The sequence below is a fragment of the Cryobacterium tepidiphilum genome, from assembly GCF_003716325.1.
GTDB classification, from domain to species: domain Bacteria; phylum Actinomycetota; class Actinomycetes; order Actinomycetales; family Microbacteriaceae; genus Cryobacterium; species Cryobacterium tepidiphilum.
Genome location: NZ_RDSR01000017.1, coordinates 1 through 57,373 on the forward strand (window position 1 = coordinate 1; position 57,373 = coordinate 57,373).

General features: G+C 69.1%; 50 protein-coding genes, 1 tRNA gene and 1 other RNA gene (1 of these 52 cut by a window edge). 33 read left to right on the plus strand and 19 right to left on the minus strand.

All coding sequences use genetic code 11. The features are described from left to right. Positions 1-184: 184 nt before the first annotated feature. The 3 genes from EEJ31_RS10185 to ssrA all read left to right on the plus strand — a co-directional run bounded on the left by EEJ31_RS10185 (position 185) and on the right by ssrA (position 3,830). The gene (locus EEJ31_RS10185; protein ID WP_123046201.1) at positions 185-2,326 is read left to right on the plus strand and encodes an amylo-alpha-1,6-glucosidase; all 2,142 of its coding nucleotides are present in this window, start codon (positions 185-187) and stop codon (positions 2,324-2,326) included. 5 nt (positions 2,327-2,331) lie between these two features. Then, positions 2,332-3,375: a glycosyltransferase family 4 protein gene (locus EEJ31_RS10190; RefSeq protein ID WP_123046255.1), complete on the plus strand. Its 1,044-nt coding sequence runs from the start codon at positions 2,332-2,334 to the stop codon at positions 3,373-3,375. A 79-nt stretch (positions 3,376-3,454) separates the two neighbouring features. Further along, positions 3,455-3,830, plus strand: a transfer-messenger RNA (tmRNA) gene (gene ssrA, locus EEJ31_RS10195). Between the two features lie 208 nt (positions 3,831-4,038). Here ssrA and EEJ31_RS10200 read toward each other — a convergent pair. Continuing rightward, on the minus strand, positions 4,039-4,971 hold the full coding sequence (locus EEJ31_RS10200) for a LysR family transcriptional regulator (RefSeq protein WP_123046202.1): 933 nt from the start codon (positions 4,969-4,971) through the stop codon (positions 4,039-4,041). Positions 4,972-4,996: 25 nt separating this feature from the next. Beyond that, the gene (locus EEJ31_RS10205; RefSeq protein ID WP_158603939.1) at positions 4,997-5,785 is read right to left on the minus strand and encodes an HpcH/HpaI aldolase family protein; all 789 of its coding nucleotides are present in this window, start codon (positions 5,783-5,785) and stop codon (positions 4,997-4,999) included. A 126-nt stretch (positions 5,786-5,911) separates the two neighbouring features. Here EEJ31_RS10205 and EEJ31_RS10210 point away from each other — a divergent pair, with 126 nt between their 5' ends. After that, on the plus strand, positions 5,912-7,306 hold the full coding sequence (locus EEJ31_RS10210; RefSeq protein ID WP_123046203.1) for an MmgE/PrpD family protein: 1,395 nt from the start codon (positions 5,912-5,914) through the stop codon (positions 7,304-7,306). Then, entirely contained in the window at positions 7,303-8,673 is a 1,371-nt protein-coding gene (locus EEJ31_RS10215) for an MmgE/PrpD family protein (RefSeq protein ID WP_123046204.1), read from the plus strand. Before EEJ31_RS10210 ends, EEJ31_RS10215 begins: the two co-directional genes overlap by 4 nt. 3 nt (positions 8,674-8,676) lie before the next feature. Here the strand turns inward: EEJ31_RS10215 and EEJ31_RS10220 are convergent, their stop codons facing one another. Further along, a complete protein-coding gene (locus EEJ31_RS10220) occupies positions 8,677-9,858 on the minus strand; it encodes an MFS transporter (RefSeq protein ID WP_123046205.1) in 1,182 nt (393 codons plus the stop codon). A gap of 73 nt (positions 9,859-9,931) precedes the next feature. After that, positions 9,932-11,017, minus strand: a complete 1,086-nt coding sequence (locus EEJ31_RS10225) for an Ldh family oxidoreductase (protein ID WP_123046206.1) — start codon at positions 11,015-11,017, stop codon at positions 9,932-9,934. Between the two features lie 201 nt (positions 11,018-11,218). On the opposite strand from EEJ31_RS10225, the gene EEJ31_RS10230 reads away from it, so the two are divergent. From EEJ31_RS10230 to EEJ31_RS10260, 7 genes are all read left to right on the plus strand, one after another. Beyond that, a complete protein-coding gene (locus tag EEJ31_RS10230) occupies positions 11,219-12,358 on the plus strand; it encodes a 2-methylaconitate cis-trans isomerase PrpF family protein (RefSeq protein ID WP_123046207.1) in 1,140 nt (379 codons plus the stop codon). A gap of 72 nt (positions 12,359-12,430) precedes the next feature. Beyond that, entirely contained in the window at positions 12,431-13,549 is a 1,119-nt protein-coding gene (locus EEJ31_RS10235; protein WP_123046208.1) for a Bug family tripartite tricarboxylate transporter substrate binding protein, read from the plus strand. 97 nt (positions 13,550-13,646) lie between these two features. Then, entirely contained in the window at positions 13,647-15,635 is a 1,989-nt protein-coding gene (locus EEJ31_RS10240) for a tripartite tricarboxylate transporter permease (RefSeq protein WP_123046209.1), read from the plus strand. Between the two features lie 13 nt (positions 15,636-15,648). Continuing rightward, complete coding sequence (gene tcuA, locus EEJ31_RS10245) at positions 15,649-17,205, plus strand: FAD-dependent tricarballylate dehydrogenase TcuA (RefSeq protein ID WP_123046210.1); 1,557 nt, start codon at positions 15,649-15,651, stop codon at positions 17,203-17,205. Further along, positions 17,202-18,215 carry an NAD(P)-dependent oxidoreductase gene (locus EEJ31_RS10250; RefSeq protein WP_123046211.1) on the plus strand — a complete coding sequence of 338 codons (1,014 nt, stop codon included), beginning with the start codon at positions 17,202-17,204 and terminating at the stop codon, positions 18,213-18,215. Before tcuA (EEJ31_RS10245) ends, EEJ31_RS10250 begins: the two co-directional genes overlap by 4 nt. Before the next feature lie 20 nt (positions 18,216-18,235). Continuing rightward, positions 18,236-18,817 carry an AbrB family transcriptional regulator gene (locus EEJ31_RS10255; protein ID WP_158603940.1) on the plus strand — a complete coding sequence of 194 codons (582 nt, stop codon included), beginning with the start codon at positions 18,236-18,238 and terminating at the stop codon, positions 18,815-18,817. A gap of 13 nt (positions 18,818-18,830) precedes the next feature. Continuing rightward, entirely contained in the window at positions 18,831-19,352 is a 522-nt protein-coding gene (locus EEJ31_RS10260; protein ID WP_123046213.1) for an AbrB family transcriptional regulator, read from the plus strand. A 110-nt stretch (positions 19,353-19,462) separates the two neighbouring features. Here EEJ31_RS10260 and EEJ31_RS10265 read toward each other — a convergent pair whose 3' ends face one another. Continuing rightward, complete coding sequence (locus EEJ31_RS10265) at positions 19,463-20,581, minus strand: isocitrate/isopropylmalate dehydrogenase family protein (protein ID WP_123046214.1); 1,119 nt, start codon at positions 20,579-20,581, stop codon at positions 19,463-19,465. Between the two features lie 80 nt (positions 20,582-20,661). On the opposite strand from EEJ31_RS10265, the gene tcuA (EEJ31_RS10270) reads away from it, so the two are divergent. Together tcuA (EEJ31_RS10270) and EEJ31_RS10275 are read left to right on the plus strand one after the other, a co-directional pair. Beyond that, positions 20,662-22,155 carry an FAD-dependent tricarballylate dehydrogenase TcuA gene (gene tcuA, locus EEJ31_RS10270; protein WP_123046215.1) on the plus strand — a complete coding sequence of 498 codons (1,494 nt, stop codon included), beginning with the start codon at positions 20,662-20,664 and terminating at the stop codon, positions 22,153-22,155. Positions 22,156-22,280: 125 nt separating this feature from the next. Further along, the gene (locus EEJ31_RS10275; protein WP_233563844.1) at positions 22,281-22,952 is read left to right on the plus strand and encodes a GntR family transcriptional regulator; all 672 of its coding nucleotides are present in this window, start codon (positions 22,281-22,283) and stop codon (positions 22,950-22,952) included. On the opposite strand, the gene hisN is transcribed toward EEJ31_RS10275, so the two are convergent. After that, positions 22,949-23,770, minus strand: coding sequence for a histidinol-phosphatase (gene hisN, locus EEJ31_RS10280; RefSeq protein ID WP_123046217.1), 822 nt, complete (start codon positions 23,768-23,770; stop codon positions 22,949-22,951). The two genes, EEJ31_RS10275 and hisN, sit on opposite strands and share 4 nt — an antisense overlap. A gap of 113 nt (positions 23,771-23,883) precedes the next feature. On the opposite strand from hisN, the gene EEJ31_RS10285 reads away from it, so the two are divergent. Further along, positions 23,884-23,959, plus strand: a tRNA-Lys gene (locus EEJ31_RS10285). A 54-nt stretch (positions 23,960-24,013) separates the two neighbouring features. Here EEJ31_RS10285 and EEJ31_RS10290 read toward each other — a convergent pair. From EEJ31_RS10290 to EEJ31_RS10325, 8 genes are all read right to left on the minus strand, one after another. Then, positions 24,014-24,298 (minus strand): Fe-S cluster assembly protein HesB, encoded by a 285-nt coding sequence (locus EEJ31_RS10290; RefSeq protein WP_123046218.1) that lies wholly within the window; start codon positions 24,296-24,298, stop codon positions 24,014-24,016. A gap of 382 nt (positions 24,299-24,680) precedes the next feature. Further along, positions 24,681-25,148 carry an SRPBCC family protein gene (locus EEJ31_RS10295; protein WP_123046219.1) on the minus strand — a complete coding sequence of 156 codons (468 nt, stop codon included), beginning with the start codon at positions 25,146-25,148 and terminating at the stop codon, positions 24,681-24,683. A 4-nt stretch (positions 25,149-25,152) separates the two neighbouring features. After that, positions 25,153-26,625, minus strand: coding sequence for a phytoene desaturase family protein (locus EEJ31_RS10300; RefSeq protein ID WP_123046220.1), 1,473 nt, complete (start codon positions 26,623-26,625; stop codon positions 25,153-25,155). Then, on the minus strand, positions 26,622-27,605 hold the full coding sequence (locus tag EEJ31_RS10305; RefSeq protein ID WP_123046221.1) for a TIGR03557 family F420-dependent LLM class oxidoreductase: 984 nt from the start codon (positions 27,603-27,605) through the stop codon (positions 26,622-26,624). Before EEJ31_RS10305 ends, EEJ31_RS10300 begins: the two co-directional genes overlap by 4 nt. Positions 27,606-27,665: 60 nt before the next feature. Beyond that, on the minus strand, positions 27,666-28,259 hold the full coding sequence (locus EEJ31_RS10310; RefSeq protein ID WP_123046222.1) for an energy-coupling factor transporter transmembrane component T family protein: 594 nt from the start codon (positions 28,257-28,259) through the stop codon (positions 27,666-27,668). Between the two features lie 31 nt (positions 28,260-28,290). Further along, the gene (locus tag EEJ31_RS10315; RefSeq protein ID WP_123046223.1) at positions 28,291-28,971 is read right to left on the minus strand and encodes an energy-coupling factor ABC transporter ATP-binding protein; all 681 of its coding nucleotides are present in this window, start codon (positions 28,969-28,971) and stop codon (positions 28,291-28,293) included. Further along, the gene (locus EEJ31_RS10320; RefSeq protein ID WP_123046224.1) at positions 28,968-29,582 is read right to left on the minus strand and encodes a biotin transporter BioY; all 615 of its coding nucleotides are present in this window, start codon (positions 29,580-29,582) and stop codon (positions 28,968-28,970) included. Before EEJ31_RS10320 ends, EEJ31_RS10315 begins: the two co-directional genes overlap by 4 nt. Before the next feature lie 77 nt (positions 29,583-29,659). Further along, positions 29,660-31,507: a glycoside hydrolase family 15 protein gene (locus EEJ31_RS10325; RefSeq protein WP_267897621.1), complete on the minus strand. Its 1,848-nt coding sequence runs from the start codon at positions 31,505-31,507 to the stop codon at positions 29,660-29,662. Here EEJ31_RS10325 and EEJ31_RS10330 point away from each other — a divergent pair. Beyond that, on the plus strand, positions 31,489-32,865 hold the full coding sequence (locus tag EEJ31_RS10330; protein ID WP_123046226.1) for a glucose-6-phosphate dehydrogenase: 1,377 nt from the start codon (positions 31,489-31,491) through the stop codon (positions 32,863-32,865). The two genes, EEJ31_RS10325 and EEJ31_RS10330, sit on opposite strands and share 19 nt — an antisense overlap. Before the next feature lie 3 nt (positions 32,866-32,868). Here the strand turns inward: EEJ31_RS10330 and EEJ31_RS10335 are convergent, their stop codons facing one another. Next, the gene (locus EEJ31_RS10335) at positions 32,869-33,273 is read right to left on the minus strand and encodes a hypothetical protein (protein WP_148040168.1); all 405 of its coding nucleotides are present in this window, start codon (positions 33,271-33,273) and stop codon (positions 32,869-32,871) included. Positions 33,274-33,365: 92 nt separating this feature from the next. Further along, entirely contained in the window at positions 33,366-33,575 is a 210-nt protein-coding gene (locus EEJ31_RS10340; RefSeq protein ID WP_148040169.1) for a hypothetical protein, read from the minus strand. Positions 33,576-33,871: 296 nt separating this feature from the next. Here EEJ31_RS10340 and EEJ31_RS10345 point away from each other — a divergent pair, with 296 nt between their 5' ends. From EEJ31_RS10345 to EEJ31_RS10390, 10 genes are all read left to right on the plus strand, one after another. Beyond that, entirely contained in the window at positions 33,872-34,492 is a 621-nt protein-coding gene (locus EEJ31_RS10345) for a TetR/AcrR family transcriptional regulator (protein WP_233563845.1), read from the plus strand. Positions 34,493-34,495: 3 nt separating this feature from the next. Continuing rightward, entirely contained in the window at positions 34,496-37,402 is a 2,907-nt protein-coding gene (locus EEJ31_RS10350; RefSeq protein WP_123046229.1) for an MMPL family transporter, read from the plus strand. Beyond that, on the plus strand, positions 37,402-39,303 hold the full coding sequence (locus EEJ31_RS10355) for a YhgE/Pip family protein (protein ID WP_123046230.1): 1,902 nt from the start codon (positions 37,402-37,404) through the stop codon (positions 39,301-39,303). The genes EEJ31_RS10350 and EEJ31_RS10355 overlap by 1 nt, the downstream gene beginning before the upstream one ends. Before the next feature lie 111 nt (positions 39,304-39,414). Beyond that, on the plus strand, positions 39,415-41,601 hold the full coding sequence (locus EEJ31_RS10360) for a bifunctional alpha,alpha-trehalose-phosphate synthase (UDP-forming)/trehalose-phosphatase (protein WP_233563846.1): 2,187 nt from the start codon (positions 39,415-39,417) through the stop codon (positions 41,599-41,601). A 48-nt stretch (positions 41,602-41,649) separates the two neighbouring features. Next, positions 41,650-43,344, plus strand: coding sequence for a dihydroxy-acid dehydratase (ilvD, locus tag EEJ31_RS10365; protein ID WP_123046232.1), 1,695 nt, complete (start codon positions 41,650-41,652; stop codon positions 43,342-43,344). Then, complete coding sequence (locus EEJ31_RS10370) at positions 43,274-45,184, plus strand: acetolactate synthase large subunit (RefSeq protein WP_407643235.1); 1,911 nt, start codon at positions 43,274-43,276, stop codon at positions 45,182-45,184. The genes ilvD and EEJ31_RS10370 overlap by 71 nt, the downstream gene beginning before the upstream one ends. Positions 45,185-45,187: 3 nt before the next feature. Next, positions 45,188-45,697 (plus strand): acetolactate synthase small subunit, encoded by a 510-nt coding sequence (gene ilvN / locus EEJ31_RS10375; protein WP_123046234.1) that lies wholly within the window; start codon positions 45,188-45,190, stop codon positions 45,695-45,697. Positions 45,698-45,731: 34 nt separating this feature from the next. Beyond that, entirely contained in the window at positions 45,732-46,760 is a 1,029-nt protein-coding gene (gene ilvC, locus EEJ31_RS10380; protein ID WP_123046235.1) for a ketol-acid reductoisomerase, read from the plus strand. Between the two features lie 108 nt (positions 46,761-46,868). Beyond that, positions 46,869-47,339: a hypothetical protein gene (locus EEJ31_RS10385; protein ID WP_123046236.1), complete on the plus strand. Its 471-nt coding sequence runs from the start codon at positions 46,869-46,871 to the stop codon at positions 47,337-47,339. Then, positions 47,336-47,683: a hypothetical protein gene (locus EEJ31_RS10390; protein ID WP_123046237.1), complete on the plus strand. Its 348-nt coding sequence runs from the start codon at positions 47,336-47,338 to the stop codon at positions 47,681-47,683. Before EEJ31_RS10385 ends, EEJ31_RS10390 begins: the two co-directional genes overlap by 4 nt. Positions 47,684-47,702: 19 nt before the next feature. Here EEJ31_RS10390 and EEJ31_RS10395 read toward each other — a convergent pair whose 3' ends face one another. Beyond that, entirely contained in the window at positions 47,703-48,098 is a 396-nt protein-coding gene (locus tag EEJ31_RS10395) for a DoxX family protein (RefSeq protein WP_123046238.1), read from the minus strand. 78 nt (positions 48,099-48,176) lie between these two features. Here EEJ31_RS10395 and EEJ31_RS10400 point away from each other — a divergent pair, with 78 nt between their 5' ends. From EEJ31_RS10400 to EEJ31_RS10415, 4 genes are read left to right on the plus strand one after another with little or no spacing between them, the layout of a single operon-like run. After that, the gene (locus EEJ31_RS10400; protein ID WP_123046239.1) at positions 48,177-48,635 is read left to right on the plus strand and encodes a hypothetical protein; all 459 of its coding nucleotides are present in this window, start codon (positions 48,177-48,179) and stop codon (positions 48,633-48,635) included. Next, the gene (locus EEJ31_RS10405; protein WP_123046240.1) at positions 48,632-49,270 is read left to right on the plus strand and encodes a gluconate 2-dehydrogenase subunit 3 family protein; all 639 of its coding nucleotides are present in this window, start codon (positions 48,632-48,634) and stop codon (positions 49,268-49,270) included. Before EEJ31_RS10400 ends, EEJ31_RS10405 begins: the two co-directional genes overlap by 4 nt. Next, positions 49,270-50,898, plus strand: coding sequence for a GMC family oxidoreductase (locus EEJ31_RS10410; RefSeq protein ID WP_123046241.1), 1,629 nt, complete (start codon positions 49,270-49,272; stop codon positions 50,896-50,898). Before EEJ31_RS10405 ends, EEJ31_RS10410 begins: the two co-directional genes overlap by 1 nt. 23 nt (positions 50,899-50,921) lie before the next feature. Then, positions 50,922-52,037: an enolase C-terminal domain-like protein gene (locus EEJ31_RS10415; RefSeq protein ID WP_123046242.1), complete on the plus strand. Its 1,116-nt coding sequence runs from the start codon at positions 50,922-50,924 to the stop codon at positions 52,035-52,037. Between the two features lie 10 nt (positions 52,038-52,047). Here the strand turns inward: EEJ31_RS10415 and EEJ31_RS10420 are convergent, their stop codons facing one another. Continuing rightward, positions 52,048-53,883, minus strand: coding sequence for a thiamine pyrophosphate-requiring protein (locus EEJ31_RS10420; protein ID WP_123046243.1), 1,836 nt, complete (start codon positions 53,881-53,883; stop codon positions 52,048-52,050). Between the two features lie 236 nt (positions 53,884-54,119). Between EEJ31_RS10420 and serA the strand changes: the two genes are divergently transcribed. Then, on the plus strand, positions 54,120-55,712 hold the full coding sequence (gene serA / locus EEJ31_RS10425) for a phosphoglycerate dehydrogenase (RefSeq protein ID WP_123046244.1): 1,593 nt from the start codon (positions 54,120-54,122) through the stop codon (positions 55,710-55,712). A 69-nt stretch (positions 55,713-55,781) separates the two neighbouring features. Here the strand turns inward: serA and EEJ31_RS10430 are convergent, their stop codons facing one another. Beyond that, on the minus strand, positions 55,782-56,033 hold the full coding sequence (locus tag EEJ31_RS10430; RefSeq protein WP_123046245.1) for a DUF6458 family protein: 252 nt from the start codon (positions 56,031-56,033) through the stop codon (positions 55,782-55,784). A 104-nt stretch (positions 56,034-56,137) separates the two neighbouring features. Here EEJ31_RS10430 and EEJ31_RS10435 point away from each other — a divergent pair, with 104 nt between their 5' ends. Together EEJ31_RS10435 and EEJ31_RS10440 are read left to right on the plus strand one after the other, a co-directional pair. After that, the gene (locus EEJ31_RS10435; RefSeq protein WP_123046246.1) at positions 56,138-57,211 is read left to right on the plus strand and encodes a 3-isopropylmalate dehydrogenase; all 1,074 of its coding nucleotides are present in this window, start codon (positions 56,138-56,140) and stop codon (positions 57,209-57,211) included. Beyond that, positions 57,208-57,373, plus strand: the beginning of a protein-coding gene (locus EEJ31_RS10440) for a branched-chain amino acid aminotransferase (protein ID WP_123046247.1). The gene runs 956 nt beyond the window's last position; the window shows 166 of its 1,122 coding nt (coding positions 1-166); the start codon lies at positions 57,208-57,210; the stop codon falls past the right edge of the window. The genes EEJ31_RS10435 and EEJ31_RS10440 overlap by 4 nt, the downstream gene beginning before the upstream one ends.

Consider the following 57,373-nt stretch of genomic DNA (forward strand, 5'->3'; position numbering starts at 1 on the left):
GACATCCAGAAGCTGACGCTGACCATCATCACGACCCTGCATGAAACAAGTCTTAACCCAACCAACCGACCACCCCAGAGGCGCGCCTTAAACCGCCGAATTGTTCAGCAGCCTCCTAGAACCCGGACCGCAACCGTCGCATACTGAAAGGTGCGGTGACGGGCTTCGGGAAGAGGAGCATGCGATGGCGGCATGGAACGCGGATACGCTTGCGCGCACCGCAGGCGTCGGGGCGGTCACAATCGTCTTCGGCTCGTCATTCTGTGTCTCAGGAGCCAACGGTGACATTGACGCGAACCGGCCCCACGGCTACTTCTTTCGAGACACGCGCCTCGTGTCTGAGTGGGACCTCTCCGTCAACGGACTCCCCGTTGAACCGCTGTCGTCCATGACCCCACAGCCCTACCGGGCCACCTTCGTCGGGCGTGCCGGTCACGCGCCCGGACGCGCGGACTCGCCGCTCGTCGTGCAGCGGGAACGGCGAGTCGGAACCGGCCTTCGGGAAGACATCACACTGCGCAACTTCTCCCGCGACGCCCTCGACTGCACGATCCAGCTTTCGTTCGACGCCGACTTCGCCGACATCTTCGAGGTGAAGGAAGGCCGGGTGCAGCACAAGGGCGAGCACACGAGCATCCATCAGGCCGACCGCCTGGTGGTGGAGTCGGTGCGCGACGGAGAAGCGCGCGGGTTCGTCGTGCACGCGCCGGATGCGACATTCGGACCAGACCGGCTCTCGTACCAGGTGACCGTCCCGGCCCATGGAAGCTGGATGCAGACCATCCAGGTGGTCCCGACGATCGATCACGTGGAGGTGGAGAGCAGTTTCCCGATCGACCAGCCGCTCAAGGAGTCCGAGCCGGCTCGCCGCTTCCTCGCCTGGCACTCCCACGTACCTGTCGCATCCCTCGAGGACGACTCCATCGAAGACGTCATCGATCGCAGCCAGAAAGACATCGGGGCGCTGCGCATCTTCGACCCGCAGCATCCCGACCGCGCGGTGGTGGCCGCCGGCGCCCCGTGGTTCATGGCGCTCTTCGGCCGTGACTCCCTGCTCACCTCCTTGATGGCGCTGCCCGTCGATCCGTCGCTCGCCCTCGGCACGCTGCAGACCCTCGCGGGTCTGCAAGGCGACACGGTCGACCGGTTGACCGAGGAGCAGCCGGGCCGCATCCTGCACGAGGTGCGGCTCGGGTCCGACGCCGGCCTCGCCCTCGGCGGCGGCAACGTCTATTACGGCACAGCGGATGCCACGCCGCTTTTCGTAGACCTGCTCGGCGAGCTGAGCCGCTGGGGCCTCTCCCCGGAGGCGCTCACCGACCTCCTGCCGCACGCCGATCGCGCCCTCGACTGGGCGCGCGATTACGGCGACCGCGACGGCGACGGCTTCATCGAATACCAGCGGATGAACGACCACGGCCTGATCAACCAGGGCTGGAAGGACTCATGGGACGGCATCAACTTCGCGGACGGCACCCTGGCCGAGCCGCCGATCGCGCTCTGCGAGATCCAGGGGTACCTCTACCGCGCCTACCTGTCCCGCGCGCTTCTCGCGAAGCAGCTGGAGAACGGTGACAGCGCCGCGAAGTGGACGAAGAAGGCGGCCGAGCTGAAGGCCGAGTTCAACAAGCGGTTCTGGCTCCCGGATCGCGGGTACTTCGCGATCGCCCTCGACAAGGACAAGCGTCCCGTGGACTCCTGCGCGTCGAACATGGGCCACTGCCTGTGGAGCGGCATCGTCGATGACGACAAGGCGGCATCCGTTGCAGAGCACCTGATGTCGCCCCAGATGTTCACCGGCTGGGGTGTGCGCACGCTCGCCTCGAACATGGGCGCATACAACCCGGCGAGCTATCACAACGGCTCCGTCTGGCCCCACGACAACGCGCTGATCGCCGCAGGGCTGATGCGCTATGGATTCGTGGAGGAGGCGCGGCGGATCGCGTTCGGACTGTTCGAGGCGGCCGACTTCTTCGGCGACCGACTGCCCGAGCTGTTCTGCGGATTCGACCGCAGTGAGTACACCGAGCCCGTGACGTATCCCAACTCCTGCTCCCCGCAGGCGTGGGCAGCCGCGACCCCGCTGTACCTCATCCGTACCCTGCTGCGCTTCGACCCCAACGTTCCCACCCACGAAGTGTGGCTGGCCCCGGCACTTCCCGAGGATTTCGGCGACCTGCAGGTCGACAACCTTCCCCTTGCCGGAGCGCGACTCACGATCGACGTGGTGAACGAGAAGACGAGCGTTTCCGGCCTGCCGGAGAACATGACCCTGCACCGGGAGCCGCGACCCGTGCACGCAGAAATCGTTCACCTCTCCCGGTGACCGGCATGCGCATCGGCATCGTCGCGCCGCCCTGGCTGCCCGTGCCGCCGCCGGGGTACGGGGGGATCGAATCCGCCGTCGACACCCTCGCGGTGGCGCTCCAGGCGGCCGGCAACGAGGTGGTTCTGGCCGCGTCGGATGACAGCACCTGCCCGGTGGAGCGCCTTCCCGGCTTCCCGCCGGCCGACCCAACCGCCGTCGGCAGCACCCTCGAAGAACTGCGGCACGTGGCGCTCGCCTACCCGCAGCTGACGGGGGTCGACGTGATCCACGACCACACCCTCGCCGGGCCGCTGTACCGCAACCGTCCGCCCCGCGTTCCCGTGGCCGCAACCGTGCACGGGCCCTTCGTCCCGGCGATGCTCGATGTCTACCGAGCCATGTCCCGGGACGTATCCCTCGTCGCCATCTCGCACAGCCAGGCCGCCACCGCCGCAGGCGTGCGGGTGAGCAGGGTGATCCACCACGCCATCCAGTACGTCGACGTACCCGTGGGAGCCGGGCGAGGCGGCTACGCGTGCTTCCTGGGCCGGATGGATCCGAGCAAGGGGGTGCTCGAGGCGATCCGGATCGCTCGCATCGCGGGAATCCCGCTTCGCATCGCCGCCAAGATGCGCGACCACAGTGAGCACGACTACTTCACGGAGGTCATCCGCCCGCTCCTCGGACCGTCCGTGGAGTTCATCGGAGAACTGGGCACCGCTGAGAAGTACGACCTGCTGGGAGGCGCCCTTGCGCTCGTGAATCCGCTGCAGTGGGCTGAACCGTTCGGCATGGTGATGATCGAGTCGCTGGCCGCCGGCACGCCGGTCGTCGCGACGCCGCGCGGGTCGGCTCCGGAGATCGTCGACGACGGCCGCACCGGGTACCTCCGAGACGGCGAAGCCGCTCTTGTGCAGGCACTGCAGCGGGCGGGGGAGCTCGACCGGGGACTGTGCCGCATGGCGGTCGAGGAGCGATTCGGTCCGGAGCGCATGGCGAGCGAGCACCTCGAGCTGTACCGACGGATGCTCGGCGGGAATAGCCAGCCGCAGGCATCCGTTGTATAGTGAAAGGCTGCACCGGGAAAAGCCGGTGCGGATTTGGCAACTCAACAGCGTGTGACAGGACCCACCATCAGGTGACCATGGGGATGATCGGTTTCGACATTGCCTGAGCAACTGTGAGAAGCGGGTCGAGGATGCAGGGTTATCTCGTAAACGATCTCTGCAAAACAATAAGTGCCAATTCAAAGCGCACTGACTTCGCCCTCGCTGCCTAAGCGAGCGCACTAAAGAAGTCCGTCAGGCCGGGAACGCCCTCTACCCGGACCCTGGCGCCAGCTAGAGGGCTTGCTCCTACATTGCGCCGCGGGGTGTAGGGGGACTCTAACGGAGGCTGGGCTCGTCGGATTAGGTGCCAGTGGCAAATTCCGGAGCCGAGTAGAACGCATTCACTGGATACACCCGTAGAAGGCACATGACCACAGCGATGGACGGGGGTTCAATTCCCCCCATCTCCACCACTGGTCCTGTCACACGTTGAGTGAGTGCCGCTGTTGGCTGGCGCCGATCCCGCATGGGCTGTCCGTGGGGCACATGGCGCCGCCGGTTGCGAAAGCAGGACCGATCAGGCGGATGTCATCAAAAACAGGAGAGATCGACCTGATTTCAGCGGCAGATCCTGTTTCCGCAACGGATGCCGGGGGTCGGTGACGAAAGCGGCGGGTGCGGTCACGACGAGCGATGCGTCGACGCCGACATCTGCTTCGCGGCCTCCACGAGCATCCCGGTCATCGCGTGCTCGACGGGCGTCGGACGGCTCTCTTTCATGCGGCCGAGAAGGATGCGGCGGTGCGGCACCTCGCCGGAGAGCGGCACGACCCGCACGTCGTTGCGCAGCACGCTGAGCGCGAGACGCGGCACCAGGGAGATGCCGAGGCCCACGGCCACCATCGCCTGCGCCTCCTGGTAGTCGTTCGCCTCGTAGGCGACCTTCGGGTAGAACCCGTGGTGGTTCGTCGCGCGCACGATCGCCTCGATCATCGGGTGGCGTTCGGCGCGCACCACCCAGTACTCGTCGAGGAGCTCGCGCACTTCCACCGTCGACCGGGACGCGAGCGGGTGGTTCTTCGACACCACGAGGTCGGTGGGGTCGTCCATGAGGTGCAGGAGCGTCAGGTCGGGCAGGTCCAGCCGCGACCACTGGTACTCCCACAGCAGGCTCATCGAGATCTCCCGGCTGGTGAGGCGGTCGATGAGGGCCTGGTTGCGGAAGCTGCTCACCGAGAGTTCGATGCTCGGATACTCGCCTCGGAACCGGCTGATCGCCGCCGGCAGCAGCGACGACCCTACCGTGGGGAAGGTGCCCATGTGCAGCGAGCCGGAGCGGACGCCCGCGATGTCGTCGAGGGAGTGCTGTAACGAACGCAGCTGACCCTGGATCTGCTCGGCGTGGTCGACGACCGCCTGACCCGCGTCGGTGAGGAAGATCCCACGGCTGTGGCGCTGCAGAAGCGGCTGCCCGGCCTCGATCTCGAGCTTGCGGAGTTGCTGCGAGATGGCCGAGACAGAATAGCCGAGCGCATCCGCCGCCTTCGTCATCGTGCCGTGGTGCGCCACCTTCGCAAGCAGGAGCACGCGTTCGGCGCTGGCGGTTCCGATCATGAGTGAAGGTTAGCTTAACGGATGCTCAGCCGCGTTGCGTGAGGGCCGTGAGCTCGTCCCACCCGGCCCGGTAGGCGTTCGCCAGGATCATCTCGGGCTGGTGGTAGACGATGAACCGTGCCCCCAGCTCGATCCATTCGCGCGCGTCCTCGGGGGAGTAGGCGAGCACGCCGGCCGTTCCACCGGCGGCGGCAACCCGTCCCACGAAGTCGCGCGCGGCCGCGAGCACGTCGGGGTGATTCGGGGCGTACCCGAGGCCGAGCTTCACCGACAGGTCGCCCCGGCCCAGCATGAGAACGTCGATGCCCTCGGCGATGATGGCCTCGACGTTCTCGAGGCCCACGGGCGTCTCGATGAGGCACACGGTCGCGACCGACTCATTCGACCAGGCCAGGAATTTTCCGAAGTCGTGCCGCTGCGCGCCGTGGCCCGAAGCCCGCGCCGCGGAGCAGAGCGTGCGGTCACCGGCCGGCGGGTAGTGTGAGAGCCGGAAGATCGCCCGCGCATCGTCCGCCGTCTCGATCATCGGCAGCACGATGCCGCCCGCACCGGTGTCGAGCGCCCAGAGGATCTCCTTCTCGTCGACGTGGCGGAGGCGCACCAGCGGCGTCACTCCCGCGGCCTCGCAGGCCCGCACCATGGTGAGCACCGTCTGCTCATCGGCGCCGGCGTGCTCCATGTCAATGATGAGGAAGTCGTACCCGATCGCACCGAGGATCTCCCCGATCGCGGGTTCCTGCAGCAGCGTGAGGCTGCCGAGCGCGATCCCGCCGTCCCGGAGCGTGCTGCTGACTCTGTTGCGCTGTGGGTACATCTGAGGCTCCCTCGCTGTCGATGCGTCGTCACGACCATATCGTCCGGAGTCCGAGTTCCACACTTGACGCACCGGCCCTCGACCCGCGACGCTACTACCGGGCGTCTCCCTCACCCGCGGAGCCGAATGCCCGATCCCTTCCGACAACGACGACCGGAGACGCTCATCACTGCTGCAAGCCGATTGGCCGACCATTTCACCTCGATGACCTGGGACAGCGTGCCCACCGAACAGGCAGACCAGCTCGGGCGGTTCCTCTTCGACTACCTCGGCGTGGCGGTGAACGGCAGCCAGACGGCCACCGGGCGCATCCTGGGCGACTTCGCCGCTGAGCAGGGCGGGCCGGAACAGGCGAGCGTCATCGGCCACGCCGGGCGCGCGACGGCGGTGAACGCCGCGTTCGCCAACGCCGTGTCGGAGCACAGCATCGAACTCGACGACATCGACGAACTGGCCCTGTTCCACTACGGGCCGCCGGTGCTCTCCGCCGCGCTCGCCGTTGCGCAGTGGCAGCGCCGTGACGGGCGCGCCTTCCTGACGGCGGTCCTCGCCGGGTGCGAGGCCATGTCCCGGATCAGCCGCGCCACCAACAACGCGCTGCGCAACCGCGGCTTCCACACCACGCCCACGTGCGGTGTGTTCGGCGCGGCCGTGAGCGCCGGACTGCTGCTCGGGCTCGACCGTGACCAGCTCACCAGCGCGCTCGGCCTGGCCGGGGCGCAGGCCTCGGGACTCATGGAGATGTACGGCCCATCGATGCAGAAGCGATTCAACCCTGGCCCGGCTGCCCGAAACGGCGTCACCGCCGCCATCCTCGCGCAGAAGGGCTTCACGGGCGCCGACACGATCCTCGAGGGTGAACGCGGATTCGGGAACGCCTTCGCCGACGGCCTCGACGCCGACGCCCTGCTCGACGGCCTCGGCACCGACATACCCGTGCTCATCGAGCACAAGCCGTACTCCGCGGCGCGCCCGATCCACAACGCGATCGACTGTGCCCTCGACATCCGCTCGCGCATGGGCGACGCCGTGCAGCGGCATGTGAGCGACATCACCGGCATCACCGTCCGCAGGCATCCCGACTGGGCCGGGTACCACCTGAACCCGGCCCCGCAGACCTTCCATGAGGCCCAGGTGAGCCTGCCGTACGCCGTCGCCGCGGCGTTCACCTTCGGCCGCGCCCTGCCCGACCAGTTCGCCGGCGAGAACCTCTGCCGGGACGACCTGCGCGCCCTCAGCGCGCGCGTCATCGTGGAGCCCGACGAGTCGTTGGCGCGCGGCGTCTCCTGCGCGATGACCGTCGACTTCGCCGACGGACGCCGCGAGACGAGCGTGGTCGACGACCCGAAAGGTTCGATCCTGAACCCGATGACGACCGCCGACCTGCGCGAGAAGTTCCGGTTTCTCACGACCGGACTGCTGCCGGCGGATGCCCCGGAGCGGGTGGAGGCGATGGTCGCCGACCTGCCCAACCAGGCCGACCTCGACGGACTGTTCGACCTGCTGGTGGTCAAGGCATGAGGGACGGCGCGACCGCGCAGCTCGCCGGCTTCGCGGCACGCCTGCGCTTCGACGACCTGCCGGACGCCGTCGTCGAGCACGCCAAGCTGTGCCTGCTCGACACAATCGGCTGCGGGCTGTTCGGATCGACCCTTCCGTGGGTGGAAATCCTGCGCGAGACGATCGCTGCCGTCGACGACGGTCGTCGCGCGCGCCTGTGGGGGAGCGGTGGGGCCGCATCCGTCCCGAATGCCGCGCTCATCAACGGAACCGCCGTGCACGCCTTCGAACTCGACGACCTGCACCCGCGCTCGATCCTGCACCCGGGCGCGGTCGTGGTGAGCGCCGCCATGGCGGCGGCCGCGCACACCGGCTCGCGCTCGGGACGGGATCTCGTGACCGCGCTCGTCGCGGGCTACGAGGTCGGTTCGCGGGTGGGGATGTCGATGGGGGCGGCGCACCTGTCGCAGGGCTGGCACCCCACCGGAACACACGGCACCCTCGCGGCAGCCGCGGGCGCCGGCTCGATGCTGGGGCTGGGCGACGACCAGATGCTCCACGCCCTCGGCACCGCCGGTTCGCAGTCGTCCGGGCTGATGTCCGCCCAGTTCTCGTCGATGGTCAAGCGGCTGAACGCGGGCCATGCCGCGCAGTCGGGCGTCACCGCCGCCCTGCTCGCGGAGCACGGCTTCCTGGGCATCCCCGACCTGCTCGAGAACAGCTACGGCGGTTACCTGTCCACGTTCTCGCCGAGCTCCGACATCGCCCTCGTCACCGAGGGCCTGGGGGAGGACTGGCAGGTGCTGCGGGTGGGCTTCAAGCCGTACTCGACCAACGGGAGCTGCCACCCGGCGATCGACGCACTGCTGGCGATGGAAGCGGAACACGGCATCACCGCAGCCGACGTCGACCGGGTCGAGATCGACTGCAGCACCGCCACCTTCAAGCACGTGGGCTGGCCGTACGAGCCGGTGAGCGTCACGAGCGCACAGATGAACCTTCCCTACATCGTCGCGGTCGTGCTCGCCGACGGCGACGCGTTCATCGACCAGTTCTCACCGGAGCGCATCACCGACCCGGAGCTCATCGAGTTCTCCCGGCGCGTGAAGGTGACCGCCGACCCGGAGATCGATGCGGCCGGGGACACGGCCCGGCACCTGACGAGGATCGCGGTGTTCCTGCACGACGGGCGCGTGCTCCGGGACGAGCGCAGGCACGCGAGCGGCAGCGCCGCCTCACCGCTGCCCGCCGACGCCGTTGAGCGGAAGTTCTTCAAGCTGGCCCGCACCGCCGTTCCCGACGACGCCGCGAAGCGGATCAGGGACCTGGTCGCCACGATCGACGACCTGCCCGACCTGGCGGACTTCGCGTCCGCACTCGCCGGGTAGCGCTCAGCCGTCCGCCGCTGCGGTCGAGTTCGGAACCGCCGAACTCGACCAGGCGGCGAACGCCAGGAGGATCCCGGTGGCCACCAGCACGCCCGGCGCGCCGGTCGCACTCGCGAACGTGCCGACCGTCGCCGGAAGGGCCGTCTGCCCCAGCCGGTTTGACGCCAGCCTCATCGACATCGCGAGACCGCGCGTTCCCGGCGGCGCGAGATCCGACACCCACGACAGGGTGATCGGCTGGCAGGTTCCCATCACGAACCCGTACACGCCCGACAGCACGACGAGCCAGAGCGGGGGCAGGGGAAGCGCGATGCACGCCAGCGCGAGCGCGGAGACGCTGATCGTCGAGATCAGCAGCCGCCGTCGCCCGGCCAGGAGCACCATGCGCCCCAGGGACAACCGCGAGGCCATCGACATCACCGAACGCGCGACGAGCATGGCGCTCACGACACCCGTCGAGATGCCGCGCTCGTGGCCGAGCGCGGGCGTGTAGGCGAGGAAGATGTCGAGCGACGAGAGCACAATGCTCGTGGCGATGAGGGACTGCGGGAGACCCCGGGTGCGCAGCAGTACGCCCGCGGTGCTGAGCATGCCGGGCGGCGACTCCGGCCGGTCGTGCGGCGAGCTCGTCATGAACAGCGACATCACCAGCATGGCGATGCTCAATGCCCCGCAGGACAGGAAGATCAGGTGCAGCGGCGGCAGCGACTCGGTGCCGCCGGGGAGGACTAGCAGCAGCGGGCCCAGTGTCTGGCCGACCGACGCCGAGAACGTGTAGAGGCCGAAGACCGAGTCGAACTTCTGCCGGTTGGTGGTGTTCCCGACCATCGCCTGCTGTCCGATGAGCGACACCAGGTGGCCGAGCCCGAGCAGCGCCGTGGCGACGATGATCAGGGCAACGGATGACAGGCCCGTCGTCGCGAGGATCGTCGCGGCGACGATGGCGATGGCACCGGCAACCAGCAGCCACCGTTCGCCGAAGCGGTCGTTCACGTGCCCGACCGGGAGCGCCAGCAGCAGCCCCGGCAGCGCGAACGCCGCCGAGATCACGCCGAGCAACGCGGGCGACGCGCCGGCGTCGAGGGCCGCGTACGACAGGCTGGGGCGCATGGCGTACACGATCGCCTGGATGATCACGGCCTGCGACAGGATGAGCAGCAGGCGGAGGGGAGGGGTGCGGGTCACAGACGGCCTTGCGTATTCATGAACGATGGGTTAAGGGATTGGCGACAGCCGGGGCTCCTGCGGCGGGCGCGCCTCAGGCGGCGGCCCCGTCCGGGTCGGCGATGGTGAACGCGACGCCGCACGTTCCGGCGAGCGTGCGGAGGTCCTCGAACGTCTTGTCGGGCAGCGAGACGCCGGCCTCGCGACTGGCGGCCTCCGCCCGTGCCTCGAGCTCGCCCGGGTAGAAGATCTCCGCCACTCCCGCCGCGCGCGGCACGGCCTTGGTGGAGTCGATGAGGTCGTCGATCCGCTCCCCGAACGCCGCGTCGCCGAGCATGGTGTCGACCTTGAGCGCGACGACGAGCTGCCCGCACCCGCTCGATCCCTCGGGGACATAGGGGCCGACGACGCCCGTGGCGAAGGAGCTCCCGGTCAGCACGCCCGACAGGATGTCCATCATGAACGAGATGCCGTAACCCTTGTGGCCCCCCACCGGCAGCATGATCCCCTCGAGGGCCGCCTTCGGATCCGTCGTCGGCGCACCGTCGCGATCGATCGCCCAGTCGGAGGGGATCGGCTGCCCCTTCTCGAGGGCGGAATAGATCTTTCCGCGGGCGACGCTCGTGTTGGCGATGTCGAGGATGACGGGCGGGTGGCTGCCGCCGGGCGCGGCGATGGACCACGGGTTCGCGCCCACCGTCTTCTCCTTGCCGCCCCACGGCGCCATCGCCGGGCTGCTGTTGGTGGTGAGGATGCCCACGCAGCCGGCGTCCGCCATCCGCCTGGTCCAGTAGGCGGCCGTGCCGAAGTGGTTGCTGTTGCGAACGGCCACGACGCCCACCCCGTGTGCCCCGGCACGCCGGACGGCGTCGTCGCAGGCGAGGCTCGTGAGCACCTGGCCGATGCCGTCGTGCCCGTCCATGACGGCGAGTGCCCCCGTGTCCACGACCGTGGTCGGGCGGGTGACGGACTGCATGGCGCCGGAACGGAGCCGCGCCGCATACCAGGGGAGACGAAGCATGCCGTGGGAGGCATGCCCCATCATGTCGGCGGTGACGAGGCTGTCGCTCACGAGGACGGCATCGTCCTCGGGAACGCCGAGCGCGACGAGGATGCCCGTTCCGAGCGAGGTGAGGGCCGTGGGGGAGACCAGGTGGACGGTGGATGGAATCTGGGACATGGCAGCATCCTTGCACGCGCGGAACCGCCCTCCGGCGCGCGATCAGTCATAAAGAACTGCTTAAGTGTCCGTGCACAACTCTGGACTTGCTTAAGTGGGCTTGACAGTCCAAGTTTGTAGAAACCGATTCCAGCGGGTGTGCTTCACACCGTGATCCAGCCCCTGGTGCCTGTGTCGTCCTGTAGCCAAAGAGGTCTTGAGATGAGAATCCCGACAACCGTGATGCGCGGTGGAACGAGCAAAGCGCTGTTCTTCCACGAGAAGGACCTGCCGGAGGCGGGCACGCTGCGGGACGAGTTCATCCTGGCCGCCTATGGCAGCCCCGACCCGTTCCGCCGGCAGATCGACGGCATGGGCGGAGCGGTGTCCTCGACCAGCAAGGTCGCCATCATCGGCGACGGCGCCGAACACGGAGTCGACGTCACGTATGAGTTCGGCCAGGTCGGCATCGACCAGCCCCTGATCGACCGACGCGGCAACTGCGGCAACATCTCATCTGCCGTCGGGCCCTTCGCCGTGGACGAAGGCCTCGTGACCCCGACCGACCCGATCACGCAGGTGCGATTCCTCAACACGAACACCAACAAGGTGATCGTGGCCCATGTGCCCACCCGGAATGGTCGCTTCGACCCGAACGGCGACTTCGAGCTGCCCGGTATCCCGGGAACCGGCTCCCGGCTGCGCCTGGACTACCTTAACCCCGGCGGATCCGTCACCGGCAAGCTCCTCCCGAGCGGAAACGTCGTCGACGAACTCGACGTCCCCGGGCTCGGCACCATCCCGGTCTCCCTGGTCGACGCCGCCAACCCCCTCGTGTTCGTTCGCTGGGAGGACCTGGGCCTCAAGGGCACCGAGCTTCCCGCCGACCTCGACGCCGACGCGGAGTTCCGCGCTCAGGTCGAGCGGATCCGGGCGCACGCGTCGGTCCTCGCCGGGATCGCCGACACCGTCGAAGACGCCACCAGGCTTGCGCCCTCCGTGCCCAAGCTCTCCTTCGTGGGGTCGCCCCGCGACTACCGCACCACCAGCGGCACCGACATCCGGGCCGACCAGATGAGTGTTCGGGCCGCGATGATGTCGATGGGCTGGCTGCACCCGTCATACCCGCTGACCGGCGCGATCGCGACATCCGTGGCCGCGAACATCCCCGGAACCCTCGTTCACGACGTCGCCGTCACCGAGGGCGACCAGGTGATCATCGGTCACCCCTCAGGACTCCTGCCCATGTCGGTCGACATCGAGCAGGACGGAGCCGGCTGGAAAGTCAACAGCGTTTCCGGCTACAGGACGGCACGGAGGCTCATGGAAGGCTTCGTGCTCGTTCCCGACGAACGGCTCTGAACACCCCAGTTCCTGTCCCCCCGGATTGGGAACGTTGCACCTACAAGGGAGTAGAACGTGAAAAAGAAGCACATGAGAAGCGCTGCGATCGCAGCGATCGGTGTCGTCGCGAGCCTCGTGCTCGCCGGATGCTCGGTACCCCAGCAGGGCGGCGGCGGCAAGGCGGGCGGCGACACCAGCGCCGACGCCAAGATGCCGTCCCAGGTGACGATGGTCGTGCCGTTCGCGGCCGGCGGCGGAACCGACACGTGGGCACGATTCATCGCCCCGTACCTGCAGCAGACCGTTGAGGGCAGCCCGAAGATCGTCGTCGAGAACGTCGAGGGCGGCGAGTCCATCACGGGGGCCAACCAGTTCGTGACGAGCGGCGGCACCGACGGCAAGCAGCTCCTGGTCACCTCCGGCAGCACGTACCTGCCCGCCCTCCTCAACCGCAAGGAAGTCAAGTACGACTTCACCAAGCTCATCCCGCTCATGGTCAACGGCACCGGCGGCGCCGTGTACGTCTCGCCGAAGACCGGCATCAAGAAGGCTTCCGACCTCGCCGGGTACGACAAGACCCTCGTCTACGGCGGCATCAGCGCCACCGGCAACGACCTCGTCACCCTGCTCGCCATGGATGTGCTCGGTATTCCGATCAAGGCCACGTTCGGCTTCGAGGGCCGCGGCCCGGCCCGCCTGGCACTGGAGCGCGGTGAGATCAACCTCGACTACCAGACCACCTCGGCGTACATCAGCCAGGTCGAGCCGATGGTCGAAGAGGGCAAGGCGACCCCGCTGTTCTCCTTCGGCGTTCCGGAGAACGGCAAGATCGTGCGCGACCCGGCCCTGCCCGACCTGCCCACCCTGGAAGAGGTCTACCAGAACATCAACGGCTCCGAGCCGAGCGGAACGGCCTACGACGCGTACCGTGCCTTCCTGACCGCGGGCTACTTCTACCAGAAGGGCCTGTGGGCGAACGAGGGAACGCCCGACTCGATCGTCAACGCCTGGCGTGACGCCGCCACCACGTTGTCGAAGGACGCGACCTTCAACGAGAAGGCCAAGGACGCCCTGGGCGGCTACCCGCTCATCTCGGGAGCCGAGGCCAAGGACGACCTGAAGCAGGCGTTCTCCATCAAGGACGAGGTGCGTCAGTACACCCTTGACCTGCTCAAGGACAAGTACGACGTCACGCTCGAAACCAAGTAACACCTGATGCCGGCCGTGCTGGGCGGGACGTGAGTCCGCCCGGCACGGCCCCCTTCATTCGCGAACCCGCCCAAGAAGCCACAAGGACAACCAGTCAATGGATGCAGCCCTTTCCGCACTCGGATCGTTCCTCGATCCGACCATGTTCATCTATCTCGGCATCGGGGTGATCGCCGGTCTCATCGTTGGCGTCATACCGGGTCTCGGCGGGACTGCGGCCGTTGCCATCCTCCTGCCGTTCATCTTCGTGCTCGACCCGCACCCGGCCATGGCGCTCATCATCGGCGCCGTCGCGGTGGTGCACCACTCGGATGCGATCGCATCCATCCTGATGGGCATACCCGGCTCGTCGTCGGCGGCAGTGTTGCTGCTCGACGGGCATGAGATGGCCAAACAGGGCAAGGGGGCCAAGGCTCTCTCCCTCGCATTCATGTCGTCGATGGCCGGCGGACTGATCGGCGCCATCGGCCTCACCGTCTCCATCCCGCTCGCCCGGCCTCTCGTGCTGCTGTTCGGTTCACCCGAGATCTTCATGCTCACCGTGCTCGGCATCTCGCTGACCGCCCTGCTGTCCAAGGGGAACCTCCTCAAGGGCCTCATCGCCGGCGCGTTCGGCGTTCTCCTCGGCCAGGTCGGCGCGGCGCCGGCCTCCCCGGACTACCGGTTCAACTTCGGCCAGCTGTGGCTCTCCAACGGCATCGACCTCGTCGCTGTCGCGCTCGCGATCTTCGGGCTGGCCGAGGTCATCCACCTCGTCGCCGCCAAGACGGCCGTCGCGAACGTCACGACGCTCGGCACCGGCTGGCTCGACGGCGTCAAGGAGTTCTTCCCCAACTTCATCCACGTTCTCCGGGGTGCGCTCATCGGCATGTGGGCCGGCGTCCTCCCCGGCGTCGGCGCCACCGCGGGCACCTGGATGGCGTACGGGCAGGCCCAGGCCACGGCCAAGGGCGAGAGCAAGAAGAAGTTCGGCAAGGGCGACCCGCGCGGCGTCATCGCCCCCGAGTCCGCCGCCAACTCCGTCGAGGCCGGTGACCTGATCCCGACGCTCCTGTTCGGCATCCCCGGTGGCGCCCCGTCGGCACTGCTCCTCGGCGCGCTTCTGATCTTCGGCATCGAGCCGGGGCCGCGAATCATCACCGACCACCTCGACACGATCTACGTCATCATCTGGTCGTTCGCGATCGCGAGCATCGTCGGCTCGCTGTTGTGCTTCGTGATCGCCAAGCCGCTCTCCAAGCTGTCGTTCGTGCGGTTCCCCCTCCTGGCAGCGGGCCTCATCCCGATCCTCTTCATGGCCGGCTTCCAGGGATCGCTGCAGCTGCAGATCCTCCCGCTCATGCTCGTCATCGGCGTCGTCGGCTGGCTGATGAAGGTCTTCGACTTCCCGCGCGCCCCGTTCCTGATCGGCTTCGTGCTCAGCATCCCGCTCGAGCGCTACTACTACCTCACCGACAACCTCTACAGCTTCTCCGAGTGGGCACTCCGCCCCGGGGTGCTGATCATGGCCGCGATCCTCGTGCTGCCGCTCGTGCTTGCGGGCATCCGCATGATCCGCGCGCGGCGACGCCCCCAGCCGGTTGTCGACGAGATCCCCGAGGACGACGACGAGGCAACGAGCGAGCTCGGCCCGCGTAAGTGGTCGATCTTCGTGTCGGGCGGGTTCTTCGTGATCTTCGTCTTCGCCTTCATTCTCGCCCAGCAGTTCGCCCTGGCGGCCCGCCTGCTACCCAATGTCATCACGATCATCGGGGCGCTGCTGTCCCTCGCCTCGTTCATCATCGAATGGCGCAAGTTCAGGAAGGAGGGGCCAGCGTCGGAGGAGTCAACCCACAAGTGGCGGCACCTGCTTCGGATCACCGGCATGTCCACGCTGTGGCTGCTGACCTTCGTCGTGCTCACCTTCGTCTTCGGACTCATCATCGCAACGGCGATCTACATCCCGCTGTTCCTGTGGATCGTCGCCAAGCCCAAGCGCTGGTGGACGCTCATGACCTACCCGCTCGTCATCATCGCCGCGCTGCTGCTCGCACAGCAGTTCGCCGGCCTCACCATGCCGGTCGGCTACATCAACTTCGGAATCTAGAAGAGAGAAGAACATGAACGACTCAAGCGCGGGGCAGTCCCGCACGGTCAACGACGACTATGACGTCGTGGTGGTGGGGGCGGGGAACGCCGCCCTGGTCTCGGCGCTGGCGGCCAAGGACGCCGGCGCGAAGGTGCTGGTGCTCGAAGCCGCACCCGAGGCGGAGCGCGGCGGCAACAGCCGCTTCACCGGCGGCATCTTCCGCATCGCGCACGAGGGCATGGACTCGCTGCTGCCGCTGATCACTGAAGAATCCGCCGAGTGGAAGGACCGGGTCGTCGTCAAGCCGTACCCGGTCGAGGTGTACCGCGCCGAATACGACCACGTCTGCCGTGGCCGCAACGACGACGGCCTCACCCGCCACACCATCGAGGACTCCTACGCAACCGTCAAGTGGATGGTGGACCACGGCATCCGCTTCGAACTGACCGTCGGCAAGCTCATCGACCCGGAGAAGATCAGCGGCGACGAGCGCTACGAGTTGCCGCCGGGCGGCGCGCTCCGCGCCCGGGACGAGGGCGTCGGCCTCATCGAGGACCTCTTCGAGGCCGTGGAGAAGGCCGGCATCGACGTCTGGTACGACTCGCCGGTGTGCGAGCTGATCATGGAGGGCTCCACCTGCCGCGGCGTCGTCATCCAGAACATCGACGGCTTCACCGAGGTGCACGCCGTGCCGGTGCTCGCCGCGGGCGGTTTCGAGGCGAATCCGGAGATGCGCAACCGCTGGCTCGGCCCCGGCTGGGACCTCGTCAAGGTGCGCGGCACCAAGTACAACATGGGTGCCGTTCTCAACGCGGCGATGGACGCAGGCGCGAAGCCGGTCGGGCACTGGGGCGGCTGCCACGCCGTGCCGCTCGACGCCAACGCGCCCGACGTCGGCGACCTGCGCCTGACCGACAAGATGAGCCGCTACAGCTACCCCTTCGCGCTGCTGATCAACTCCGACGCCGAGCGCTTCGTCGACGAGGGCGAGAACCACGTCTGGCTCACGTACGCAAAGACCGGCCGGGCCGTGCTGGCCCAGCCCGGTGCCTGGGCGTTCCAGCTGTTCGACCAGAAGGTCGCGCACCTGCTCGAGCCGCGCTACTCCACCGGCACCCCGATCGTCGCCGACACGCTGCCGGAGCTCGCCGAGAAGCTCGGCGTGGGCGCCGACGCGCTCGTGCAGACGGTGGACACCTACAACGCGGCGTGCTCGGGCGGGGACTTCAACCCCTTCGAGACCGACGGGCTGAGCGCCACCCCCGACGGCCAGCCGGTCAAGTCGAACTGGGCGCAGCCGATCGACCAGGGCCCGTTCATCGCCTACACCGTGACCTGCGGCATCACCTTCACGTTCGGGGGCCTCAAAATCGACAACCAGGCGCGGGTCAAGGACAACGCCGAACGCGTCATGCCCGGGCTCTACGCCACGGGCGAGCTCACCGGCGGGTTCTTCTACCACAACTACCCGGCCGGTGCCGGGCTCGTGCGCGGTGCCGTCTTCGGCCGCCTCGCCGGGGCCGGAGCCGCGGCAGAAGCACTGGGAACCGGAACCGCAGCGAGCCTGGAAGAGATGGTGAACGTATGAGCCGACTGCAGGTGGTCGTCCTCGACGACCGGGAGGGGCTCATCGGGCGCTCTCCCGGCATGACCCGGATGCGGAAACTCGCCGATGTGCGCGTGCTCACCGGATCGCTGGACCAGCTTACCGACGACCAGCTCTCCACGGTGCAGGTGCTCATGCCGATGCGGGAGCGCACCAAGCTCGATGCTGCCACGCTGGCACGGATGCCGTCGTTGGAGCTGGTGCTGCAGACGGGCGGGCACGCCTATCACCTCGACGCCGACTACACGGCCGAGCACGGCATCCCGGTGGCGCTCGGGCGTCGCGCCTACGGGCCGAAGGCGGCCATCCCGGAGCTCACCTTCGCCCTCGCGATCGATGCCCTGCGGATGATCCCGCAGGCCGACCAGTCGATGCGTGGCGGGGAGTGGAAGCCGTTCCTCGGTCGCACCCTGAGCGGTCGCACCCTCGGCATCCTCGGTTACGGGCGGCACGGAGTCAACGTGGCGCGCATCGCCAAGGCGTTCGGGATGAAGGTGCTGGCCTGGCAGCGCACGCCGGGGCAGGAGGGAACCGCGGACGTGCAACGCGTCGGACTCGACGAGCTGCTGGCAGAGAGCGACGTGCTGAGCATCCACTTGAAGCTCACCGACGAATCGCGCGGCCTGCTCGATGCGGAGAAGCTCGCCCGGATGAAGCCGGGATCGGTGCTCGTGAACACCGCCCGCGGCGCCATCGTTGACGAGGAGGCGCTGATCGAGGCGCTGAAGTCCGGGCCGATGTCGGCGGCGGCGCTCGACGTGTTCGCCCACGAGCCCCTTGCCGAGGACTCACCGCTGCGCTCCCTGCCGAACGTGGTGCTGACCCCGCACATCGGCTGGACCGTCGAGGAGGTGCTGACCGAGTTCGCCGACATCGCCGCCGACCAGCTGGGAGCGTACCTCGACGGACGGCTGGATCGCAAGGAGCTGCAGGACGGGGGCGTGACGCTCGCGGCCGCCGCTCACGGGGGCCTGACCGACGACGGGGCCTGAGGCGGCGTGGACGTGAGCCGGTGAGGAGGCGCACGGGATCGCCGCGCGACCGCCGGCACGCAGCGCTGAACGCGCTCGTGCTGTTGGCCGGCGGCTTCGCGGGTGCCGCCCTGCTCTCCGTGCTGCACGTTCCGGCCGGCGCACTGATCGGGTCGGTGCTCGGGAGCATGGCGGCGAACAAGATCGCCCAGGCCGTGGTGCGCCGCCGTGCCCGGGCGGCCACGAGACTCCCGTCCGTCTCCCGCGCCCTGCCTGCGCCGGTGCGCGTGGTCGGCCAGGTCATCCTCGGCGTGCTCGCGGGGGAGCGGCTGAACACCGAGACGCTCACCACCCTGCTGCATTCCCTTCTGCCCGTGGTGCTGAGCGTCGTGCTCATGCTCCTGCTGACGATGGCGCTGGCACGCTACCTCGTCGTGCGCCGGAACGTCGACCCGCTCACCGCCGTCATGTCCGCGGCTCCGGGCGGCATCAGCGTGCTCGCCATCACCGCCCAGCGCCAGGGGGCCGTCATGCACGTCGTGCTGGCCATTCACCTGTTCCGGGTGCTGGTCGTGGTGCTGCTCGTGCTCCCGCTGGTGCTGCAGTGGCTGAGGGCGCACTGAGGGGGAAGCGACGGTGACCGTGGAGTTGTTGGTGCTGCTGGCCAGCGGTGCGGCAGGGGCCGTTCTCGGCGGCCTGCTGCGACTGCCGATGTGGCCGATCACGGGCGCGCTGCTCGGCTCGGCGGTGGCGAACGTGCTGCTCGCGACGACCGTGAGCATGCCCGCAGGGCTGAGCTTCTTCGCGCAGGTGCTCGTCGGCACCGCCGTGGGTGCATCGGTGCTGCCCGGCTTCGTGAAGCAGTTGCGCACGCTGATCCTGCCCGCCGTGGCGGTCACGGCCATCCTGGTGGCCGCGGGGCTGAGTGCGGCGGTGCTGATGAGCGCCTGGGGCCTGGTCGGGCCGCGAGAGTCCCTGCTCGGGATGATCCCGGGTGGGGTCGGGGAGATGGTGGCGGCATCCGCTGCCCTGGGCGCCGACAGTGCGCTCGTCGCCGGCATGCACGTGATCCGGCTGCTGATCACCCTGTGGACCCTGCCGCTGCTGGTGCGCTGGGCGATGTCGTGGCGGCGCGGGCCGCGCGAGGCTGAACAGTGACACGTGAGGGGTCGCGTATCGACCTCAAGCCGGCGTGGGAAGGTCGATACCCGACCCCTCAGAGTTCCGAAGGTGGCCTCGGGCCCGATCGCTCAGCCGAGCCCGATCGCTCAGCCGAGCGCGCCGATGACCGCCTGCGTCACCGACTCCGTGCCGCCCTCTGGGCCGCCGCTCGGCAGGATCGACACCCTGCCCGTCGCGAAGGCGCTCTCAACCGCCGCTTCGATGCGCGCCGCCGTCGCCTCCTGCCCGCAGTGCCGGAGCAGCAGCGCGCCGCTCAGGATCTGCGACACCGGGTTTGCGAGGTTCTTGCCGGCGATCATGGGTGCACTGCCATGGATCGGCTCGAAGTACGCGGCCTCGGCGCCGATGTTGCCCGACGGGCACATGCCGAGCCCGCCCACGGTGCCGGCCCCAAGGTCGCTCAGGATGTCGCCCAGGAAGTTCTCCATGACGAGCACGTCGAAGCGCTCGGGTTCGACGACGAGGGCGTGCGCCGCGGCGTCGGCGTAGAGGTGGTCGGCCTCGATGTCGGGGTACCGGGCGGCGACCTCATCGAACACGTCCCGGAACAGGGCGAAGCTGCGCAGCACGTTGCTCTTGTCGACGCAGGTCACCCGGCGCACGCCGTCGCGCGGGGCGCCGCGTCGCTGCCGCGCCTGCTCGAACGCGAAGCGCACGACCCGCTCGGTGCCGGCGCGTGTGATCAGCATCTGGTCGGATGCCGCGTGGTGGTTCCTGACGCCGGCGCCACGGGAGAGGTAGAGGCCCTCCGTGTTCTCGCGCACGATCACGTAGTCGATGGAACCGGGCTCGGAGCGCATGACGGTGCGCACGCCCGGCAGGAGGCGGATCGGGCGCACATTCGCGAAGGTGTCGAGCCCGATGCGGAGCAGCCCGCCGAGCAGTCCGCCCTCGGTGCCGTCGGGTTTCCGCACCTCGGGGAGACCCACCGGCCCCTTGAGCACGCCATCGGCCGCGCGGAGCCGGTCGAGTGCCCCGGGCAGCAGGGCGTCGCCGGTCTCCGCGTACACCGCGGCGCCGGCGGGCTCCTCGCGCAGCACCAGCTCGACGCCGTCGCGAGCGGATGCCTCGGTCATCACCGCGAGGGCGCTTTCGACCAGCTCGGGGCCGATCCCGTCGCCGGGGATCACGCTCACCTGCACGGTGGATCGGGCGGGGGTGCCGGGGTGCCCGGCGGAGCCGGCGTCGGTGGCTGGGATGCTCATTCGTGTCACTTCCTTGTCGACCATTGAGGCTGTCTCCATCAGTGTATACAGTTGAACACAGACATTTCGAGGAGGTACGGATGCCAACATCCCCCAGTTCCAGTGAGACAACCGAGCGCGTCGACGTCATCGTCGTCGGCGGCGGTAATGCCGGTTTCTCGGCCGCACATGCTGCTCGCCAGCGTGGCCGGTCGGTCGTCGTGCTCGAAAAGGGCGCGAAAGACATGTCCGGCGGCAACAGCTACTACACCGCCGGCGCCACGCGCTTCAACCACAACGGTCTCGACGACATCCGTGACTTCATCGAGCCCGACGAGCGCATTGCGGTCACCGAGGTTCCGCCGTACTCCCCGGAGGAGTATGCGGCCGACCTGGCAAAGGTGACCGGTGGCAAGAACGACCCCGACCTGACCGAGGTCATCGTGCGGGAGAGCCAGGACACCGTCCGCTGGCTGAACTCCCTGGGCCTCAAGTACCGGCTGATGTACGAGCGGCAGGCCTACGAACGCGCCGATGGCACCTACCTGTTCTGGGGTGGCCTGCACGTCGGAAACGTGGGCGGGGGCGAAGGCCTCATGGCCGACCACACCCGCGTCGCCGGTGAACTCGGCGTCGAGGTGCGGTACGGCGTCAACGTGACCGGGCTCGTCACCGACGGCGACACCGTCACCGGGGTGACCTACACCACCGCCGACGGCGCCGCCGGGCAGTTGAACGCCGACTCCGTCGTGCTCGCCGCGGGCGGATTCGAGACGAACCCGGAACTCCGCGAGGAGTACCTCGGCCAGGGCTGGGCCAACGCGAAGGTGCGCGGAACGCCGTACAACGACGGCTCCATGCTGGCCGCCGCCCTCGAGCTCGGCGCCCAGCGCGGCGGCGACTGGAGCACCTGCCACAGCGTGCAGTGGGACGCCTTCACGCCTCAGAACGAGAGCAACCGTGAGCTCACCAACCGCCTCACCCGGGGCGGCTACCCGCTCGGGATCATCGTGAACAAGGCCGGCAAGCGCTTCTGCGACGAGGGCTCCGACTTCCGCAACTACACCTACGCGAAACTCGGCAGGGAGATCCTCAAGCAGGAGGGATCCGTCGCGTGGCAGGTGTTCGACGCCACGAAGCGGCCGATGCTGCGCAGCGAGGAATATGACATGCCGGGCATCTCGGTCGAGACGGCTGACACCATCGAGGAACTCGCCGGGAAGATCGGGGTGGACAAAGAGGCCCTCGCCGCCACGATCCGCGAGTTCAATGCGTCCATCGACCTCAGCATCCCCTGGGATCCCACCATCAAGGACGGCCGGGTGGCGCACGTCGAACCGCCCAAGAGCAACTGGGCCGATCCCCTCGAGCAGGGACCGTTCTACGCCTTCGCCGTCACCTGCGGCATCACGTTCACCTTCGGGGGACTGAAGGCCGACACGTACGGCCGGGTGCTGAACGCGGCCGGTGAGCCGATCCCCGGCCTCCTGGTGTGCGGCGAGATGCTCGGCGGCCTGTTCAGCGAGAACTACCCCGGCGGCAGCGGCCTCGCCGCGGGAATGGTGTTCGGCCGTCGCGCCGGTAGCATCGCCTGAGTGGCCGGGAGGCGGAATCGCCCGCCTCCCAGCACGCGAGTGAGCACTTTCTGCGGTTATGGATGCGCTATTCCCGCAGAAACTGCTCACTCGCGCCGGTCGCGAACGACGATGAGGACAGTGCTGTGAGTGGAGAGAACGCAAGCCCGGAGCGGGTGGACGGCGAGACGATCTTCGCCGTGCTCCGCCGCGAGATCCTGACGGGCGTGCACCCGCCCGGTGCGGCGTTCCGCGAGGTGAGCCTGTCGGAGCGGTTCGGCGTGTCACGCACCCCGGTGCGGGAGGCGCTGGGCCGGCTCCAGCACGAGCGCCTCCTGGAGCGTGCCACCCGCGGACTGCAGGTGCCGCACCTCGACCCGCAGGAGGTCATCCAGATCTACGATCTCCGCATCATGCTCGAGGAAGAGGCGGCGGGGCAGGCGGCGCAGAACCGCCGCTCTGCCGATCTCATGCGGCTGGAGGCGCTCATGGAGCGGGACCGGGCGCTCGTGGACCCCGACAACCAGGCGCAGATCAGCACGAACCTGGAGTTCCACGCCGCCTTCTGGGCGGCCGCCCACAACCGGGTGTTGGAAGACCTTCTCGGCAGGCTTTCCACGCACTCCGTCCACGCCCCGCACTCGACCTTGTCGGTCGGTCACCGGTGGGACGACGCCCTCGACGAGCACGGGGCGCTCGTGGACGCCATCCGGAATCGCGACGTGCAGGCCGCGCGGGACATCGCGCGCAGGCACATGGAAACCGCGCGCACGCTTCGCCTGCAATTGCTGCGTGACGCGGCGGTATCCGCTGTCTAGTCGCTGAGGCCGTCGCCGGGCAGGAGTCGCAGCGCGGCGAGCGTCTCCTCGTGCAGCAGGCCGTTGGTCGCCAGCGCGCTGCCGTGCCACGGGCCGGCGGCGCCGTCGACCGATGTGAACAGTCCGCCCGCCTCCTCGACGATGGGCACCAGCGCGGCCATGTCGTAGGGCTTGAGGTCGAACTCGCCCACAATATCGACGAGACCCTCGGCCAGCAGCATGTACGGCCACATGTCGCCGTAGGCGCGGTCGCGCCACACCCGCCGGCTGAGGTCGATCACCTGGTCGAGGTAGCCGGCGTCGTCCCATTGGCGGATGCTCTGGAAACTGAGCGAGGCATCCGCCAGGTCGGCGACACCCGAGACGGCGATCCGGCGGGGCTCGCCGCCGGACTCCTGCAGCCACGCTCCGCCGCCCGTTCGTGCCCACCAGCGCTTGCCGAGGGCGGGTGCGCTCACGACGCCGGCGACGGGGACGCCGTCGAGGGCGAGGGCGATGAGCGTTCCCCAGACGGGCACGCCGCGAAGGAAGTTCGCCGTACCGTCGATGGGGTCGATGATCCACTGGCGGCGGGCGTCACCGGTGGTCCCGAACTCCTCGCCGTAGAAGGCGTCGTCGGGGCGGTGCTCGGCCACAAGAGCCTTGATCGCCTGCTCGACCGCCCGGTCGGCGTCGGTCACGGGGCTGCGGTCCGGCTTCGTCGCCACCTCCAGGTCGAGCGCCCGGAAGCGGTGTGCCGAGATCGCATCGGCGGCATCGGCGAGCCGCAAAGCGAGGTCGAGGTCGTCGTCAAGGGAGAATTCAGGGGAGTGGGCCACGGTCCAAGGATACTGAGTGGCCCTGGCGTAAAGGCAGATGCCTCGATTGGCATGAGAGCCGCCGGTGATGTTAGTCTTGGTCGTCGGTTCGGGTCGGAAGATCTGAAACCTTCGCACCTCTAGCTCAATTGGCAGAGCAACTGACTCTTAATCAGTGGGTTCCGGGTTCAAGTCCCGGGGGGTGCACCAAAGCCCCGGCAGATCTCGCCATCTGCCGGGGCTTTTTCATGCCTTGCGCGAAGGCTAGGCAGGATCGCCGATGGCGAAGCTCACGGCGCCCTCGGTGTCGACCTGGGCGTCGAGGACTTTGTCCGCGAGCGTGGCCGCGGCGTGCTCTTCGAGGAACACGCGGGCGCCGGCCTGCTCGACGACCTCGTCCTTGGGCTCGGGCGCTGCCACGAGCGCCAGGGCGAAGTCCATGCTGTCGGACTCCGTGGCGCTGATGCGCAGCCCGCCGGCGTCCGAGTCCGCCGCCTGACTGGCGATGGTCTTGACGATCGTGCGTGCATCTTCCGTGAGGGTGAGCATGAGTGCTCCTTCCGGTTGCTGGTCGAAGTCCCCCACCTTTCCGCACTCCGCGGGCACGTTCAAGGCGCGACTGCGGATTGTGTGCGGGTTCACACGTAATCGTGGCTCGCTGGCGCTCGATACCGACGAGTTCCTCGCGGTTCGCGATGCGCGGGCTGAACGCCAGTACGCGGGCTGAATTCAGCCCGCGTACTGGCGTTCGACCCGCGTGGCCGCGCCTGCCCCGAACTGGGGTCGTGGCACCAGGGATACCGCCGGTAACCTAGTGATCGGGCTGCCGTATATCTCTATTCGGGTTAGAGATGGACGGGAGACCCCAATACAAGTCAGGCCCCCGACCGCGTCCTCGTGACCGGCCGGGGGCCTTTCTCGTGCGAGCGGGTCAGGCCTTCCCCTCGGCCGACTTCCGCTCCGCCTTCGCCTTGCCCTCGGCGAGGTAGGCCAGCCGGTGCAGCGTCTCGACGTTGCGGGCGTGCACCATGCTCTCGCGCACGGCGCCGGGAACGAACCGGGCGGGGCCGGCGACCGTGTCCTCGATCATCCGCACCCTGCACCCGTTCTCCGTCTCGCGCACGTCGATGGTGACGTGCGCCTCGCCGACCGGCCACGCCCGCGCCTTCAACAGCGCGTGCCGGGGCGGATCCCACTCCAGCATCGACGTGGCGTCATTCAGCAGCACCGGCCAGACACCGAAGGAATGGTGCAACGCACTCGACGGAGCTGGCCACGCCTCGTCGACCCCGCGCATCCGTGATGCACCCACCACCCAGCCCGGGTAGAGCCATCCGTTGCCGAGCACCTCGAACACATGGCGCGGCTCGCACTCCATGGTGCGGTAATTGGTCGCCATCAGGTCATCCTTTCGAGCCGGGGGAGAGGTCGGGCCCGTCGGTCATGCCGTACTCGTGTCGCAGCGCCGACAGGGCGGCGCGCCAGCCGCAGAGCCCGTGCACGCCCGGGCCCGGAGGGGTGGACGACGAACAGAGGTAGACGCCGGGCAGCGGGGTCCGCCAGGGATCGGTGGAGAGCACCGGGCGCATCAGGAGCTGCTTCATGGTCACCTCGCCCGAGGCGATGTCTCCGCCCACATAGTTCGGGTCGTGGTTCTCAAGGTCGAGGGCGGTGCGGCTCGACGCCGCGAGAATCGTGTCGCGGAAACCGGGCGCGAAGCGCTCGATCTGTCGCGTGACGTGCTCCTGCTGGTCCACCCCCGAGTTCTGCGGCACGTGCGTGTACGCCCAGAGCACGTGCCGCCCCTCCGGCGCGCGACTGGGATCGAAGAGGGTCGGCTGCGACACCAGCACATACGGGTCATCGGCGTGCTTCCCGCGCGCCACCTGGTTCTCGGCGCGGGCGATCTCCGCCCGGGTGCCGCCCACGTGAACGGTGCCGGCGCTTCGGAGCTCGGGGTTCTGCCACGGCACCGGATCCGACAGCGCGTAGTCCACCTTCGCGACGGCATTGCCGTACCGGAACGAGCGGAGCATCTGGCGGTACCCGGGCGGCAGCTCTTCGCCCGCCATCCGCAGCAGGGCGCGCGGCGTGACGTCGAGGAGCACCACCCGGGCAGGAGGAAGCTCATCAAGACTCCTGATGTAGCTGTCCGTGACGATCTCGCCGCCGTGCGCGACCAGGTCGTCGGCGAGCGCCCCGATGATGGAGCCGCTCCCGCCCAGCGGCACCGGCCAGCCGACCGAATGGGCGAAGGTGGCGAGGGTGAGTCCGGCGCCCGCGGTGGCGAGGCTCGGCAGCGACCGGATGGAGTGCGCGAACACGCCGGTGAGCATCGCCGGCGCCACTTCCCGCGAGAACCGCAGGTTCCACAGCGGGCTGCCCTGTTCGAGCACCCGCAAACCGAAACGGATGAGGGTGGCCGGGTGCGCGGGGATCCGCAACAGCTGGTCGCCGGTGAGCTCGGCCACCTCGCGCGAGTGCTCCACCAGCGGGGTGAACAGGTTCCGCCACGCGGGCCCGTCCGCGCCGAGGCCCGCCACGGTGCGTTCCAGGTCGTGCCAGGCGATGCCGGCGTTGCCGCCGGGCAACGGATGCCCATAGGAGATGTCGGGGATGGCCAGCCCGATGCGTTCGGGCAGCCCGAACCGGCGGAAGAACTCCGACGCGAGCGCCATCGGGTGCACGGCCGAGCACACGTCGTGCAGGAATCCCGGGAGGGTGAGCTCGCGCGTGCTCGCGCCGCCGCCGATGTGCGATTCCTTCTCGTACACGCGCACGCTCAGGCCCGCGCGTGCCATGGTCACGGCCGCGGCGAGGCCGTTCGGGCCGGAGCCGACGACGATCGCGTCGACGTCGGTGCGGGCGGCCGTCATCCGCGGTCCAGCGCACGCAGCTTGTCGAGGAGCGGCCCTGCCGCCTGGGCCAGGAAGTCGTCCTGTCCCTCGTCGCCCACCTGGACGATCGCGATGTCGGTGTAGCCGGCCTCGATGAACGCCCTGGCGCTCTCGGCCAGTTCATCGAGGTCCGGTCCGCACGCGAGGGACGAGGCGACGTCCTCCGGCCGGACGAATTGCGACGCCCCGGCGAAGGCCTCGGGTGTGGGCAGGTTCGCGTTGACCGGCCAGCCGCCCGAGAACCAGCGGAACTGCTCGTGCGCCCGCTCCACCGCCGCCTGCTTGTCGTGGCCCCAGCAGATCGGCAGTTGCCCGATGATGCGAGCGGATGCCCCGTCGTCGCCGTGGGCCAAGCGCCACGCGTCCACGAGCGCGCGGTCGGGGATCGTGGAGATGAAGTGGTCGGCCAGCGGCGCGAACTGGGTGACCGACTTCGGCCCGGAGACCGCGATCCCGATGGGGACGCCGTCGTCCGGGAGATCCCAGATCTTCGCCGAGTCGACGCGGAAGTACTCGCCCTCCCAGGTCACGGTGTCACCGGAGTGCAGTTCACGGATGATGCGCACCGCCTCCTCGAGCATGTCGTGGCGTGCGTCGACGGCCGGCCAGCCCTCGCCGACGGCGTGCTCGTTGAGGTTCTCGCCGGAACCGAGGCCGAGGATGAACCGGCCGTCGGCGAGCAGCTGCATCGTGGCCGCCTTCTGCGCGATCACCGCCGGGTGGTAGCGGACGGTCGGGCAGGTGACGTAGGTGGCGAGCTCCACGCGGCTGGTCGCCTGAGCGACGGCGCCGAGCACCGACCAGGCGTAGGGCGCATGCCCCTGCGACGACAGCCAGGGGGAGTAGTGGTCGCTGGAGACCTCGAAGTCGTACCCCGCGTTCTCCGCGGCGATCGCGTACCGCACCAGGTCCTTCGGCCCGCTCTGTTCGGTCATGAGGGTATAGCCGAATCGCGTCATGCTGCCACGCTGTCACCGGTCCTGCGCATCGTCAAGCCGTGCACGGCGCGGCAGCAGCGGTCAGTCGTCGAAGCCGCGGGCGGTGAGGGCCTCGCCGATCGCGTCCGCGGCGTACAGCGACCGCACCACCACCGGCACCGCGAGGGCGACGAGGGAGCGTTCCTGCCCGCGCGCCCGGCGCGCTTCGGCCACCTCCTTCACGATATCGGTGACGAGGGGAACACACCGGATCACGAGGGCGATGAGCAGCCCCACCCGGTCGGCGTCCACGAACCGGCCCCAGGGCCGGAGCAGAGCTTCGCAGGCCGCCAGCACACTGCTCACCGTGGTGGTGAGGGTGAAGAGCGCGGCGAGAGCCACCGCGATGATGAGCCGTGCGGCCATGAGACCGGCCTCCGGCCACCCGGCGAACAACGCCTGCAGGGGCACGGCGACGATCAGCAGCCAGAGCACCGGTGCCACCTGCCGCCAGGCGACGCCGAGCGGCACCCGGGCGAGGGCGAAGAGGGCGGCCAGGAGCGTGGAGGCGACCGCGACGGCGACCGGTCCGCGCATGAATGCGAGCAGGGACACGCCGACCGCGAGCAGCAGCAGCTTCAGCAGCGTGGGCGTACGGTGCACGACCGAGCGGCCCGGCAGGTAGAGCCCGATCACGGCAGTGCTCCTTTCATCGTCCGCGCCCTATTCAGGCCAGCAGCGCGTCGTAGGCGGCGAGGGCGACCGCCGGCGTCGCATCCGCTGCCACGCGGCCCTCGTCGATGACGATGACCCGGTCGAAGGCCGGCAGCAGCTCCAGCTGGTGCGTGACGACGATCACCTGCTGGGGCAGGCCCGCCAGCAGCGCGCCGATCCGGCGGCCGTTGCGGGCGTCGAGCAGGGTTGTCGGCTCGTCGGCCACGACGATGGCCGGCTCGGCGACCAGCACCGCGGCGAGCGCCAGCAGCTGCTTCTGGCCGCCGGAGAGACGGTGCGACGGATGCTCCGCGTGGCCGGCGAGCCCGAACCGGTCCAGCGCGGCGTCGGTGCGAGTCGAGATCTCGGCGGCGCTCAGCCCTCGCCCGCGCAGGGTGAAGGCGACATCCTCCCGGACGGTCGGCATGACGATCTGGTTGTCGGGGTTGGTGAACACGAACCCCACCCGGCGGCGCACCTCGCGGCCGCGGCGTCCCACGTCCAGGCCGTCGACGGTGACGCGCCCGACGTCCGGAGTCACGAGGCCGTTGATCATCCGGGCGAGCGTGGACTTGCCGGAGCCGTTGGCGCCCACGATGCCGATCCGGTGCTCGGCCAGGCGCAGCGTGATGTCGCGGAGCACCTCGCGCTCGCCGAACGCGTGCGAGACCTGCGCGAACTCGACGACGCTCACGGGGTGAGGACGGCGGCCCTGTCGCGCCGGACACCGGGGATGAGGCCCGGGTAGGCCCGGTGCACCTGCCGCGCCACGAGCACGGTGATGACGACCTTGATCAGGTCGCCCGGAAGGAAGACGACGCAACCGGCGAACGCCGACCAGAGCGGCAGCCCCAGGTTGAGTGCCGTGACGGGAGCACCGACGAGGTACACCGCCACGACGCCGCCGAGGAAGGTCGCACCGAGCGCCGGCCAGAACGGATACCGCGGCAACAGCCGGGCGGTGAGCCAGCCGGTCACGGCGGCCCCGAGGAGCCAGCCGTACGGATACCCGGCTGCGGGCGACGTGGTGAACCAGACGATGCCGCCGCGACCCCCGGAGAGGAGCGGCAGGCCCGCCGCGGCCAGCGCGTCGAACAGGAGCACGGCGAGGAACCCCTTGCGGGCGCCGAGGATCGCTCCGGCCAGCATGACCCCGAGGGTCTGGAACGTGATCGGAACGGCCAGGCCGCCGATGCTCAGGCCGCCGGGCAGCCCGAGGGCGGCGATCAGTGCGGCGAAGATCGCGATCTGGGCGAGGTCGCGGGCCGTGAGCGAGCGGGGGCGCCGGGAAGAAGCTGCGGTCATGCTCACCAATTTAAAAGGTATGCCGGGCACGGCGCAGACGACGTCCTACAAAGAAACGCCGGGATCTCTGGACGGCGTCACTTCGCGACCGACTGCGTGGGGGACTGGCTGCCCGCGACGATCGCGTCGACGGCACGCACGAGTGCGAGGTGCGAGAAGGCCTGCGGCGTGTTGCCCGCCTGGTGCCCGCTGTGCACGTCGTATTCCTCCGAGAGCAGCCCCACGTCGTTGGGAAGCTCGGCGAGGCGGTCCATCAGCTTCTTGGCGTCGTCCATCCGTCCCGAGGTCGCATACTGCTCCACGAGCCAGTAGGAGCAGGCCAGGAACGGATGCTCGCCCGGCGGCAGGCCATCGACCGACGCATGCGTGATGTAGCGCATGAGCAGGCCGTCCCGCAGCAGGTCCTCCTCGATGGCGGCCACGGTCCCCAGCATCCGCGGGTCGTCGGGCTCGCAGTAGCCCACCTGGGGGAGCACCAGCAGCGACGCGTCCACCTGCTCGCTGCCGAAGAACTGGGTGTAGCTGTTGCGGGACACGCTGAACCCGCGGTCCTCGATGTCGCGTCGCACACGGTCGCGCATCGCTTCCCAGCGCTTCAAGGGTCCTTCCAGCCCGAACTCGGTGATGCCGCGCACCGCACGGTCGAAGGCCGCCCACACCATCACCCGGGAGTGGGTGAACTCGCGAGCCGGGCCGCGCATCTCCCACAGGCCCTGGTCGGGGCGGTGCCAGTTCTGTTCCAGGAAGGCCATCAGCGCACGCTGCAGCGGCCAGGAGAACTGGGTCTCCTCCACGCCGGCGACGCGTGCAGCGTGCAGGGCCACCATGACCTCCCCGATCACGTCGGACTGGAACTGGGCGACCGCGGCGTTCCCCACCCGCACGGGCGTGGAGTCCCGGTAGCCGGGAAGGCTCGGCAGCACGCGCTCCGGCAGGTAACGCTCGCCGGCCAGCCCGTACATGATCTGCACGTCGTTCGGGTCGCCGGCGATGGCGCGCAGCAGCCACAGCCGCCACTGCTCCGCCTCGTTCTCGTAGCCGTGCGAGAGCAGCACCTCGAGGGCGAGGGACGCGTCGCGGAGCCACACGTACCGGTAGTCCCAGTTGCGGTTGCCGCCGAAGCTCTCGGGCAGCGATGTCGTGGCGGCGGCCACGATGCCGCCGGTCGTCTCATGGGTGAGGGCGCGAAGCACCAGCATCGAGCGGATGACGTCGGAATAGTACGGGCCCTCGTGGCTGCAGGCCTTGGCCCACTTGTTCCACCATTCCTCCGTCTGCTCGAACGCCTTGTCGACATCCGTTGCCGAGGGCGTCGGCCGGTGGGAGGGATACCAGGTCATCTGGATGTCGACGCGGTCGCCGTCGGAGACGGTGAAGTCCGAGGTGTGACGGTGATCCGACGGCCGCAGGTGCGGGCCACGCACCACGATGGCGTCGGGGCCGGCGACGGCGATGAGGCCGTTCACCGGTTCGTCCTGCAACTGGCGCACCCATGGCACGGTGGACGCGTAGGAGAAACGGATGCGCAGGTCCTGCGTCATCTCCACCGAGCCGGAGACCCCGCGCACCAAGCGCACCAGGTCGGCGCGCCCGTCGCCGTGCGGCATGAAGTCGATGACTTCGGCGACGCCGGTCTCGGTCGTCCAGGTGGTCTTCAGGATGAAGGTGTCGCCGATGTATTCACGCTCGCACGTGGCGTCCAGGTCGGCGGGGCGCACCAGCCAGCGGCCGTGGTCCTCGTTGCCGAGGAGGGCCCCGAACAGCGAGGCGGAGTCGTAACGCGGAAGGCAGAGCCAATCGATACTGCCGTTGCGTCCGACCATGGCCCCGGAGTGGCAATCGCTGATGAGTGCATAGTCTTCGATGTTCAGTGCCATTCGTCCATACTTCCAGCTAGCGTCGGAATATGGACCAGACGATCTCAACTCTCTTGATTCTCGGAGCCAGCGGAGACTTGTCGTCCCGGTTGCTGCTGCCCGCCCTCGGCCAGCTCCTCACCAAGCAGCCCGGCTACGACGTGCACCTCGTCGGCTCGGGCATCGAAGACCTGGGTCCCGACGCGTGGAAGACGCTCGTCAGCACCGCGTTCGCGTCGACCGATTCCCAGGGCCCCGCCGTCGACTCCTTGCTGGCCGGCACCCACTACCAGCAGGCCGACGTCACGAAGGCCGACGATCTGACGACGCTGCTGGGGCTGTGCACCGGTGCCCCGGCGATCTACTTCGCCCTCCCGCCGGCGGTCACCGCTAAGGTCTGCGACGCGCTCTCCGAGATCGACCTGCCCGAGGGCACCCAGCTGGCGATGGAGAAGCCGTTCGGAACCGACGAACGGGGCGCACGGGAGCTGAACGCGCGCATCGCCCGGCTCGTGCCCGAGAACCAGGTGCATCGCGTCGACCACTTCCTCGGCCACTCCACCGTGTTCAACATACTGGGGCTGCGCTTCGCCAACCAGATCTTCGAGCCGGTCTGGGACAGCAACCACATCGAGAAGGTCGACATCGTGTTCGACGAGCAACTGGGACTCGAGGGGCGGGCGCGGTACTACGACCACGCCGGCGCTCTGGTCGACATGCTGCAGAGCCACCTGCTGCAGGTGCTGTCGATCGTGGCCATGGAACCGCCCGCCACCCTGGAGGCCGGTGACCTGCGCGACGCCAAGGGCATGGTGCTGCGTGCCACCCACGTCTACGACGACGACCCCGCCGCCCACAGCCGCCGCGCCCGCTACACGGCGGGATCCATCGCCGACCGCCACTTCGTCTCCTACGTCGACGAGCCCGGGGTCGACCCGGCGAACCACACCGAGACCCTCGCCGAGGTCACCGTGGGGATCGAGAACTGGCGCTGGGCCGGCGTGCCGTTCACGCTCCGCTCCGGGAAGGCACTCGGCGAACGCCGGCGGGAGGTCGTCATCACGTTCAAGCCCGCCGCCCACATCCCCACCGGCCTGACCGGCGCTAAGGAGCCGACGGTGCTGCGCATCTTCATCGGGCCCGACAAGATGTCGCTGGAACTCAACATCAACGGCCCGGGCGACCCGTACACGATCGAGCGCGTGAGCCTCGACGCCACGTTCGAGGCCGGCCAGTACCGGGCCTACGGCGAAGTGCTCGGGGGCATCCTCGCCGGCGATCCGTCCTTGTCGGTGCGCGGCGACACCGCGGAGCAGTGCTGGCGGATCGTGCAGCCCGTGCTCGACGCCTGGCGGGCCGACGAGGTGCCGCTCGACGAGTATGCGGCCGGCTCCGAGGGGCCGGCGAACTGGAACCGCGTGGGCTGAGCCTCAGGCGACCAGCCGGGTCTCCGCGCCGCGCACGGGGAGTTCGACGGGGTCGGTGACGGTGGCGCGGCGCGGGTCCGCCCAGACCGAGATCGGCGCGGGTTCCCAGGGGAGCGCGACCGGCTCCTGGATGTCCGCCGCGAGGGTTTCGCCGCGCAGCGCCGCCCTCTCGCGCTCCAGCAGCCCGGCCAGGTCCCGGGCGATCTCGCCGGCCTTCAGGTCGTGGAAGATCGTGTCGGTGTCGTCGCTCGAGCGGGGGACGAGCGTCCAGGCGCCCTGCGCACCGACGAGTTTCGAGAGGGCGCCCTGCAGCAGGTCGAGGGTTTCCTGGGCGGAGAGTTCAGGCGCGGGAACCGGAACGGCCGGAGCCTTGACGGCTGCGGCCACGTGACGTCGACGACCAAACACGGCAGGCCCCTTTCGAACCGGAAAACGAGATGTGTTTCCCGAGTCTGGGGCACGGCAGGGTGAACGCCGACGGGACACGCCGAAGATTCAAGTTAAGAATGAAGCTTAAGCTTCTCGTGCTCGTCGTTGCGCTCCCGCGCGTCGATGATCACGGTGCCGATCGCCGTCGCCGTGCTGAGGGCCCAGCCGAGCCAGAGCAGGAGCAGTCTCCAGTCGCGAGGCCCGGTGCGCGTGGCGCGCACGGCATTCCATCCCCCCGAGACCACGCCGATCATCGCACTGCTGAACACAAATTTGCGCATGCCTGTCCTCCCGCCCCCACGCTACCCCCGACACCCCCTTTCGCCAGTGCGGGCCAACTGCCGCCTTGGGGAACGAGAGGCGGCCGAAAGGCCGCACTCGCGCGGTACTCCTCCCGTGGTCATTTTCGCGAGTGCGGGTGAAGTGCCGCCTTGGGGAACGACGGGCGGCCGAAAGGCCGCACTCGTGGGCGGGGCGGGGGGCGGGGCGCGGCGCCGGGGGGCGGGGAGGCTGGGAGGACGCTGGGGAACTGACCGATCGGACAAAGTCTGACCGATCGGTCAATTAGACTTTCGCTGTGATTGCGAACAGTACTGACCGGCATCCGTTGCGGCACAACGCCGGGGACGACCTGCGCCTCATCGCCCTGCAGCAGTTCTCCTCGGTCGGCTTCGCCGGCGCGTCCCTCCAGCAGATCGCCGACGCGGCGGGCTACTCCAAGTCGAGCGTGCTCTACCACTTCGCCTCCAAGGAGGCCCTGCTCGAGGAAGCGCTCACCCCTGCCATCGCGCGCCTCAGGGAGATGGTGGACCAGCTGGCGGCAGACCCCGACCGAGTGCGCGCCCGGGCTCGATTCATCGACGACTTCATCGACTTCCTGCTGCAGTTCCGGCTCGAGGTGCACACCTTCATCAACCAGGGCCAGTCGCTGCGGCACGTCCCCGTCGTCGACCGGGCGCAGGGACTCATCGTGCGGCTGGCCGACGTGCTGTGCGACGAGACCGCCAGCATCGAGGATCGCCTTCGATTCGGCATCGCCCTCGGCGGCGCCGCCTACACGCTCGTCGCCGGCCTCACCTTCTTCAACGACGAGATCGCACCGGCAGCGGATGTCCGGCCGGCGCTCCGCGCGGTCGTCACCGAGCTCCTCGCGCCGGTCTCCGTCGCGGGTTCCTCCGCGCCCGGAACGGAGAACTGACCCATGGCCATCCTCCTGCAACGGCTCGGCCGGTTCGCCTTCCGCCGCGCCTGGCTCGTCATCGGCGTCTGGCTCGTCGTGCTCGCGGGCATCCTCGGCGGCGGCGCCGCCCTCGGCGGTCAGACCCAGGAGTCCTTCGCGATCCCCGGGACCGAATCCCAGGACACCATCGACAAGCTGGCCGAGGTGTTCCCTGCCGCGGGTGGCGCCCAGGTGCAGGCCGTGTACCGGGCGCCCGACGGGGCATCCGTCAGCGATCCCCGCTACAAAGACGCGATCGAGGAGATGGCCACCGCCCTACAGAAGGTGCCGGGCGTCGAGTCGGCGATCACGCCGTTCTCGCCATACGCGTCCGACGCGGTCTCCGACGACTCCTCGACGGCGTTCACCCAGGTGCAGCTGACGGGCGCGTCAACGGATGTCACACCCGAGACCCTGAAGGCGGTCACCGCGACGGCGTCCATCGGGGAAGCGGCGGGACTCACCGTGGCCTTCGGCGGCCAGGTCTTCCAGGACAACACCTTCGGCATCACGATCACAGAGGTCTTCGGCGTCGTCTTCGCCGGCGTCGTGCTCATCATCACCTTCGGCTCGCTGCTGGCCGCCGGCATGCCGCTCCTCATGGCGCTCATCGGGGTCGGGGTGGCCATCGGCGGCGTCACGGCCGTCTCCGCCTTCGCCACCGTCTCGAGCACGGCACCCATGCTCGCTCTCATGCTGGGCCTCGCGGTCGGCATCGACTACTCGCTGTTCATCCTCTCCCGGCATCGCCTTCAGCTGGCCCGCGGCATGGATGCGGAGGAATCCGCCGCCATCTCGGTCGCGACAGCGGGAGGAGCGGTCGTCTTCGCCGGGCTCACCGTGATCATCGCCCTGCTCGGGCTTCTCGTCGTCGGCATCCCGTTCCTCTCGGTGATGGGGGTCGCCGCCGCGTTCGCCGTGCTCGTCGCGATGCTCGTCGCCCTCACCCTGCTCCCGGCCGTCCTCGGCCTGCTCGGGAGCCGGCTGGCACCGCGGCCGGGCAGCCGCACGTTCCGCCGGGCCGTCGCGGGCGATGCCGGCAGCCCGACGCTCGGCCGGCGCTGGGTCGGCCTCGTCCTCAGGGCGCCCGCGGTCGCGGTCGTCGCGGTCGTCGCCGTCCTCGCCGTCCTGGCCGTCCCGGCGCTCAGCCTCGATCTGAACCTTCCCGACGGTGCGAGCGAGCCGGCAGGGTCCACCCAGCGCCAGGCCTTCGAGATGATCGAGGACGGCTTCGGGCCCGGCTACAACGGGCCGCTCATCGTGGCCGTCGACATCACCCAGACCACCGACATCGTCGCCGACCTCGCCGGCATCCGCACCGAGCTGCAGCAACTCCCGGACGTGGCCTACGTGGGCAAGGGGTTGCCGAACGAGACCGTCGACACGGCCATCATCCAGGTCATGCCGGAGAGCGCGCCGAACGCGGCCGAGACGAAACAGCTCGTGCAGTCCATCCGCGATCTCGCGCCCGGCATCGAGGCCGAGTTCGGCACCCCGATCGCCGTCACCGGTGCCACCGCCGTTTCGATCGACATCTCGAACCGGCTGAGCAACGCGCTGATCCCGTTCGCCCTCATCGTGGTCGGCCTGTCGATCATCCTGCTGATGATGGTCTTCCGCTCGGTCTTCGTGCCGGTCAAGGCCGCGGTCGGGTTCCTCCTCTCGGTGTTCGCGTCTCTCGGCGCGACGGTCGCCATCTTCCAGTGGGGCTGGTTCGCGGATGCCCTCGGCGTGGAGCCCGGCCCCATCCTCAGCTTCCTGCCGATCCTGCTCATGGCCGTCCTGTTCGGCCTGGCCATGGACTACGAGGTCTTCCTCGTCTCCGGCATGCGGGAGGAATTCGTGAAGACCGGCCGGCCGCGACAGGCCATCACCGGCGGCTTCACGCACGCGGCGCGGGTCGTCACCGCCGCCGCCCTCATCATGTTCTTCGTCTTCTTCGCGTTCGTCCCCGAAGGGTCCGACGTGATCAAGGGCATCGCCTTCGCCCTCGCCGTCGGCGTCTTCCTCGACGCCTTCCTGGTGCGCATGACCCTGGTGCCCGGCGCCATGGCGTTGGCCGGCCGTGCTGCGTGGTGGCTGCCGCCGTTCCTCGCGCGCGTCCTCCCCAACGTGGACATCGAGGGCGAAGGGCTGCGCGATCACCTGGCTGCCCGCGAATGGGCCGGGGAACAGGGGCTGGCCATCACGGCCGACGCCCTCGTGGCCGGCTCGCCGGCGCACCCCATCGGCCCCATCGACGTCCGGGTGCCGCGCGGCGGACTGGTCTTCCTCACCGGCCCGGTCGCCGAGCGCAGGGCGCTCGCCGCCACCCTGTCCGGCCGCCTCGACCCGGTGTCCGGGCGCCTCCAGGTGCACGGCATCCCGCTCCCGTCCGAGCGGTCCCGTGCCCTCGGCGCCGTCGCGCTCTGCCAGGTCGCCGGAGTCCACGAAGAGGTGCAGTCGGCGACCGTCGCCGACGTGATCGCCGAGCGCCTCGCCCTGACGCTGCCCTGGTTCCGGAGCCGGGTGCGCGCGGGACAGATCGACGAGTGGGTGCGCCGCGTGCGTCACGCGCTGGAGACGGCGACCAAGGAGCATCCTGCCCTGACCGCCGCCACGCCGATCGCCTCGCTCGCACCACTCGAGCGCGCCGCCGTCCGCGCCGCCGCCGCGCTCGCCGAGAAGCCTGCCGTCGTCGTGGTCGACCTGGGCGAAGAACGCGCCGAACGGCGCGTGGCCGGCGTCCTCGGCGCCCTGGCCCCGACAACCACCACGATCGTGCTGAGCGCCGCGGCCGTCGCCTCCACCGCCAAGAGCAGCACCGGCAGCCGCGACCTCCGCCGCATCCTGCTCGGCGCGGCGCCCCTCACCGACCCCGACCCGATCGACAGGAAGGCCGTGCTGTGATGAGCAACGGGCTGCACAGAATCACCGCAGGCACCCGGCGGAACGCGCTCACCGCGCTCGCCGTGGCCGGCCTCGTCGCCGTACCGCTCGCCGTCGCCGGGCTCTTCGCCGGCGCCTTCGGCAGCGCGAACGACCGCGTCGACACCATCCCCGCGATCGTCGTGAACAACGACGAGATGGTCAGCACCACCGGCGCCGACGGCGCCGAACAGAACGTGCTCGCCGGGCGGCAGCTGGTGACCCAGCTCACCGGTGGCGACGACGCCGGATTCGACTGGACCATCTCCAACACCGCGTCGGCCAGGCGGGCCCTGGCCGACGGCTCCGCCTACGCGGTCCTCACCATCCCCGAGGACTTCTCGGCGTCGATCACCTCGCTGTCGACCGCCACGCCCCGCCAGGCGAACATCGAGATCCGAACGGATGACGCCCACTCGTACCTCGCGGGCTCCACCGCCCAGGCACTCGGGCAGGCCATGTCCGGCGCCTTCGGCCGCGCGATCACCGAGCGGTACCTGGCCGGCTTCTACCGGCAGCTGGGCACCATGGGTACCTCGCTGCACGCGGCCGCCGACGGCGCAACGGATGTCGCCACCGGCGCCGGGGACCTGGCGAAGGGACTCGACACCCTCGCTTCGGGCGCCGGGTCGGCGGCCGCGGGAGCCGCCGACGCCGCATCGGGCGCGGCGTCCCTCTCCGGCGGTGTCGCCGACTACACCTCGGGCGTCGACACCCTGGCGGACGGTCTCGGCGATGCCGCGGACGGCGCGCGGGGCCTCGACCGGCTGGGCGACGGCTGGTCGCAGTACACCGACGGCGTCGGACAGGCGGCGGCCGGGTTCGAGGACCTCCGGTCGGCCATCCTGGCGGACCCCGCCAACAGCTCCTACGCGCAGTCCCTCGCCGGCTTCCAGGACACCCTCGACACCCTCGCCGAGCAGGGCCGGACCCTGAGCGGCCAGACCGACGGCGCCCTCGGATCGGTCCAGGACGGCATCGCGCAGGGTGCGGCGGGCGCGAACGCCCTCTCCGACCAGTCGGCCGCGCTGCGCACCGGCGCATCGGACCTCGCCGCCGGTGTGTCCACACTCTCGGGTGGGGTGACGAAGCTCGCCTCCGGCACGTCGCAATCCGCCGCCGGCGCCCACAGGCTGAGCGATGGGGCCCGAAAACTGGCCACGGGCCTCGGCTCCGGCGCCGACCAGGCCGACGCCGCGGGCGACCAGGATCCCGCGGCCACCGCGCACATCGTGGCCGAACCGGTGACCGTGAGCACGAGCCGCGCGAACGCCATCGACGGCATCGGTCCCGTCATCGGCATGCTGGCCGTGCCGATCTCACTCTGGATCGGCGCCCTCGTGATCTTCCTCTTCCTCCGGCCGGTGACGGCGCTGGGGCTGGCCTCCACCGCTCCCACCCTTCGGCTGGTGCTTCGCGGACTCTGGCGCACCGGCGGGATCGTCGCCGGCCAGGCGGTCGTCGTCGTCGCCCTGCTGCACGGCACGCTCGGCGTGCACTGGTCACTGCTGCCGGCCACCCTCGCCTTCGGGCTGCTGACCGCCCTCGCCTTCACGAGCGTGCACTACCTGCTGGCCGTCGGACTCGGCCGGGCCGGGGTGGTGGTCTCGCTGGTGCTGCTCGCACTGCAGCTCACCTCCGCCGGCGGTCTCTACCCGATCGAGGTCGTCGCGGGACCGTTCCGGGCGGCCAGCCCGTTCCTGCCGCTCACCTGGGCCGTGCAGGGCATGCAGGGGATCGTGTCCGGTGGGCACGGGGTCGGCGCGGCGGTGACCGCGCTGTTCCTGTTCGCGGTGGCCGCGGCCGCTCTGTCGCTGGGGATCGTCTCGGCCAGGCGCCGGGAAGTGCCGTGGAGGCCAGCTGTTATCCTGAAAAACGTGTGACAGCCGCACAGTGCCGGCCGCATCGGCCAGCCGTATCGGAACGGAGGAACCATCAGTACTCCCACCCCATCCCGTCGATCCGGGCAGCAGACCGGCCGTTATTCGCTCGTCGTGGTCTCGAATCGGCTGCCCGTGGACTTCGAGGTCGGACCTGACGGGGCCGAGAGCTGGACCACCTCGCCCGGCGGACTGGTCACCGCGCTCGAACCGCTCATGCGGGCCTCCGACGGCGCCTGGGTGGGCTGGCCGGGCGTCGCCGACCGGAGTTTCGAGCCGTTCGAGAACGACGGCATCTCCATCGTCCCGGTCCGGCTGAGCAAGCAGGACATCGAGCGCTACTACGAGGGCTTCTCCAACGACACGCTCTGGCCGCTCTACCACGACGTCATCTCCCCGCCCAGCTACCACCGCGAGTGGTGGGACTCCTACGTCGCCGTCAACCGTCGGTTCGCGCAGGCAGCCGCCGACGTGGCCGCCACGGGGGCGACCGTCTGGGTGCAGGACTACCAGCTGCAGCTGGTGCCGCGCATGCTCCGGGAAGCGCGGCCTGACCTCGTCATCGGCTTCTTCAACCACATCCCCTTCCCGCCGTACGGCATCTACTCCCAATTGCCCTGGCGCAAGCAGATCATCGACGGGCTCCTGGGCGCCGACCTCATCGGCTTCCAGCGCTCCGCCGACGCCAGCAACTTCTCCAGCGCCGTTCGCCGGCTCTTCGGCTTCACCACGCGCGGCATGGCCATCGACGTTCCCGACGGTGACCTCGGCCGCACCCGCCGGGTCATCGCCAAGCCCTTCCCGATCTCCATCGATGCCGCCAGCTTCGAGGAGCTCGCCCGGCGACCCGAGATCCAGGCGCGGGCGAAGCAGATCCGGGAGGACCTCGGCAACCCGAAGAAGATCATGCTCGGCGTCGACCGCCTCGACTACACCAAGGGCATCGGGCACCGCATCAAGGCGTACGGCGAGCTGCTGCGCGACGGCCGCCTCGCCGTCGACGACGTGGTGCTGGTGCAGGTCGCGAGCCCGTCCCGGGAACGGGTGGGCGCATACATGGCCCTGCGCGACGAGATCGAGCTCATGGTGGGCCGGCTGAACGGCGACTACTCGACCATCAGCCACGCCGCCATCAGCTACCACCACCACGGCTACCCCCGCGAGGAGATGGTGGCCCTGTACCTCGCGTCCGACATCATGCTGGTGACCGCGCTGCGCGACGGCATGAACCTCGTGGCCAAGGAGTATGTGGCGGTCCGGTTCGACAACGACGGCGTGCTCGTGCTGAGCGAGTTCGCCGGGGCCGCGGACGAACTGCGGAAAGCGGTACGCATCAACCCGCACGACATCGACGGCGTCAAGGACGCCATCATCGACGCCGTCGAGATGCCGCCCCGCGAACGGTCGAAGCGGATGCGCGCCCTTCGCCGAAAGGTCTTCGACAACGACGTCGCCGCCTGGTCGGCGAGCTTCCTGGAGACCCTGACCGGGGGAGCAGCCGTGCAACCGGGTGTTCCGGAGAACCTGGTGGCGGCGCTCCGCCGCCTGGCCCGGGCCGACACTCTCCTCGTGGCTCTCGACTTCGACGGGACCCTGGCACCCCATGTGGACCAGCCGGAGGACGCGCGGGCGGTCGAGGGTGTGCGGGAGGCCGTCGAGCGGCTTCTGCGCCAGGACGGCGTGCGCGTCGCGCTCGTCTCCGGCCGGGCCCTGGTGAGCCTCCGCCAGGTCGCCGAGCCGCCGGAGAAGGTGTTGCTCACCGGCTCCCACGGCGTGGAAGTGCAGCTGGACACCCCGGGGATCGAACTCAACCTCGCGCAGGCCGAGCGTGAACAGATCGAGACGCTCTCCCGCGTGCTCGAGCGCATCAGCGGCGGCGTGGCCGGGTCGTTCGTCGAACGCAAACCCGCCGGACTGGCCCTGCACACCCGGCTCGCCACGAGCGAGGAGGGCCGCGCCGCACAGCGTGAGGCCATGGAACAGGTGGGGGAGATCCTGCCGGGCATCACCGTGCGGGAGGGCAAGAACGTGCTCGAATTCTCAGTGCGTTCCGGTGACAAGGGTGAAGCCCTGGAGCAGTTGCGACGGCACGCCCGTGCCGACGCGGTGCTCTACGCCGGGGACGACGTGACCGACGAGGACGGCTTCGCCGTGCTGAACGACAACGATCTCGGCCTCAAGGTCGGGCCCGGCGCATCGCTCGCCGGGCACCGGGTGCGCGGGCCAGAAGAAGTCGCCCAGGTGCTGGCCCTGCTCGCCGACTTCCGGGGCATCGACCGCGCCGCCGACAGCACGGAGTGAGACAGCACCGTGCACGGAGCCGCCGGTCGTGCGTTCTAGACTCTTAGCATGCCTGAGATCGACATGAAACCCCGCAGCCGCGACGTCACCGACGGAATCGAAGCCACCACCTCCCGCGGAATGCTTCGCGCCGTGGGCATGGGTGACGCGGACTGGGACAAGCCGCAGATCGGCATCGCAAGCTCCTGGAACGAGATCACGCCCTGCAACCTCTCGCTCGACCGGCTCGCCCAGGCCTCCAAGGAAGGCGTGCACTCGGGCGGGGGATACCCCCTCCAGTTCGGCACCATCTCGGTCTCCGACGGCATCTCGATGGGCCACGAGGGCATGCACTTCTCGCTGGTCTCGCGTGAGGTCATCGCCGACTCCGTCGAGACCGTCATGATGGCCGAGCGCCTCGACGGCTCCGTGCTGCTGGCCGGCTGCGACAAGTCGCTCCCGGGAATGCTCATGGCCGCCGCGCGGCTCGACCTCGCATCCGTCTTCCTGTACGCGGGATCCATCGCGCCGGGCTGGGTGAAGCTCTCCGACGGCACCGAGAAGGACATCACGATCATCGACTCCTTCGAGGCGGTCGGAGCGGTGAAGGCCGGCCGTATGAGCGTCGAGGACGCCAAGCGCATCGAGTGTGCCTTCGCCCCGGGTGAGGGCGCCTGTGGCGGTATGTACACCGCCAACACCATGGCGAGCGTCGCGGAGGCCCTCGGCATGAGCCTCCCCGGGTCGGCGTCGCCCGCCTCCGCCGACCGCCGCCGCGACTACTACGCCCACCGCTCGGGCGAGGCCGTCGTCAACATGCTGCGCCTCGGCATCACCGCGCGCGACATCCTCACCCCGAAGGCCTTCGAGAACGCCATCGCCGTCGCCATGGCCTTCGGCGGCTCCACCAACGTGATCCTGCACCTGCTCGCCATCGCCAACGAGGCCGAGGTCGAACTGACCCTCGACGACTTCAACCGCATCGGCAGCAAGGTCCCGCACATCGGTGACCTGAAGCCGTTCGGCAACTACGTCATGAACGACGTCGACCGGCACGGCGGCGTTCCCACCGTCATGAAGGCCCTCCTCGACGCCGGCCTCCTGCACGGCGACGCGCTCACCGTGACCGGCAAGACCGTGGCCGAGAACCTGGCCGAGATCAACCCGCCGGCACTCGACGGCGAGGTGCTGCACACCCTCGACGACCCGATCCACCAGAGCGGCGGGCTCACCGTGCTGAAGGGCACGCTCGCGCCGGAAGGGGCCGTCGTCAAGACCGCCGGATTCGACGCCGCCGTGTTCGAGGGCCCCGCCCGCGTGTTCGAGCGCGAACGCGCCGCCATGGACGCGCTCACCGAGGGCCGCATCCAGAAGGGCGACGTCGTCGTCATCCGTTACGAAGGCCCCAAGGGCGGCCCCGGCATGCGCGAGATGCTCGCCGTGACGGCCGCCATCAAGGGCGCGGGGCTCGGCAGTGATGTACTACTATTGACGGACGGTCGATTCTCAGGCGGCACAACCGGACTGTGCATCGGCCACGTAGCACCCGAAGCGACGGACGCAGGTCCGATCGCCTTCGTGCGCGATGGTGATCTGATACGGGTCGATATCGCAGCTCGCTCGCTTGACCTACTTGTCGACGACGCAGAGCTGGCCGCCCGCCGAGAAGGCTGGGCCCCTCTTCCCCCGCGCTATACCCGCGGCGTCCTGGCCAAGTACGCCAAGCTCGTGCGTTCGGCCGCCCACGGCGCCGTCACAGGATAAGCGCGCCCACCATCCGTTTCAACGTAGGGAAGCACCGTCCATGACCACGGAACAGACCCCCGTGCCCACCCCGTCCAGTCCATCGTCCGACCAGCCCGAGATCCTCACCGGGTCGGGCGCCATCCTGCGGTCCCTCGAGAACCTCGGCGTCACCGACGTCTTCGGCATCCCCGGCGGCGCCGTCATCCCGTTCTACGACGAGATCATGGCGCAGGATGCCGTGCGCCACATCTTGGTGCGCCACGAGCAGGGCGCCGGCCACGCCGCCGAAGGCTATGCGGCCGCATCGGGACGCGTCGGCGTCGCCATCGCGACCTCCGGCCCCGGGGCGACGAACCTGGTCACCGCCATCGCCGACGCCTACATGGACTCCGTGCCGATGCTGGCCATCACCGGCCAGGTGTTCTCCACCCTCATGGGCACGGATGCCTTCCAGGAGGCCGACATCGTCGGCATCACCATGCCGATCACCAAGCACTCCTTCCTCGTCAAGCGCGCCGAAGACATCCCCGCCGCGATCGCCTCGGCGCACCACATCGCCTCCACCGGGCGTCCCGGCCCCGTGCTCGTGGACATCACCAAGGACGCGCAGCAGAACTCGGCACCCTTCATCTGGCCGCCGAAGCTCGACCTGCCCGGCTACCGGCCGATCACGAAGGCGCACGGCAAGCAGGTGCAGGCGGCGGCGAACCTGCTGGCCACGGCCCGCAAGCCCGTCTTCTACGTCGGCGGCGGCGTCATCCGCTCGCACGCCTCGGCCGAACTGCTCGAACTCGCCGAGGCCAGCGGCGTGCCCGTCGTCACGACGCTGATGGCGCGCGGCGCCTTCCCCGATTCGCACACCCAGCACCTGGGGATGCCCGGCATGCACGGGTCGGTGCCCGCCGTGCTCGCGCTGCAGGAGAGCGACCTCATCGTCTCGCTCGGCGCGCGCTTCGACGACCGCGTCACCGGCAAGGTGTCGGAGTTCGCACCCCACGCGGCCATCGTGCACGTCGACGTCGACCCGGCGGAGATCTCGAAGATCCGCACGGCCGATGTGCCCATCGTCGGTGATGCCAAGGACGTCATCGCTGACCTCATCGTCGCCTTCCGCGAGGCCACGGGAGGCACCGCCCCCGACCTGTCGGAGTGGTGGACGTACCTCGATGGCCTCCGCACCCAGTTCCCGCTGGGCTTCACCGAACCGACCGACGGCCTGCTCTCGCCCCAGTACGTCATCCAGCGCATCGGCGAACTCACCGGCCCGGAGGCCGTGTACGCCGCCGGTGTCGGGCAGCACCAGATGTGGTCGGCGCAGTTCATCAAGTACGAGCGCCCCAACTCCTGGCTGAACTCCGGCGGCGCCGGCACCATGGGGTACTCCGTGCCCGCCGCCATGGGGGCGAAGGTGGCCGAGCCGGACCGGGTGGTCTGGGCGATCGACGGCGACGGATGCTTCCAGATGACCAACCAGGAACTGGCCACCTGCGTGATCAACAAGATCCCGATCAAGGTCGCGATCATCAACAACTCGTCGCTCGGCATGGTCCGGCAGTGGCAGACGCTTTTCTACGACGGCCGTCACTCGTTCACCGACCTGAACACCGGGCACGACACGGCGATGATCCCCGACTTCGTGAAGCTCGCCGATGCCTACGGCGCGCTGGGCATCCGGGTGAAGACCCGTGACGAGGTCGACGCCGCCATCACGAAGGCGCTCGAGACGAACGACCGTCCGGTCGTCATCGACTTCATCGTGAGCCGCGACGCCATGGTGTGGCCGATGGTGCCACAGGGAGTGAGCAACAGCTTCGTGCAGTATGCCAAAGACCACGCCCCGACCTGGGGAGAGGAGTAAGCCATGAGCACGCATGTCCTGAGCCTCCTCGTCGAGGACAAGCCCGGCCTCTTGACCCGCGTCGCCGGCCTGTTCGCGCGCCGCGGCTTCAACATCGAGAGCCTGGCCGTCGGGCACAGCGAGATCGAGGGCCTCTCCCGCATCACGGTCGTCGTCGACGTGGAGGAGTTCCCGCTCGAGCAGGTCACCAAGCAGCTCAACAAGCTGATCAACGTGATCAAGATCGTGGAACTCGACCCCGGCCAGTCCGTGCACCGCGAGCACCTGCTGGTCAAGGTGCGCGTCGACAACACCACCCGGTCGCACGTGCTCGAAGCCGTGTCGCTGTTCCGCGCGCGCGTCGTCGACGTGGCCACCGACGCCCTCGTCGTCGAGGTCACCGGCGATTCCGGGAAGATCCAGGCGCTGCTTCGGGTGCTGGAGCCCTACGGGATCAAGGAGATCGCCCAGTCGGGTCTCCTCGCGATCGGCCGGGGTTCCAAGTCCATCACCGACCGCGTTTTCAAGAGCTGAAACGTCCACAACAACAACTAGGAGAGAACACCTCGTGGCAGAGATCTACTATGACAAAGACGCCGACCTGTCCATCATCCAGGGCAAGAAGGTCGCCGTCATCGGCTACGGCTCGCAGGGTCACGCCCACGCGCAGAACCTTCGCGACTCCGGCGTCACCGTCGTCATCGGCCTGAAGGAGGGCTCCAAGTCGCGCGTCAAGGCCGAAGAGGCCGGCTTCACGGTGCAGACCCCGGCCGAGGCGTCCGCCTGGGCCGACGTCATCGTCATCCTGGCGCCCGACCAGGTGCAGCGTCACCTGTTCGCCGACGACGTCAAGCCCAACCTCGCCGAAGGCAAGGCGCTCGTCTTCGGGCACGGCTTCAACATCCGCTTCGGCTACATCGAGGCGCCCGAGGGCGTCGACGTGGTCATGGTTGCCCCGAAGGGGCCCGGCCACACCGTGCGCCGCGAGTACGAGGCCGGCCGCGGCGTGCCGGTCATCGTCGCCGTGGAGAAGGACGAGTCGGGCAACGCCTGGCCGCTCACCCTGAGCTACGCCAAGGCGATCGGCGGCCTGCGCGCCGGCGGCATCAAGACGACCTTCACCGAAGAGACCGAGACCGACCTGTTCGGTGAGCAGGCCGTGCTCTGCGGCGGTGCCTCGCAGCTCATCCAGTACGGCTTCGAAACGCTGACCGAGGCCGGCTACCAGCCCCAGGTCGCCTACTTCGAGGTGCTGCACGAGCTCAAGCTCATCGTCGACCTCATGTGGGAGGGCGGCATCGCCAAGCAGCGCTGGAGCATCTCGGACACGGCCGAGTACGGCGACTACGTCTCGGGCCCGCGCGTCATCGACCCGCACGTGAAGGAGAACATGAAGGCCGTCCTGGCCGACATCCAGAGCGGCGCATTCGCCGACCGCTTCATCAAGGACCAGGACGCGGGGGCCCCGGAGTTCCTGGCGCTCCGCAAGAAGGGCGAAGACCACCCGATCGAGGCGACCGGTCGCGAGCTGCGCAAGCTCTTCGCGTGGAACTCCTCCAACGACGACGACTACGTCGACGGCGAAGTCGCCCGCTGATCCGCTGAACACGACACGGCGGGACCAACCGATTCGGTTGGTCCCGCCGTTTCATGCGCGCGGCCGTCTTGTGAGCTGTCGCGCCTGCGGATCGCTAACCTAGGCAGTATGGCCACTGAACCGGACGACGACGCCCTCCGCTGGGCGGGCGACACCGATCCGACCCTTGACGCGCCGGTCGCCGGTGCGGCAGCGCGACCGCGAGAAGACCCGGAGCTCCCCGACGGCTGGAGCGTGCCGAAGCCGCGACGGGACCGTGCCGATCCCGTCGCCGTCACCGCACCGGCTGCCGGCTCGTTCGCGCTGGTCGGGATGGGGGTCGTCGCCGGCATCTACTTCCTCTACACGGTCGGCTGGTTCCTCAGTGCCTCCCGCGTGGGCAATCCGCTGGCCGACCCCGTCGGCGCCTTCATGTTCTCGCTCGGCGCCTGGCTCGCGGTGGCCGCGCCGCTGATCTGGTTCGGCGCGGTTGTCTGGCTCACCGACGAGCGGCCCCGCGCCAGGGCCGGCTGGCTGATCGCCGGTGTGGTGCTTCTCGTCCCGGTGCCGGTCATCCTCGGGGTCGGGGGAGTGTCATGAACGCCGACACACCGGCAGAACGCGTCACCCCCTTCTGGTTGACGGTGACGATCGCGGTCATCTTCGGCCTGTTCTACGCGTACGACGCCTGGGAGGCGGTCGGCAACCTCGTGGGGCTCAACCTGCAGGCGCAGAGCCTCGACACCCGGCTCAGCGGCTTCGGCTGGGGCGTGCTCATCGGCGGCATCGCGCTGCCCATCGTGGTCTACGCGGTGGCCTTCTGGCTCGGCCACAAGCGCTCCGCGACCGTGCAGGCCCTGCTGCTCCTGGCCGGGCTGGCGCTCGTCGCCGTGCTCGCGCTCGACATGTTCGTCGTGTTCGGACTCGGCCGCCTCATCGTCTGAGTCTTCAGGAGATCAGCGATCAGACGATCGCGAGCACGAGCAGCGCCATCAGCAGCAGCTGACCGGCGAGCCGCGGCAGCAGGGGCACCGCGACGCGGCCGAACCGTTTCGGGTGCCGCGCCGCGTACGCATTGGCCGGGAAGACGGCCACGAGGAAGACGACGAGGCACATGCCAGCGACGACCGCCGTCGGCGGCCACAGCAGGCCGATGCCGCCCGCGATCTCGCAGACCCCCGTGAGCACGACGAGGACCCGCGGGGTGAACAGCCCGGCCGAACGCAGCCCGGGCGGGATCATCGCCGACATGGTGCGCTTCACACCGGGAACGAAATGGGTGATCCCCATTCCGATGAACGCGAGGGCCAGAACGAGCCGCAGAACGAACTGGAGGATAAGGACCGTCATGCTGCTCATCGTTCCATTCTGCCGGGGTATCCCTTGCCGGGTTCCGCGACCCGGCACATGATGGAAGCCGGAGTACGAGGAGGCGGAATGTTCGAACGCGGCACGAAGATCGAGAAACTGCACGGCATCGACAGGATGGTCCGGAACGTGGAGACGGGCCGGTTCGAGCGCAGCCTCTCCGGACTGACCGCGGTGGGGGCGGTCGTCACGGCCGCCGAGATCTACTTCGAACACGACAGCGCCAGCTTCGGCAACAAGTGGATGTGGGCGCCCGTCATCCTCGGGCCGGTCGGGGCCGTGGCAGGAATCGCCGGCGTCGTGAGCAAGCCGCTCGCCAAGACGCTGCTCCCTCTCGCATCCGTCACCATCATCGCGAACGGGCTGCAGGGGACCTGGCTGCACGCCCGCGGGATCGCCCAGAAACCGGGCGGATGGCGCAACTGGCGCTACAACGTCGAGATGGGCCCGCCGCTTCTGGCCCCGTTGCTGGTCACGCTCGTCGGCGGCATGGGGGTGCTCGCGGCGATCCTGAGGCGGGAGAAATGAACCAGCTTCCGCTCGACCCCGCCGACGGAGGCGGCCGTTTCCCGGGATTCGACGTCATCGCCCAATCCGGCCATTGGGACCGGGCGACCCAGTCCGTGGTCGGCTCGCGGCTCGGCCTGCTCCCGCACGTGCGATTCTTCACACCCGAGGAGGAGGTTGTGGCGCGGGCCCTCTTCGACCAGATTCTCGACCAGCGGGAGGAACCGCGCGTGCCGGTGTTCAACATGGTGGACGTGCGACTCGCCGAGCAGCAGACCGACGGCTGGCACTACGAGAGCCTTCCCGCCGACGCGGAGGCGTGGCGACGATCACTCCGGGCCCTGAGCGACGACGCCGACGCCCGGCACGGCGTTGGCTTCGCCGACTGCGCCTGGGAGCAGCAGTCGGCGATCCTGGACGCCGTGCAGAAGCGCGGCGACGACGACTGGCACGGCTTCCCGGCGTCGCGGGTCTGGTCGTTGTGGACCCGCTACGCGTGCACGGCCTTCTACTCGCATCCGTGGGCCTGGAACGAGATCGGATTCGCCGGGCCCGCCTACCCGCGCGGTTACAAGAACATGGGCGTCGACCGGCTCGAACCCTTCGAGGTGCGCGATATCCGGCCCCATGACGACCCCGCGCGGCGGGACAGCTGATGGGCAGGGTCGAGGACCGCAATCAGTCTGCCTGGCTGCTGCTGCCCGATGGCTCCCGGCCGGAGCCGCGGCTGCGTGACCAGATGCGTCGCTTCGCCGACGACGATGAGGTCGACCTCGTCATCGTCGGCTGCGGCGCCGGGGGGTCGACGCTGCTGCAACGGATGGCGCGTGCGGGCTGGAAGGTCGTGGCGCTTGACGCCGGACCGTTCTGGGAGCCCGAGACCGACTGGGTCAGCGACGAGGCCGGATCGCACCACCTGTACTGGGAGGAGCCCCGGGTGATCGGAGGGTCCGACCCGGTTCCTCTCGGATCCAACAACTCCGGCCGCGGGGTGGGCGGTTCGATGGTGCACTACGCCGGCTACACCCCGCGCTTCCACCCGAGCGACTTCCACACCCGGTCGCTCGACGGCGTCGGTGCGGACTGGCCGTTCGCCTACGAGGACCTGAAGCCGTACTACAGCGACATCGAGAACGAACTGCCCGTCGCCGGTGAGGACTGGCCCTGGGGCGACCCGCACTCGTACCCGCAACGCCCGCACCCGGTCTCCGGGAACGGGGAGCTCTTCATGCGCGGCGCCGACGCCGAGGGCATCACCGCCAAGGTGGGGCCCGTGGCGATCAGCAACGGTCGATTCGGGCATCGGCCGCACTGCATCTACCGGGGCTTCTGCCTGCAGGGCTGCAAGGTCAACGCGAAGGCGTCGCCGCTGATCACCCACATCCCCGACGCCCTCGACCACGGCGCCGAGGTGCGCGCCGACTCCATGGTCAGCAGCATCGAGATCGATGAGCGCACCGGCCGCGCCACCGGCGTGCACTACATCCAGGACGGCCGGAGCCGTTTCCAGCGCGCTCGCATGGTCGCCATCGCCGGGTACTCCATCGAGACGCCCAGGCTGCTGCTGAACTCCACCTCGAAGCGGTTCCCCGACGGCCTCTGCAACGATTTCGACCAGGTCGGCCGGTACCTCATGGTGCAGGGTGCACCGCAGACCGCCGGCCGATTCGAGTCAGAGGTGCGCATGTGGAAGGGCCCGCCGCCGGAGGTCAGCACCGAGGACTTCTACGAGACCGATCCGTCCAAGCCGTACAAGCGCGGCTTCTCCATCCAGAGCGTCTCTCCGATGCCCATCGCCTGGGCCGAGCACGTCATGGCGCAGGGTCACTGGGGCGCCGCGCTCCGGCACTACATGAGCGACTACGTGCACTGGGCCTCCTACGGCGCACTGTGCGAGTTCCTGCCGCAGCCCGACAACCGGGTGACCCTCGCCGAGGAGACCGACCGCCACGGACTGCGCGTCGCGAAGTTCGACTATTCGCAGTGCGACAACGACCGGCAGCTGCTGGCCGCGGCGCAGGGCGTGATGGAGCGCATCCTCACCGCGGCGGGCGCCAGCGAGGTCATCACCATCCAGCGGTTCGCGCACCTGGTCGGCGGCGCACGCATGGCGGACAACGAGCGCGACGGCGTGGTCGACGGCGACGGCGTGACCTTCGCCGTCCCCAACCTGCTGATCACCGACGGCAGCGTGCTCCCCACGCAGGGGAGCGCCAACCCGGCGCTGACGATCATGGCCGTCGCCGCCCGCGCGGCCGACCGCCTCATCCGCCGGAAAGGCTGACAGGCACGAAGGAAGGCCCCACGATGACGACACTGCACCACGACACGGTCATCGACACGGTGGACGCCCGCGCGTACACCGTGCCCACCGACGCCCCCGAGGCCGACGGCACCATCGCGTGGAACTCCACGACGATGGTGCTGGTGCGCGTGAGATCCGGTGACACGGTGGGCACCGGCTGGAGCTACGCGCCCCAGTCCTGCGCAGTCATGGTGACCGAAACGCTTGAGCGCTGGCTCACCGGGCAGAACGCCATGGACATCGGCGCCCGGTTCGACGCCATGGTGAAAGGGGTGCGGAACGACGCCCGGCAGGGAGCCTTCGGGTACGCCATCTCAGCGGTCGACACCGCCCTGTGGGACCTGAAGGCACGCCTGCTCGGGCTGCCCCTGTTCCGGCTGCTGGGCGCGGTGCGGCCCGACGTGCCGGTCTACGGCAGCGGCGGGTTCACCACCTACTCCGAAAGGCAGCTCGCCGACCAGCTCGGCGGCTGGGTGCACGGGCAGCGGATACCGCGGGTGAAGATCAAGATCGGCCAGTCCTGGGGGCAGGACGCCCGGCGGGACCTGGACCGCATCGGCCAGGCCCGGGCGGTCATCGGCCCCGACGCGGAACTGTTCGTCGACGCGAACGGCGCGTACACCCGCAAGCAGGCGATCCGCGTGCTTCGGGCGGCCAGCGCGCACGACGTGCAGTGGTTCGAGGAGCCGGTGTCGTCCGATGACCTGGACGGCCTGCGCGAGGTGCGCGACGCGGTGGACGCCGACGTGGCAGCGGGGGAGTACGGGTTCGACCTCACCTACTTCCGCCGGATGTGCCAGGCCCAGGCCGTGGACTGCCTGCAGGTGGATGCCACCCGCTGCGGGGGCATCACCGAGTGGCAGCGGGCGGCGGCCGTCGCCGGGTCGTTCGGGCTCCAGGTTTCGGCGCACTGCGCCCCGCACGTGCACGCGCATGTCGCGGCCGCGACACCCAACCTGCGGCACATCGAGTGGTTCCACGACCACGTGCGCATCGAGGACATGTTCTTCGACGGCACCCTCGACCCGCAGGGCGGCACGGTGAGCCCCGACCCGACGGCACCCGGGAGCGGGCTCGACTTCCGGGAACCGGACGCCGAGCCCTTCCGGGTGCGCTGAGCCGGCCCGGCTACCGCTCCTTCTCGTCGTCGTCGTGCCCGATGTGGAGTGCGCCCTTGACGCGCTCCACGCCCTCGGAGACGAGGGCCTCCGCCGAGTCGCGCACGACGCCCAGGGTGAACGGGTCCTTCTTCAGCAGCGCCTCGGCGGTGTTCTTGGCGAACTCGAAGGTGATGTGCGGCGGAAGCGGCGGCACGTTCTTGCTGGTGTGGGCGTCGATCAGGGTGATGCCGCGGGTGGCGAACGCCGTGTCCCACGCCGCCGCCACGTCGTCGTCGCTCGTGACCCGGATGCCCGTGAAACCGAGGAGCTCCGCCCATCCCGCATAGTCGACCGATTCGACGTCCTGGGAGGTCTCCCATACCGGGTTCGCGTCTTCCGTTCGCATCTCCCACGACACCTGGCTCAGGTCGTTGTTGTGCAGGACCATGATGATCAGCTGCGGGTTCTCCCACCGGTTCATGTACTTCTTGATCGTGATGAGCTCGTTCATGCCGAGCATCTGGAAGGCACCATCGCCGATGGTGCAGATCACACTCCGGTCGGAGAACGCGAACTTCGCGGCGACCGCGTACGGCATCGCCGCGAGCATCGTCGCCAGGCGACCGGAGAGGTCGCCCATCATCCCGCGCTGCAGCCGGATGTGGTGGCCGTACCAGTCGGCCGTCGTGCCGGCATCCGCTGTGACGATGGCACGGGGCGGCAGGCGCTTGTTCAGTTCGAAGTACACCCGGCGCGGGTTGACCCCGTCGGGGTAGCTCAGCAGTGCCTGCGCTTCCATCTCGTTCTCCCACTCCACCATCTCGTGGGCGACCTTGTCCTGCCAGGACAGGTCGGTCTTCGCCTCCAGATGGGGGATGAGGGCCGCGAGCGTGGACTTCACGTCACCCCAGAGATTCAGTTCGGTCGGGTATCTCAGGCCCATCTGCTCCGGCTTCAGGTCGACCTGGATGGCGCGCGCCTGCCCGGTCTTGGGCAGGAACTGCGCATACGGGTAGTTCGTACCGAGGAGGACGAGCGTGTCGCAGTCGTCCATCTGGTTGAAGCTCGGGAGCGAGCCGAGAAGTCCGAGCTGCTGGCTGTGGTGCGGAACGTCGGCGGGGACGACCTGCTTGCCGCGCAGGGCTGTGATGATGCCGGCACCGGCCAGCCGCGCCGCCTCCAGCACCTCGTCAGTGGCGCCGTTCGCCCCGTGGCCCACCATGAAGGTGACCTTCCGGCCGGCGTTGATGATGCCGGCCGCGCGGATGATGTCCTCCTCCGGGGGGGTGATGGCCGTTGACGGAGCCACGGCGCTCGACCGCGATACCCAGTTGGCGCGCGGGGGCGCCTCGATCTCCATGCCCTGCACGTCGTGCGGGATGATGATGACGGCCGGCCCGAGGTGCACGCGTGCCGAGCGGAACGCGGTATCGACGACGGCCTGCGCCTGCTCCGGCGCGACGATCGTCTTCACGTACACCGCGACGTCCGAGAACGTGCGTTCGAGGTTGCTCTCCTGCTGCCCGGAGGTGCCGAACGCGTCGAGGCCCTGTTGCCCGACGATCGCGACGACGGGCTGGTTGTCCATCTTGGCGTCGTAGAGGCCGTTGATCATGTGGAAGCCGCCGGGGCTTGACGTGGCCATGCAGACGCCCACCTCCCCGGTGAACTTCGCGTGCGCGGTGGCCATGAGGGCGCAGATCTCTTCATGCGTCGGACGCACGTACTCCAGCCCGTCGCCCGCCCGCTCGGCTTTGCCGAGGGCGCCGTCGAACTCCCCGATCCCGTCGCCCGGGAATCCGAAGACCCGGCTCACCCCCCACTCGCGGATCCGCTGGATCACGAAGTCACTCACGGTTGTCATGTGCTACCTCTTTCATCGTCCCAGGGCGGGTGGCCCTCGTTCCACGGTAGTCAGATGCTCCCGAATTTCTAGGTGGGGCCCCAGCCGGCACGTGCCGGATCGGGAGAGGATCATTCACTCGCGCGTCACACTGCGCATAGTGCGATGGCGCAGCCGATAGAGTTTTGTGATATCTGGCGCCTCGCGGTCGCGGCGCAAGCCTCCCATCCCGTCTGCCACCGAAGGGTTCATTTTCCGTGCCGAAGCCAGTCGTCCTGATCGCCGAAGAACTTTCCCCCGCCACCGTCGACGCCCTCGGGCCCGACTTCGACATCCGTCACGTCGATGGAACCGACCGCCCGGCGCTGCTCGCCGAGCTCGCCGGCGCCGACGCGATCCTGGTGCGCTCGGCCACCAAGGTCGACGCGGAAGCCATTGCGGCCGCGAAGCAGCTCAGAGTCATCGCCCGCGCCGGTGTGGGCCTCGACAACGTGGACATCAAGGCGGCCACGGCGGCCGGCGTGATGGTGGTCAACGCGCCGACCTCCAACATCATCTCCGCCGCCGAACTCACCGTCGGGCACATCCTCAGCCTGGCCCGTCACATCCCGGCTGCACACGGGGCGCTCGCCGACGGCCAGTGGAAGCGCTCCAAGTACACGGGCGTGGAACTGTACGAGAAGACCATCGGCATCATCGGCCTCGGCCGCATCGGCGCCCTCATCGCCGCGCGCATGCAGGCGTTCGGCACGAACGTCATCGCGTACGACCCGTACATCACCTCCGCCCGCGCGCAGCAGCTCGGCGTGCAGCCGGTGAGCCTCGAGGAACTGCTCAAGCAGTCCGACTTCATCACCATCCACATGCCGAAGACGCCGGAGACCACCGGCATGATCAGCAGCGAGCAGCTTGCGCTGATGAAGCCCACCGCGTTCATCGTGAACGTCGCCCGCGGCGGCCTCATCGACGAAGACGCCCTCTACCAGGCCCTGCAGGATCACACGATCGCCGGCGCCGGCCTCGACGTCTTCGTCAGCGAGCCGCCGGCCGAGTCGCCGCTGCTCGGCCTCGAGAACATCATCGTCACCCCGCACCTCGGCGCCTCCACCGACGAGGCGCAGGAGAAGGCCGGCGTCTCGGTCGCGAAGTCGGTGCGCCTGGCGCTCTCGGGCGAACTCGTTCCCGACGCCGTCAACGTGGCCGGCGGCGTCATCGACCCCTACGTGCGCCCCGGCATCCCCCTGGTCGAGAAGCTCGGCCGCGTCTTCTCCGGCCTCGCCCAGCACAGCCCGCTCACGAGCGTCGACGTCGAGGTGCGCGGCGAACTCGTCGACTACGACGTCAGCGTGCTGAAGCTCTCCGCCCTCAAGGGCATCTTCGGGAGCGTCGTGAGCGAGAACGTGTCGTACGTGAACGCGCCGCTCCTCGCCGAGCAGCGCGGCGTGGCCGTGCGCCTCCTCACTGACCCGGAGTCGCCGGAGTACCGCAACGTCATCACCCTGCGCGGCGCCCTGGCCGACGGCTCCCAGGTGTCGGTCTCGGGCACGCTCACCGGCACCAAGCAGATCGAGAAGATCGTGGAAGTGAACGGCTACGAGGTGGAGGTACCGTTCGCCGAGCACCTCATCGTCATGCTCTACACCGACCGACCGGGGATCGTCGCCGTCTACGGCCGTGAGCTCGGTGACGCCGGCATCAACATCGCCGGCATGCAGATCGCCCGGCACGTGGCGGGCGGAACCGCCCTCAGCGTACTCACCGTCGACTCGCCGGTTCCGTCGGGGCTGCTGGCGTCGCTCAGCGACTCGATCTCGGCGGACCTGCTGGTGGAGATCGACCTCAGCGAGTAGCGCGGCCGACCACGCGTAAAACGGATGCAGGCCCCGGCGAACCGGGGCCTGCATCCGTTTGTCGTCTCTCTAGATGTCGTCGACCGACCGGCGCTGCTGGGTCACCTGCTCGCCGTTGACCGGGTCCACCCCGGTGCGCGTCGTGCTGACGCTGCTCCGGCGACGCATGAGGAGTGCGATGCCGATGAGAACGATGACCACCCCCGCGCCCATGAAGATGTAGCCGACGAGGTCGAGGTCGATCCAGTCGACGCTGAAGTTCAGCGCCCACACCAGGATGGCGCCGACGACGAACAGGAAGATACCGAATCCGATACTCATGATGACTCGCTTTCGTCTGCTTGTCAGGTTTTGTCCAGCATAGGCACAACTTCGGCGGCAGTAGGGTTTAGCTACCGATATTTTTCTCTTCCTGCAGGAGCGCCATGTCTCGACGAATCAAGCTCGCCCTCATCCCCGGAGACGGGATCGGACCCGAGGTCGTCGCCGAGGCTGTCAAGGTTCTCGACGCCGTCACGGCTACCGAGGACGTCACGTTCGAGAAGTCGACGTTCTCGCTCGGTGCGGCGCGCTTCCTCGAGACCGGCGACGTGCTGCCCGACGACGAGCTGGAGGCCATCGCCTCCCACGACGCGATCCTGCTCGGCGCGGTCGGGGGAGTGCCGGGCGACCCGCGGCTCGCGGGGGCGAACATCGAGCGTGGGCTGCTGCTGAAGCTCCGGTTCACGCTCGACCACTACGTGAACCTGCGCCCGAGCGTGCTCTTCCCGGGGGTGCCGAGCCCGCTCGCGAACCCGGGTGAGGTTGACTTCGTCGTCGTGCGCGAAGGCACAGAGGGCCCGTACGTCGGCAACGGCGGCGCTATTCGCGCGGGGACCCCGCACGAGGTCGCCAACGAGGTCTCGGTGAACACCGCCTACGGCGTGGAGCGCGTCGTTCGCTTTGCGTTCGAGACCGCGAAGAGCCGCCCACGCAAGAAGCTGACCCTCGTGCACAAGACCAACGTGCTGGTGTTCTCCGGCAGTCTCTGGCAGCGCACCGTCAACGCCGTCGCCGTCGAGTACCCCGAGGTGACCGTCGATTACCTGCACGTCGACGCGGCGACGATTTTCCTCGTCACGAATCCCGGTATGTTTGACGTCATCGTCACGGACAACCTCTTCGGCGACATCCTCACCGACCTCGCCGCCGCGATCAGCGGCGGCATCGGGCTCGCGGCCTCCGGCAACATCAACCCGGGCGGCCGATTCCCCAGCATGTTCGAGCCGGTACATGGTTCGGCGCCCGACATCGCGGGCAAGCAGCTGGCCGACCCGACGGCAGCGATCCTCTCCGTTGCCCTCCTGCTCGACCACCTCGGGTTCCCCGACGCGGCACAGCGCGTGCGTGCGGCCGTCACGGCCGACATCGCGGCTCGAGCAGACACGCCTTCGCGGCGGCGCACCACCGATGTCGGTGACGCGATCGTCGCCCACCTCCACGACAAGGGACTCGAATGACCCCGACAGACACCCAGGAACACACCACCTACCCGCTCGCGTTCGCGCTGACCCCGTCGACGACGGCACGCGAGCAGGCGGAGCGGGAGCGGATCCTCGCCGATCCCGGGTTCGGCAAGCACTTCACCGACCACATGGTCGCCATCGACTGGACCATCGAGG

Bases quoted from the DNA above. Each gene is read 5' to 3' on its own strand.
- EEJ31_RS10320 (WP_123046224.1), bottom strand. From the start codon at position 29,582: ATGACCGCAGCTTCTTCCCGGCGCCCCCGCTCGCTCACGGCCCGCGAC.
- EEJ31_RS10430 (WP_123046245.1), bottom strand. From the start codon at position 56,033: ATGAGTATCGGATTCGGTATCTTCCTGTTCGTCGTCGGCGCCATCCTG.
- EEJ31_RS10400 (WP_123046239.1), top strand. From the start codon at position 48,177: ATGTTCGAACGCGGCACGAAGATCGAGAAACTGCACGGCATCGACAGG.
- EEJ31_RS10215 (WP_123046204.1), top strand. From the start codon at position 7,303: ATGAGGGACGGCGCGACCGCGCAGCTCGCCGGCTTCGCGGCACGCCTG.
- EEJ31_RS10290 (WP_123046218.1), bottom strand. From the start codon at position 24,298: ATGCTCACCCTCACGGAAGATGCACGCACGATCGTCAAGACCATCGCC.
- EEJ31_RS10350 (WP_123046229.1), top strand. From the start codon at position 34,496: ATGGCCATCCTCCTGCAACGGCTCGGCCGGTTCGCCTTCCGCCGCGCC.
- EEJ31_RS10385 (WP_123046236.1), top strand. From the start codon at position 46,869: ATGGCCACTGAACCGGACGACGACGCCCTCCGCTGGGCGGGCGACACC.
- EEJ31_RS10295 (WP_123046219.1), bottom strand. From the start codon at position 25,148: ATGGCGACCAATTACCGCACCATGGAGTGCGAGCCGCGCCATGTGTTC.
- EEJ31_RS10410 (WP_123046241.1), top strand. From the start codon at position 49,270: ATGGGCAGGGTCGAGGACCGCAATCAGTCTGCCTGGCTGCTGCTGCCC.
- EEJ31_RS10185 (WP_123046201.1), top strand. From the start codon at position 185: ATGGCGGCATGGAACGCGGATACGCTTGCGCGCACCGCAGGCGTCGGG.
- EEJ31_RS10190 (WP_123046255.1), top strand. From the start codon at position 2,332: ATGCGCATCGGCATCGTCGCGCCGCCCTGGCTGCCCGTGCCGCCGCCG.
- EEJ31_RS10250 (WP_123046211.1), top strand. From the start codon at position 17,202: ATGAGCCGACTGCAGGTGGTCGTCCTCGACGACCGGGAGGGGCTCATC.
- ilvN (WP_123046234.1), top strand. From the start codon at position 45,188: ATGAGCACGCATGTCCTGAGCCTCCTCGTCGAGGACAAGCCCGGCCTC.
- tcuA (WP_123046210.1), top strand. From the start codon at position 15,649: ATGAACGACTCAAGCGCGGGGCAGTCCCGCACGGTCAACGACGACTAT.
- EEJ31_RS10415 (WP_123046242.1), top strand. From the start codon at position 50,922: ATGACGACACTGCACCACGACACGGTCATCGACACGGTGGACGCCCGC.
- EEJ31_RS10265 (WP_123046214.1), bottom strand. From the start codon at position 20,581: ATGAGCATCCCAGCCACCGACGCCGGCTCCGCCGGGCACCCCGGCACC.
- EEJ31_RS10405 (WP_123046240.1), top strand. From the start codon at position 48,632: ATGAACCAGCTTCCGCTCGACCCCGCCGACGGAGGCGGCCGTTTCCCG.
- EEJ31_RS10340 (WP_148040169.1), bottom strand. From the start codon at position 33,575: ATGCGCAAATTTGTGTTCAGCAGTGCGATGATCGGCGTGGTCTCGGGG.
- EEJ31_RS10420 (WP_123046243.1), bottom strand. From the start codon at position 53,883: ATGACAACCGTGAGTGACTTCGTGATCCAGCGGATCCGCGAGTGGGGG.
- EEJ31_RS10330 (WP_123046226.1), top strand. From the start codon at position 31,489: ATGGACCAGACGATCTCAACTCTCTTGATTCTCGGAGCCAGCGGAGAC.
- EEJ31_RS10225 (WP_123046206.1), bottom strand. From the start codon at position 11,017: ATGTCCCAGATTCCATCCACCGTCCACCTGGTCTCCCCCACGGCCCTC.
- EEJ31_RS10300 (WP_123046220.1), bottom strand. From the start codon at position 26,625: ATGACGGCCGCCCGCACCGACGTCGACGCGATCGTCGTCGGCTCCGGC.
- EEJ31_RS10235 (WP_123046208.1), top strand. From the start codon at position 12,431: ATGAGAAGCGCTGCGATCGCAGCGATCGGTGTCGTCGCGAGCCTCGTG.
- EEJ31_RS10355 (WP_123046230.1), top strand. From the start codon at position 37,402: ATGAGCAACGGGCTGCACAGAATCACCGCAGGCACCCGGCGGAACGCG.
- EEJ31_RS10395 (WP_123046238.1), bottom strand. From the start codon at position 48,098: ATGAGCAGCATGACGGTCCTTATCCTCCAGTTCGTTCTGCGGCTCGTT.
- EEJ31_RS10210 (WP_123046203.1), top strand. From the start codon at position 5,912: ATGCCCGATCCCTTCCGACAACGACGACCGGAGACGCTCATCACTGCT.
- EEJ31_RS10435 (WP_123046246.1), top strand. From the start codon at position 56,138: ATGTCTCGACGAATCAAGCTCGCCCTCATCCCCGGAGACGGGATCGGA.
- EEJ31_RS10200 (WP_123046202.1), bottom strand. From the start codon at position 4,971: ATGATCGGAACCGCCAGCGCCGAACGCGTGCTCCTGCTTGCGAAGGTG.
- ilvD (WP_123046232.1), top strand. From the start codon at position 41,650: ATGCCTGAGATCGACATGAAACCCCGCAGCCGCGACGTCACCGACGGA.
- EEJ31_RS10390 (WP_123046237.1), top strand. From the start codon at position 47,336: ATGAACGCCGACACACCGGCAGAACGCGTCACCCCCTTCTGGTTGACG.
- EEJ31_RS10205 (WP_158603939.1), bottom strand. From the start codon at position 5,785: ATGTACCCACAGCGCAACAGAGTCAGCAGCACGCTCCGGGACGGCGGG.
- EEJ31_RS10305 (WP_123046221.1), bottom strand. From the start codon at position 27,605: ATGACGCGATTCGGCTATACCCTCATGACCGAACAGAGCGGGCCGAAG.
- EEJ31_RS10230 (WP_123046207.1), top strand. From the start codon at position 11,219: ATGAGAATCCCGACAACCGTGATGCGCGGTGGAACGAGCAAAGCGCTG.
- EEJ31_RS10240 (WP_123046209.1), top strand. From the start codon at position 13,647: ATGGATGCAGCCCTTTCCGCACTCGGATCGTTCCTCGATCCGACCATG.
- tcuA (WP_123046215.1), top strand. From the start codon at position 20,662: ATGCCAACATCCCCCAGTTCCAGTGAGACAACCGAGCGCGTCGACGTC.